We start from the raw sequence: 56902 nt of genomic DNA, 5'->3' as shown, positions 1-56902 counted from the left end.
GTCGCAATCGAGCGGGTCCCAGCCCGGCACCAGTGCTTTGGCCAAAGCTCGCAGCAGGCTGGCATTACCGCCACGGCCGTCGCCACGCTCGACCCGCAACAACGCCAGCAGCGTATCCAGGCGTAGCCGCCCCTCAGGTGACTGACCAAACACGTGCAGGCCATCACGAATTTGCGACTCCTTCAGGTCGCACAGGTAGGTATCCAGGCGCGGCAGCCATAGCGCCGCATCGTCCAGTTGCCCTTCCAGTTGCAATTCACGGTCGATGTGGTTGGCCTTGACCAGCTCGAGGATGTCACGCTGCAACTCGCGGGCACGTCGAGGGTCGAGCAACTGCGCTTCGTAGAACTCGTCGGCCAGTTGTTCCAGGTGGCGCAGCGGGCCATAGGTTTCGGCACGGGTCAGCGGCGGCATCAGGTGGTCAATGATCACCGCCTGGGTGCGGCGCTTGGCCTGGGCACCCTCGCCCGGGTCATTGACGATAAACGGGTAGACGTTCGGCAGCGGACCCAGCAGCGCGTCCGGCCAGCACTGCGCCGACAGCCCGACGCCTTTGCCGGGCAGCCATTCGAGGTTGCCATGCTTGCCGACGTGGATCACCGCATCGGCGGCAAATGCGTGACGCAACCAGAAGTGAAATGCCAGGTAGCCGTGCGGCGGCACCAGGTCAGGGTCGTGATACACCGCGCTGGGGTCCACCTGGTAGCCCCGCGCCGGCTGGATACCGACGAAGGTCAAGCCAAAGCGCAGGCCGGCAACCATCAGCCGGCCGCTGCGGTACATCGGATCCTGTTCGGGCGGCCCCCAGCGTTCCAGCACTGCCTGGCGGTTGGCCTGCGGCAGGCGCTCGAAGGCCACCTGGTAATCGGCTAGGCTCAGGCTCTGGGCACAGGGGCGCTGGTCGAGGTGGTCGAGGTCGTTGGTCACCCCACCGAGCAGCTGGTGGATTAGTTGCGTACCGCTGCCCGGCAACTCGGCCAGCGGATAGCCTTCGGCCTGCAGCGCCTTGAGGATGTTGAGTGCGGCGGCGGGCGTGTCCAGGCCGACGCCATTACCAATGCGGCCATCCCGGGTCGGGTAGTTGGCCAGCACCAATGCCACACGCTTCTGGGCATTGGGCAGGCGGGCCAGCTCGACCCAGCGGCGGGCCAGCTCGGCGACAAAGTCCATGCGCTCGGGGTGGGCGCGGTAGCAGACAACGTCGGACTGGCTGCGCTCGCTGCGCCAGGCCATGTCCTTGAAGCTGACCGGGCGCGTGATGATGCGCCCGTCCAGCTCCGGCAATGCAATGTGCATGGCCAGGTCGCGCGCGCCCAGGCCCTGCTCGCTGGCTTCCCAGCCTGGCTGGTTGTCCTGCGCGCAGATTGCCTGAAGCACCGGGATGTCGCGGCGAAACGGGCGCAGGTTGGGGCGCTCGGGGCTGGACAAGGCGAAACCGGTGGTATTGACCAGCACTTCGGCGCCGACCTCGTCCAGCCAGGCTTCGACCTGTTCCAGGCAGGCGCTTTCCTTGAGGCTGGCCACGGCGATCGGCAACGGGTTCAGGCCGGCAGCCTGCAGGCGCTGGCAGAACACGTCGATGAACGCGGTATTGGCCGCTTGCAGGTGCGAACGGTAGAACAGCAGCGGCGCCACTGGCTGCTCGGGGTGCCAGTGCGGGTACCAGTCCTCGAGTGTCGCGCTGCCCTTGGCGGGGTGATAGACCGCCGTGCGCGGCAAAGGCTGCGGCTCGTCCCAGGCATAGTCGCGGCCCAGCCATTGGCTGGCCAGGCAGTTGAACAGGTTGATGGCGTTGGCCTTGCCGCCCTGGCGCAGGTAATGCCAAAGCCGCTCGGCCTGCTCACCGCGGACGTTGCCCAGGCTGGTCAGCTCCGGGTCCGGGCGGTCATCGCCCGGCACCAGAATCAGCTGGACGCCACGGGCGGCCAGCTCGACCAGTTGTTCGACGCCGTAGCGCCAGTAGCCAACGCCACCGTGCAGCGACACCAGGATGACCTTGGCGTGGCGCAGCACCTGGTCGACATACAGGTCGACCGAGGCATGGTTCTGCACCTGCATCGGGTTGGCCAGGCGCAGGCTGGGAAAGTCTTCGGGCAATTGCTCGGCGGTGTCGGCGAGCAATGCCAGGTGTGAATCGCCGCTGCAGAGAATCACCAGCTCGGCGGGTGTCTGGCCGAGGTCGGCAATGCTGTCATCCGGTACGAAACCACCGGGCTGGGTCCGCAGCAGGTGCATGGGTCAGGCGCCCAGCGCCTGGCGCAGGCGCGCTTCCAGCTGGGCAGCATCGAGGTCCTGGCCGATCAGCACCAGGCGGGTGATGCGCGGCTCGTCGGCGCGCCAGGCGCGGTCGAAGTGCTTGTCGAAACGGGTGCCCACGCCTTGTACCAGCAGGCGCATCGGCTTGCCCGGGATGGCGGCGAAGCCTTTGGCGCGCAGGATACCGAACTCCACCACCAACTGGGTCAATGCATCGAGCAGCAGGCTTTCGTCGGCTTCAGGCAGGTCGATGGAGATGGAGTCGAAGGCGTCGTGGTCATGATCGTCATGATCGTCGCCATCGTGGTGCGAATCGTGGTGGGTTCGGCGGCCATCGATATGCGCCTCGGACTCGGCACCCACGCCCAGCAGCACCTCCAGTGGCAGCTTGCCGCTGCTGGCCTCGATCACTTTCACCGCCGGCGGCAGTTCTTCGGCCACCTCGGCACGCACCTTGGCCAGGCCTTCGGCGTCGATCAGGTCGGCCTTGTTCAACACCACCAGGTCGGCGCTGGCCAGTTGGTCAGCGAACAGCTCGTGCAGGGGCGATTCATGGTCCAGGTTAGGGTCGAGCTTGCGCTGGGCATCGACCTGGTCCGGGTAGGCGGCAAAGGTACCAGCGGCCACGGCCGGGCTGTCGACCACGGTGATGACCGCATCGACGGTGCAGGCGTTGCGGATTTCCGGCCACTGGAACGCTTGTACCAATGGCTTGGGCAGGGCCAGCCCGCTGGTTTCGATGAGGATGTGGTCGAGGTCGCCACGGCGGGCTACCAGCTCGCGCATCACCGGGAAGAATTCTTCCTGCACGGTGCAGCACAGGCAGCCGTTGGCCAGCTCGTAGACGCGGCCGCTGGCTTCTTCCTCGGTGCAACCGATGCTGCACTGCTTGAGGATTTCACCATCGATGCCCAGTTCGCCGAATTCGTTGACGATGACCGCAATGCGGCGCCCCTGGGCGTTGTCGAGCATGTGGCGCAGCAAGGTGGTCTTGCCCGATCCGAGGAAGCCGGTGACGATGGTGACGGGGAGCTTGGCCAGTGTTTTCATGTCGCATTGCCCTTGGCAGTGTGGCGCGGGCATGCAGGACGACAGCCGCAGGCCAGGCCGGCCGGGCTTGTTCGCCACCGGATCACCCCGCCCGGTTGAAAGTCGAAAACGTGACGAGGCAGGTCTCCTGGCTTGCACCGTTCCATGTCCCCGTTCAGTCGAACAGCGGGCTGGCGGGATGACGCCTTCCCGCGCGCTGGCGCAGTGGCTGTGTCGATCCGTTGTCGGTGCTTACAGTTGCGGGGGCAGCCGCGGCTTGTACCGCGTTCCCGTCTTAGCTTCGGCAAGGCCGAAGAACCTCGAAGTGGCAAGGCTACGCAGTGGCTGGCGGGTGGTCAACCATTGCTGCGGGGCCGGTCGACAACGCTGGGCGCAAGTGCGCTACAGTGGCGCCTTATCCACGGTCAAGGACGCACCATGCCCTTCGCCCCCGCCATACCTGTACTGCGCATATTCTCGATCGACAAGGCCAAGGAGTTCTACCTCGATTTCCTGGGTTTCAGCCTGGACTGGGAGCACCGCTTCAGCCCGGACTTGCCGTTGTACATGCAGATCCACCGTGATGGCCTGATCCTGCACCTTTCAGAGCACCATGGCGATGCCTGCCCTGGCTCGACCGTGTTCGCCCGCCTCGACGACCTGCACGCGCTGGAGCGTGAATTGCAGGGTAAACAGTACGGTTTCGCCCGGCCCGAGGCCGAGCGCCTGGATTGGGGCCTGCAGATGCAGGTGTGGGACCCGTTCGGCAACCGCCTGCGCTTTTGCCAGCAGATCGATGACGAGGCCAACCCGTGAAGGCATTGGGCAAACGCGAAATGGGTCGCCTGGAGCGGGAGTTGGTCGCGTGCCTGACCGATGCCTGCGAAACCGCCAAGGCGGAGATTGTCGGCTTCTGTTGGCTAACCCATCGCCTCAACCCGGAGGACTTTCCGAGCAGCCTGCGTATTACCTGGGTATTCGAGCAAGAGGCCGACAAGGCAGCGGCCGTGGTCGGTGATGCGAAGGCGCGCATGCTGGCACTTACCGCTCTGGCGCTGGAGCAAGCCGGCATTCAGCTGGACCATCCGGCCTGGCATGTGCGATTCGACAGTGAAGAAGCCTGCGCGCACGGCCACGGCGCAGACTGGGCCAAGCGCTTGCAGACGCAGCGCTGAGCCCCAACCGGCAGCCGGTGCTTTACCCGGCCCCAGACGGTCCGTTAGGCTACGCATTCTCTAAATGACGAGGTGTTCGTCCAATGCGCCATTGATGCCGCCGTCCTTTCGACGGCCAGTCTTCAGCCTCCGGTTCGTTCCGGAGATGTCGCGGCATTTGTGGAGTTGTGCATGACGAACACGTCGATTCTGACGCTGGACAGCGTCTCCTTGGCCTTGCCTGATGGCAGGCCGCTGTTTAGCAACCTCAACGAAACCTTCGACCAACGCCGCACCGGCCTGGTCGGGCGCAATGGCGTGGGCAAAAGCCTGCTAGGGCAGATTCTTGCCGGCCGGCGTGAACCGAGCAGCGGCCATTGTCGGCGCCTCGGGCCTGTCCATTTGCTGGACCAGCAAGTCATCGAGCGCAGCACCACACTGGCCGACCTGGCCCAAGTGGGGCCGGTGATTGCGGCGCTGGAGCGCATCGAGCAAGGCAGCATCAAGCCCCAGGATTTCGACACCGTTGGCGAGCGCTGGGATATGCGCGAGCAATTGCAGCTACAGCTTCAGGGCAATGGCCTGGGTCAACTCGACTGGCGCCAGCCCGCACGAACCCTGAGCGGTGGCCAAGCCATGCGCGTGGCATTGATTGGCGCGTGGCTCAGCGATGCCGATTACCTGATCCTCGACGAGCCAAGCAATCACCTGGACAGCAACGCCCGAGCCCAGCTGCTGAGCATGATCGAAGCCTGGGACCGTGGCTTGCTGGTGATCAGCCACGACCGCAGCCTACTGGCGCACATGGCACGCATTGTCGAACTATCCAGCCTGGGCTTGCAGGCCTATGGTGGCAACTACAGCCTCTATAGTGCGCAAAAAGCCAACCAGACGGCGCAGGCCCAGCAGCAACTTGCCCGGCTGAAGCAGCAGCAGCAACGCCAGGCCCGTGAACTGCAGCGCCAACGCGAAGACCTGGAGCGCCATCAAGCCCGAGCCGGGCGCCAAGCCAAGCACGCCAACCAGGCCAAGATTCTGGTCGACCGCAAGCAGGAGCGCAGCCAGGCCACTGCTGGCAAGCAGCGCCGCGACCATCGCGAAGCTCGGCAAACGCTAGTGGGCAAAGTACGTGACGCCGCCCGCGAGGTGGAGCAAGACAGCGCTATTACCTTGCAAGCGCCCACACCTCAGCGTCATCCGGGCCGTGAAGTGTTGGCCTTGCAGGCACTTTGCTTGCCGCATGGCACCCGCAAAGCGCTTGACCTGCGCTTGTGCCTGGGCCAACGCGTAGGGCTGATCGGCGCCAATGGCAGTGGCAAGTCCACCCTGCTCAGGCTGCTGAATGGGGAATTGCCGGCATCGCCCGACAATGTGCGCCTCATTGGTGAGACCGCCCTGCTCGACCAGCACTGCAGCACACTGGCAGGCAACCGTAGCGTGCTCGAACACCTACGCCAAGCCAACCCGACGCTGGCCCAGGGGAAATTGCGCAGCCGCCTGGCGCAACTGGGCCTGGATGCGGCCCGTATCGAACTGCCCAGTGGCCTACTTAGCGGCGGCGAGCGTATGAAGGCGGCGCTGGCCGCCGTGCTGTACCGTGAACGGCCGCTCGACCTGTTGCTGCTTGACGAACCCGGCAACCACCTGGACCTGCCATCGCTGACAGCACTGGAACGCATGCTTGGGCAGTTTCGCGGGGCGCTGATAGTGGCGTCCCATGATGTGGTATTGCTGGAAAACCTGGCGCTGGATGAGTACTTGCTGTTGTAGAAACCGAAAAAAAAGCATCGCAGCCTATCAATTCGTGACTGGCCGTTCCCGATCCGCCAAGGATGTATTAAGGTGGCATGGTGCGCATATAACAGCAGCCCGAGCGATCGGGCACTTGCAAGACAATGAGGGTGTCATGAGCAACGAAAGCATTAATTGGGACAAGCTGGGTTTCGACTACATCAAGACCGACAAACGCTACCTGTCCGTATGGCGCAATGGCGAGTGGGACAAGGGCACCCTGACCGAAGACAACGTACTGCACATCAGTGAAGGCTCCACGGCCCTGCACTACGGCCAGCAGTGCTTCGAAGGCCTGAAGGCCTACCGTTGCAAGGACGGCTCGATCAACCTGTTCCGCCCGGACCAGAACGCGGCCCGCATGCAGCGCAGCTGCGCACGCCTGCTGATGCCGCACGTGCCGACCGATGTGTTCATCGAAGCGTGCAAGCAAGTGGTCAAGGCCAACGAAAAGTTCGTGCCACCACACGGCAAAGGCGCCCTGTACCTGCGCCCGTTCGTGATCGGCACCGGCGACAACATTGGCGTGCGCACCGCCCCCGAGTTCATCTTCTCGGTGTTCGCCATCCCGGTTGGTTCGTACTTCAAGGGCGGCATGAAGCCGCACAACTTCCAGATTTCCAGCTTCGACCGTGCTGCCCCACAGGGCACCGGCGCGGCCAAGGTCGGTGGCAACTACGCTGCCAGCCTGCAGCCGGGCGCTGAAGCGAAGAAGGCCAACTTCGCCGACGCCATCTACCTCGACCCGCTGACCCACACCAAGATCGAGGAAGTCGGTTCGGCCAACTTCTTCGGCATCACCGCCAACAACGAGTTCGTCACCCCGAAATCGGCCTCGGTACTGCCAGGCATCACCCGCCTCTCGCTGATGGAACTGGCGCAATCGCGTCTGGGCCTGACCGTGATCGAAGGCGATGTCGAGATCAGCAAGCTGGACCGCTTCGTCGAAGCCGGTGCCTGCGGCACCGCAGCCGTGATCACCCCGATCGGCGGCATCGAGTACAACGGCAAGCTGCACGTGTTCCACGACCTGGAAAAGGTCGGCCCGGTTACCCAGAAGCTCTACAACGAGCTGACCGGTATCCAGAGCGGCGATGTAGAGGCACCGGCAGGCTGGATCGTCAAGGTCGCCTGAGGCGCATCAGCTGTATGAAAACGGGGCATGCCAGCAATGGCATGCCCCGTTTTTCTTGGGTTTTCGCAGCCACCTTGAGGTGCGGGTTTACCCGCGAATACGGTGGCGTCGGCAACGGTGAACGGCGGGTGGAAATTGGCCAGCAGGGCCGGCCCTTTCGCGGGTGAACCCGCTCTTACACGACGGCCTGCGCTCAACCCCTGATGTGTGTCCACCACCGTGGTAGGAGCGGGTTTACCCGCGAATATGGTGGCGGCGGCAACGGTGAACGGCGGGTGGAAATTGGCCAGCAGGGCCGGCCCTTTCGCGGGTGAACCCGCTCCTGCGACGGCCTGTGTCCAACCCACGATGTGTGTCCACCACCGTGGTAGGAGCGGGTTTACCCGCGAATACGGTAGCGGCGGCAACGGTGAACGGCTGGTGAAATTGGCCAGCAGGGCCGGCCCTTTCGCGGGTGAACCCGCTCCTACACGCGGCCTGTGCATAACCCACGATGTGTGTTCACCACCGTGGTAGGAGCGGGTTTACCCGCGAATACGGTAGCGGCGGCAACGGTGAACGGCTGGTGAAATTGGCCAGCAGGGCCGGCCCTTTCGCGGGTGAACCCGCTCCTACACGACGGCCTGCGCCCAATCCCCGACGTGTGACCACCACCGTGGTAGGAGCGGGTTTACCCGCGAATACGGTAGTGGCGGCAACGGTGAACTGCGGGTGGAAATTGGCCAGCAGGGCCGGCCCTTTCGCGGGTGAACCCGCTCCTACACGACGGCCTGTGCTCAACCACCGACCTGTGTCCCCCCTGATCAATGAACCGCGCCGGGTGGCCGAATCATGCCAGGCGCCGCTGCACCAGCAGGTGCCGGGCTTTGTCGAACGCCCAGTTGTACACCACGGTGTAGGGCAGGATGATCACGAAGAAGCCCAGCTCCACCATGAACGCCTGCAGCAGCGAAACCTCCAGCATCCAAGCCGCCACCGGCAGGCACCACACCACCAGACCGGCTTCGAAGCCAAGACCGTGCACGAAACGCGTACTGGCCTTCCAGTTGATGCGTTCGGTTTGCACCCAGCGATCGACCAGTGCGTTGTAGACCATGTTCCACAGCATGGCGATCACCGACAGGGTCACCGCCAGCGCGCCCGCCGTTGCCAACGACTTGCCCATGATCCAGGACAGCAGCGGCGCACACAGCAGTACCGCAAAAACTTCATAGCCAACGGCGTGGACCAGGCGTTCGGTGAAAGACACGTTTTTCATTGCAAATCCCATCCATTGCGTGAGTCGTGCTTCCCATTCTCTTTGATAGAACTGATACTCGCGATATAGCTACCATCGGTTTTATCAATACCATGCGTTACTCTCCCGAAGCTCTGGTCGCCTTTACCGAAGCCGCCTCGCTAGGTTCGTTTTCTGCGGCGGCGCGCAAGCTGCGCAAAAGCCAGTCCACTGTCAGCATCGCCATCGCCAATTTCGAGGCCGATATTGGCTGTCCGCTATTTGACCGCAATGGCCGCCACCCCACGCTCAATGAAGCAGGCAGGCAGGTGCTGAGCCATGTCGAGGCGATTCTCGATGCCAGCGCCCAGCTCGATGCGCTGGCAGTGCGACTGGCGCAAAATGTAGAGGCGCTGGTATCTGTGGTGATGTCGGACAGCTACAGCGTAACGTTCCAAGGGGCGGTGATGACTCGTTTCGCCCAGCACTACCCCCATACCGAGCTACGCTGCGGCCCGGCGGAGGACGCTGATGTGATCGAGATGGTCCAGCAGGGCCTGGCCCATGTCGGCATCCTTGCCACACAGCCCGGCTACCCCGCCGACGTGGCCGTGGCGCGCTTGCCGGAGCAGGCAGAGTTCGGCGTATATGTCGCCAGCGAGCATCCGCTGGCGAGCCTGGCGCAGGTACAGGCGCAGCATCTGGAGAACGCCCGACAGCTGTATATCAAGACCTATGCCCCCAGCCTGCACCATGGCCGTGGCCAAGCGTGGTCGGCACCGGATTACCTGACCCTGCTGGAGTTCGCCGTGCGCGGGTTTGGCTGGGCCGAACTGCCCAGGGCACTGGTTAAACGGTTTGGCAACGAGCTGGTGGAGTTGCAGATAGCGGGTTACCCCCGGCGGGTGGATATGGATGTGGCCTGGTCGAGCCGGCGTGCCTTGGGGCCGGCCGGGCAATGGCTGGTGCGACAGATGTTGGGGCAATAGTTGTGTCGCCTGCCCGAACTTGAAGTGCGCCCAGACACAACAACCGGTACACCCAGCGACAAGCCTTCCCCCCACCCTGCCCCTTAGCCTGTCACCACGCGCCGCCCCGCTGCGGCACGCACCCAAAAAGCACAAGAACAAACGTTGGTGACCTATGCAGACAGTAGATCCGATCACCCTTGCGGTTGTCCGGGGTGCGCTGGAGACAGCGCAACGCGAAATGACCCTGACCCTGGAAAAGACCGGGCGCTCCAGTGTGTTCAACCTGGCACACGACTATTCCAACTCGCTGTTCGACCACTTGCCGGAAATGATCCTGCAGGGCCAGGACATTCCCATCCACCTGGGCTCGCTGATACCGGCCATGAAATGCGTGGCCGAGTTCTTCGGCGACGACATCGCCGAAGGCGACGTGATCTACCACAACGACCCCGCCTACAAGGGCAGCCATATTCTCGACTGCTGCATGTACAAACCGGTGTATTACCAGGGCGAGCTGGTGTTCTGGACCGTCTGCAAGGGCCACCTGACCGACATCGGCGGCCCGGTGCCGGCGGGCTACAACCCCGATGCCAAGGAGATCTATGCCGAAGGCCTGCGCATTCCACCGGTCAAGCTGTGGGAAAAGGGCAAGCGTCGTGAGGACGTGATCAACTTCATGCTCACCAACATGCGCGCCCGCCCCTATCAGGAAGGCGACCTCAATGCCCAGTATGGCGCCTGCAAGGTCGGCGAGCGGCACTTGCTGGAGCTGCTGGACAAATACGGCGTGGCACAGGTGCGTGCCTGCATCGCCGAGCTGAAGAACATGGCCGACCGACACATGCGGGCGCTGTTGCGCGATGTGCCGGATGGTGACTACAGCGGCACCGCCGTGCTCGAAGATGCCGGCCACGGCCTGGGTGAACTGGCCATCACCGCCCATGTGCAGATCCGTGGCGACCAGGCCCATGTGCGCATCGAAAGCCCGCCGCAGGTGCCGTACTTCATCAATTCCTATGAGGGCAACTCGGTATCCGGGGTTTACCTGGGGCTGATGATGTTCGCCCAGGTGGCGCCGCCTTACAACGAAGGCCTGTATCGCTGCGTAACGGTCGATGCCGGCCCCAGGGGTACGCTGTGCAATGCCGAGGAACCCGCGCCCCACGTCAATTGCACCACCACGCCGATGGAAACCCTCGCCGATGCCGTGCGCACTGCGCTGGAACAGGCCTCGCCACAGCGGGTTACGGCCTCCTGGGGGCATACCAGCGGCATCAACATTGCCGGCCGCGACCCGCGCAACGGCAATAGCGAGTACGTGACGATGGTGCTGGCCTCGATCATTTCCGGTGCCGGTGCCAACAAGGTGATGGATGGCTGGCACGCCTGCGGCCCGCTGTGCTGCTTCGGGGCGCTGATGAGCGGTGACATCGAGCTGCTCGAACACGCTTATCCGGTGCTGATCCACCGCTACAGCCTGATGGCCGACAGTGGTGGCGCCGGTGAGTTACGCGGGGGTTCGGGCACCCGCCTGGAGATCGAGCCACTGGACCACGCCATGACCGTGGTCGGCTTCGGCGAGGGCCGCCAGTTGCCCACCGCTGGTGCCGCCGGGGCTCGCAATGCCCTGCTCGAGCCCAAACTGGGCCGGCTGATCCATCGCCATGCCGATGGCCGCGAAGACCACTACACGCAGAACCCCATGCTCACCCTGCAGCCCGGCGAACGCATCATCAACATCAACCCAGGGGGTGGTGGCTACGGCGACCCACTGCGCCGTCGGGTCGCAGCAGTACTGGAGGACGTGCGCAACGGCCTGGTCTCGCCACAAGGCGCAGCCCTGGAATATGGCGTGGTCCTCGATGCCGATGGCCAATTGGACGAAACAGCCACCCACCTTGCCCGCGCCCCGCGCTAACCGGAGAACACGCATGCGTAACCAATATCGCCTGGGCGTAGACGCCGGCGGCACTTTCACCGATTTCATCCTGGCCGATCGCGACGGCGGCGTGCAGCTGTTCAAGGCCCCCTCCACGCCGCAGGACGGCACCTTGGCCATTCGCGCTGGCCTGGCACAGATTGCTGACGCCACCGGGCGCAGCCCGGCCGAACTGATCGCCAACTGTGACCTGTGCATCAACGGCACCACCGTGGCCCTCAACGCGCTGATCGAGCGCACCGGGGTCAAGGTGGGCCTGCTGTGCACCGAGGGGCACGAGGACAGCCTGGAAATCCGCCTGGGCCACAAGGAAGAGGGCCACCGCTACGACGCCCACTACCCGCCGGCACACATGCTTGCCCCACGCCACCTGCGCCGCCCGATCGGTGGCCGAATCCTTGGCGATGGCCGTGAGCACAGCCCGCTGGACGAAGCCGCCATCCATGCCGCCATCGACTACTTCCGTGCCGAAGGCGTGCAGGCCGTGGCCATTTCCTTCCTGTGGTCGGTGCGCAACCCCAGCCACGAACAACGGGCCGCCGAACTGGTACGGGCTGCCCTGCCCGAGGTGTTCGTCTGCACCGGCTGCGAGGTGTTCCCGCAGATTCGCGAATACACCCGCACCTCCACCACCGTGGTCAACGCCTACCTCAGCCCGGTAATGGCACGTTACGTGGCGCGCATCGACAGCCTGTTTCAGGCACTTGGCGCACAGCAGCCAGTACGCTACTTCCAGTCCAACGGCGGGTTGGCGCCCGGGCACCTGATGCGTGAGCGCGCCGTCAACGCGATCAACTCCGGTCCGGCCTCGGCACCACAAGCCGGGTTGGCAGTAGCGAGGCCGTTCGGTATCGACAACGTCATTACCGTGGACATGGGCGGCACCTCGTTCGACATCACCCTGACCAACGCCGGACGCACCAACTTCAGCAAGGACGTGGACTTCCTGCGCCAGCGCATCGGCGTGCCGATGATCCAGGTGGAGACCCTGGGTGCCGGCGGTGGCTCCATCGCCCACCTGGACGAGTTTGGCATGCTCCAGGTCGGACCGCGCAGCGCCGGCGCCATGCCTGGGCCGGTGTGCTACGGCAAGGGTGGCCACGAACCCACGGTCACCGACGCCAACCTGGCACTTGGCTACCTGCCCGACGGCGCACTGCTGGGCGGCAGTATCCGCCTGAACCGCCAGGCCGCGCTGGACGCCATCCGGAGCACGATCGCCGAACCGTTGGGCATCAGTGTGGAACGCGCGGCATTCGGCATCACCACCCTGGTCAACCTGAACATGGTCAACGGCATCCGCCGCGTATCGATCGAGCGCGGTCACGACCCGCGTGACTTCGCCCTGATCGGCGCAGGCGGTGCGGCGGGCATGCACGTGGTGCGCCTGGCCGAAGAAATCGGCATGCACACCGTGCTGATCCCCAAGGTGGCCTCGGGCTTGTGTGCGTTCGGCCAGATCCTGTCCGACGTGCGCTACGACCAGCTCACCAGCCTGTCGATGCGCCTGGACGCCGGGCACGTCGACCTGGCGCAACTCAACCAGACCCTCACCGAACTGCGCCAGCAAGGCCTGGCCAATCTGCGCGAAGACGGTTTTGGCGACCAGGCCAGCAGCTGCCACTACACCCTGGAGATGCGCTACCTGGGGCAAATTCATGAGTGCAGTGTGGACCTGCAGCAGCACAGCCTGGACGAGGCAGGGCTGGCCGCGCTGGTCAGCCGCTTCCACAGCCGCCACCAGACCCTGTACTCGTACAGCGAACCCGACAGCCCGGTGGAGCTGGTGAACCTGGAGTGCTCGGTGATCGGCCACCTGCCACGCCCGCCGCAACCCGAGCTGCAGGGGCCGGCCGAGCCCCCCGCCCCCACCGCGCAATCCGTCCGCCCGATGCTGTTCAGTGCCGACGGTGAATGGCAGCCCACACCGGTGTTCAACGGCAACCACCTGTTGCCAGGGCAGACCGTGCATGGCCCCTGTGTGATCGAGGAAGACACCACCAACATTGTCCTGCCACCCGGCTGGCAGGCGCGCCTGGAGCCTTCGGCCACCTACCGGGTGACACGCGGGGGTTGATCTTGGGGTCGGCGCGCGCCGATCATGGGCCTGACAACCGCCCGGCAGTTTTGCGCTGCCGGGCGGTTCGTACAATAACAAGAGCTGCTTGAGTAGCTTGCCTGCAGTTCCTTTTTTCAATGCTGCCCTCTTTGAAAAAGGACCCACCATGCCCACAGAACTCTCGACCCACGGCTGGCCACAGCCAGAGCGCCAGGTACGCTGGGCCGAAGCCATCAGTGACACCTATTTTCCGCTGAGCCTTGAATTTGCTGCCGGACAGCCGTTCGATGGCCACCTGCAGCGCTGGAGTACGCCGAGCACACCGCTCAGCCTGTCGCGCCTGCGGTCCAGCCAGCTGGGTTACTCGCGCAGCAACGCGCACATCGGCCAGGACCATGAAGCGTTCTACCTGGTGACCGTGCCGCATGGCAGCGAGGTGCACTTTGAACAGGACGGCCACCAGATCAGTTGCAGCCCGGGCGGTTTCATCGTCGAGCGCGGCGATGCACCCTATCGCTTCCACTACGGCACGCAGAACGACTTGTGGGTGCTCAAGCTGCCCGAGCGCGCGCTCAAGGCCAACCTGCTGGGGCACAAGCGCTATACCCGGCATTGCTTCGATGCCCGTCAGGGCCTGGGGCGTATCTTCGTCGAGCAACTCGACCTGTGTGCCCGCCATTTCGACACCAGCCCCCCGGCAGCCCGGCATTTACTGCTGGAACAGGCCTCCGCCACCCTGCTGCTGGCCTTGCAACAGGATGAGCGCGTGCTGGGCAGCGAAGGCAGCAACCTCAGCACCCTGCACCTGACGCGGGTCGAGCAGTACGTGCAGCAAAACCTGGGTGACCCCGAGCTGTCGCCACAAACCATCGCCAGCGCCTGTGGGCTGTCGCTGCGTTATCTGCACAAGCTGTTCGCGATCACGCCCTACACCCTTGGCGAGTGGGTACGCCGTCAACGCCTGGAGGCCGTGCACCGACAACTGCTTGACCCGCATTGCCACCTGGCCATCGGCGAACTGGCATTTCGCTGGGGTTTTGCCGACCAGGCGCAATTCACCCGCGCGTTCCGCCAGCAGTATGGGTGCACGGCGAGCGAGGTGCGGGCTACGCGTACGCACTGATCACAACAACGGAAAATTGCCCGCTTCCACAGGGGCACCGTCGCGTTGGCTTGGCGGGCTCAATCCCCCGCCACCACATCCACCACTTTCCAGCTGTCGTCCGGGTCGAAGCGTTTCATCTCCTTCGCCAGCCTGTCGCCATGCGGCCCGAGGTCTTTCTCGAACACTTGGCCGTCATGGCTGATCATGAAGCTCATCACCCCGGTGTCGTCGTACCTGGCCGGCCAGGCGACCATGGCGAAGCCACGGCTCATCTGGTTGCCGATCAGGTAGCTGTAGGCACCGCCCGGGGCGGATGGGCCCTGTGCGTCCAGGATGCGGAAGTGGTAGCCATACCAGGCGTCACCGACCACATCCTGGCCGAACAGCGGGCCCAACGGGCTGACGTCACCGTCGCCATTGTCATCCCAATACAGCCCGTCATGCTTGCCCGGCTCGCTGAAAATCTTCTGTGCGTACTCCAGCGCACCATCTCCGTTGTGGTCCTGGGTGGCGTAGTCCATTTGCGCATCGTGATAGGCCAGCAGCGACTGCAGAACACCCAGCTCGTTGCGCCCGATGCGACGGGCGCGAATTTCGGCACTGCCCGCCTTGAGGTCGAAGCGCCAGCCCTGGCTGGTTCTGGTCAGCGGTATGGGCAAGGTCCAGTGGCCGGTGCCCACTGCCAGGATGGCCTTGCCCTCGCCTGACATGTCGATGCTGTGCTGTGCGCGATACTGCTCGAGAAAGGTATCCACATCGCTGCGTTGCACACCACCGCGCGGTATGTAGGTGCGCCAGTCATCGCCCAGCAACTGGGCCAGGCGGGCTTCATCAGGTTTTTCCTGGCCCAGCGCCGCGACAAAGGCTTCCACGGCCTTCTCCGGCGTTGGGAAGGCTTGCTGGGCAGCGGCCATGAACGACCAGGCCAGACCTGCCGTCAGCAGCAATGCAGCGAGTGTCGGGCGCTTCATCGACGGCCTCCTGCGCCGCGACGCGCGGGCGCACTGGGCCGGGAGATCGGGTGCCCGGCGGCACGCGACGCACCAGGCCGCTGAGCGAACGACTGGCTGGTACGGCCGCGGTTGGCCTGCGCGCTGGTGCGCGACGGTGAGCGCACGCCGTCGAAAGCATTGTTGCGGGCACGGCCTGCCGTATTGGCAGGACGGCTCTGCGCCAGCGGCCGCGCCTGGCCGTCGCCCTGCCGCCGTTGATTGGCCAGGTTGCCGTTCTGCTGGCGGCCTTGGACGTTGCGGGTTTCCTGCCGACGGTCAGTCGCCCGCGCGCCATCATCACGGGACGGCATGCGGTTGCCGTCAGGATTGCCTGCCTTGGCCTCGCGCATTTGCTCGCGGGCCTGACGGTTACTGGTAGCCGGCCGTTCGATACCTGCGCGGTCCATCGATGCCCTGGCTTTGTCTCGGGCCTGGGCCCGTTGGGCGTCGTCGCCGCGGAACGCGGTGCGCTGAGTGGCACCGTCCAGCTGGCGGCCGTACTGCTGACGGCTGCGAGAATCGCGGTATGGCACCCCGTCGCGGTTGGCGGCATTGTGCTGCCATTTGTTCTGGTTGTTGGTGATGCGGTTGTTGACGTTGAGGTTGTTGTAGCGGTTGACGTCAATGTCGATGTCATTGTTGTCCCAGTCGCAATCGCCCCACAGCGAGGCGACAATTGCCACGCCGGTACCGAAGGCCAGGCCGGCCACCAGCGCGGAACCGGGGTAGTACATGGGCGGCGGCGGGTAATACACCGGGGGCGAGGCAGGGTAGGCCCAGGTGCCATAGGTGGTGGTCGGGTTATAGCTAGGCACATACACCACTTGCGGGTCGGCCGGCTCGATGACGATGGTGGTGGGCGGGCTGCTGGCCGCTGCCCCTTGGGTGCTACTGCCGCTGGCGGCTGGCGCAGGTGCGGTCTGCACGGTTACGTTCTGGTACTGGCTGCTCTGCAGATTGCCGGCAGCCTGCGCCTGGTGGCGCAAACGCTGCACGCTGCCCATGACATCATCGGACTGAGCGAGGAAAGCATCGCCCAGGCGCTGCACCCAGACCGGGTCCTGGCCAAGCGTTGCCAGCACCTGCGGGAAGGCCACCAGTGCCTGTACGCTAGGGTCCCAGGGCTGCTTGGCCACTTGCCTGACTGCATCGTCACCGGTGGCCTTGGGGTTGGCCTTGGACCAGGTCACGGCCTCATTGACCTGCCCCGGGTAGGTTGACGCCATCAGCACCTGAGCCAGCAACTGATCAGGGTACAAGGCAATGGGGGCCAGCATCTGGTCCAGTTGCTCCTGGGAGAACACCGGGTCCTTGGCCACGGGCGTGGCAGCGGATGGCGCCGGATCCGGCGCGGGCACGTCTTCGGCCAGCACCAGGCCCGGGGCAGCGCTCAGGCAAAGCAGTGCCGACAGGACAGCAAACAATGGCATGCGCATCGCTTATCCCCACAAGGTCAGACCGCGTGGGTTAAGGGTAGCAATGGCGGTGCTTTTGACCAGACGAGACGACGCAAACTTTTCGCGCTTCAACGGTGGGATGGTTGATGCGTTCGAGTCTATAGGTGGGCTTCGCCGGAACCGTCGATAGTCACTATCGAGCAGGGCAATTTCTACCGAACACTGTGGCCGCATAACCTAGCGCCATCCCCACGCTGCTTCCTAGACTGCCCTGGAGCTAACCGATGAATACCTTGGCCCGCCAGCTGTCCGCCACCCTTGTCGCTTTTGCCATCGCCGTGATCAGCGGCTGTGCCAGCCACCCTGAACTGCGCCCGTACACCGCCGAGGAAACCCGCCAGTTGCAACTGGAAGCCTTACAGCGCCGCGGCCTGTCGCTGGACAATTACGAGCAGCAACGGCGGGTCATCCTGCGTGCCGGTAACCTGCCTGCCGTGACCGAAGCTGCCGACGCTGAACCTTCAACCAAAGGCTGAACGGGCTAGCCGGCGGTTCCCTCCCTCCACTTGCGCAGGTATCCTCTACCGCTCAACCGCAAGCCTTCCAGGACGGAGACCATGATCAGGCCCCTTCTGTTGCTGAGTGCTGCACTGCTTTTAAGCCCCGCGTCGCAAGCCCAGCAGATGAAACGCCAACTGGGCGATTTCGACTTCACACTCGGCACCACCCCCTCACGCAGCATGGCGCAAGGGCTTATCTCACCCAGTGCCGTTGGCGCATTCCATGGCGGGCTCGACCTCAGCCACCCCAATGGCTGGTACCTGGGCCAGTACGCCCCAAGCATGGGCGTCACCCCCGACTCGACCCTGCGCCTGGACAGCTACCTGGGCTACAAGCACCATTTCGACAGCAGCCTGGGCTATGAGGTAGGGTTGATCCATTACAGTCAGCCCAATATCGCAGGCCCCGACAGCTACGCCCTGTATGGGGGGATTTCGGTGCTGGGCAGCCGCTTCGGCGGGGCGCTGCGCGACAACCCCGACAACCGCACGGGCACGCTATTCGCCGACTTCGGCCATCTGCCGATGTTCGACGTCGACTTCACCGTCAAGCTCGCCCACCACCGCCTGGGCACGCCGTTCACCATTGGCGATGGCAGCCAGGTGAATACCTTTTCCGATTGGTCACTGGAGCTGTCGCGGCCCTGGCTGGGCATCGACCTGAACCTGATCTACAGCAACTCCAGCCTGAGCGGCGCGAGCTGCGATGCCTATTCGGGCATCAATACCTATTGCGACAGCGTGGTCACACTCAAGGCCCAGCGCAGCTTTTTTTAACGGCGCGGCGCCAGCGCCAGGGCAATACCGCCCAACACCACCACACAGGCGATCAACAAGCGCAACGACACCGGTTCGCCAATCAGGGCAACACCGCCCAGGGCGGCAATCACCGGCACACTCAGTTGCAGGGTCGCCGCCTGTTGCGCACTGATCTGCCTGACCACGCCATACCAAACGGCATAGCCTGCGCCAGAAGCCAGCACACCGGAACCCAAGGCATACAACAAGCCAAGTGGCGTGAGGTGCGGGCCGGCACCCAGCAACAGCATCGGTAGCAGCAGCACCAGGCACGGCAAGCTGCGGGCAAAATTGCCGGCAGTGTCGGCCAGCGGCCTGGGCGAGCCTTTGCCCAGTAGCGTATACACCCCCCAGGCCACACCGGACAGGGCCATCAGCAAGGCACTGGCCAACGGCGGCGCGGACACGCCGGGCAACAGCAGCACCAGCAGGCCGGCAAAGGCAATCAGCATGCCCAGCAGCATGCGTACAGTGATCTGTTCGCCCCTGTACCACGCGAAGCCGAACATGGTGATCTGCACGGCACCGAACAGCAACAACGCCCCTGCACCTGCGCCCAGTTGCAGGTACGCCGCAGAAAACAGGAACGCGTACAGGAACAGGGCCAGGCCGCCCCACCAACTGCCACCCATGGCCTGCACCGGCTTGCGCAGGCGAATCAGCAACAGCAGAAACAGCGCGCCACTGGCCAGGCGTACCATGGTGAAGGATACCGGGTCGATGGCCCCGTCTTTCAGCGCCAGCCGGCAGAACACCGAGTTGGCGGCAAACGCCACCAGGCTGAAAAGGGCAGGCCAAAGCCAGGCGCTGGTCTTGCGGTCAGTAAGCGTGGTCGTGCCTGTACTCATGGTGTGGTCACCTCTGAGTGGGATTGTTGTTATAGCGGCATTTAGTCAGGACCGGCACCGATATACAAGGAGGAATCCACCGTGGAGGATGGCACCGGCTACGCCGGTGTTCGCGGGTAAAGCCGGTCCTACGGGCGACCGCGCTGGCTTTTCAGGTTTTGAGCAAGACAGTTGCTTCCACCGGTACAGCGCGTACCTAAAACTTTCGCGATCCTATGCATGGCCCCGCCCACACACCAATTCGCTCTGCGGGCTGTCTGAAACCTGACTAAACGTAGACATACGCCCCCCTACTGCTGCAATAGAGTAATCAGACACGCAGACCACTACGACATTAATCAGAGCGCCAACTGGTAGACTCCCTCTTACTACGAATTCTTTTGAGAGCATGTGAAACAGTATCTGCAACCCTAACAACAGCTGAATGCGTCGGCTGAATTTTACTATCCTTAAGCGCTCTCCGCACATTAATCCCTGCAGCCATAGCATCGATCGTAATGGTTCGCAGCTCACGAGACTTCTCTAGATCCAAACCCAAAAAAACATGCCTACTCTCAGCATTGAAGCTCCTAAGTTCTTCAATATCGGTGTTATCAAGCTTCTGGCGCCTATAGATCCAGGAGTCCGAAGCCACCGTGCCTTTTCCTGCTCTCATACCAGCCATCGAGGATGACTTTACCTGACCAGAGCTTGATGCCTGACCACGCTGCAGGCTGCCTTGTACGGGTGCGCCTGAGGTGTTCCAACCCGGCTGCCCATTCAATATGTCTTGCACTGTTTCATCCATGAGCGATGACGACATGTAATAGCCTTCGCTACTACGTCTTGGCCTTTTTTCAACCCTCCCCGACACAATGCGATTCATCTTCGCCTCTGACTTGAGCCCGGGCAGGCTGTTTGACCTCAATCTTGGTGAATGCCCATCGGGGTCACTGAAGTTGACCGGGTCGTCCATACAGTAGGCATAACAGTTCAATCCACCTGCGCCAAAGGGGCTGAAACTGTCCGGACTGTGAAAACGCATCAAGGCAGGGTTATAGCTGCGATAGCCATTACCGAGTAAATACTGGCTGTTCACCAGCAAGTGACCATTGAATGCTGGCCGGTGCGGAGGAATGTCATGGGGGGTGTGATAGCCATAAGCATTGTAGGCAACCGACTCCCCCTGCGCCTGAGACTTGACCACGACCACGGTCTGCACTCCGTCTGTAGCCAATAACGCCGTGCGTGTAGATTCTTGCTCTAGCCGCGTTTCGGCTACTATCTCTGGTTGCGCTCTAACGCACACCATGGCTGATGTACCCGATAAAGCTGTATGAACTTTACCCTGTTGCAAGAAAAAGTGCGTAGTTTTGTCAGAGTCGACCATCTGTTAGCTCCCGCATGTCGCTCTGAATCTTAGGCGCTGATGGAGATAAAACAACTGGTAAAACTAACAGGGCACTGCCTTATGGCACCGGCTACGCCGGTGTTCGCGGGTAAACCCGCACCTACGGGCTACCGCGCCGGCTTTTCAGGTTTTGAGCAAGACGGCGGCTACTGCTTCGATCTCCACCAGCATGCCGTCCAGCGCCAGTCGGGGCACCGGTATCAGCGTGCAGGTCGGTTTCATGTGCGCCCCCCAGGCCCTGTCGGCCTCGGCCACCCATTGGTGCAGGCGCGCTTCGGAGTGCTCGACAATCAGCAGGGTCAGCTTGAACACCTGGGCCAGGCTGGCACCTTTCGACGCCAGGGCCCGCTCCAGGTTGGCCAGCGCCTGCCGGGCCTGTTCGGCGAACACGGGTGACAACTGGCCCTGGCTATCCTCCCCACCCTGACCGGCGATGAACAGCAGACGGCTGTCAGCGCGCACTTCGGCGACATGGGAGTAGGCGTTGCCACTGGGGTCGTAGAGGCCTTCGGGGTTGCTTAGCTGGAATGCGCTTGATGAGGTCACGACAAGCCCTTGCTCGGTTGGAAGAGCGCCGGAGTATCAGACCTTAAGCTAACTCGAGGTCAAGCACGAAGTAGGGCATTTCGTACAAAACACCGTCATGTCGGAACCACGCGTGTGTTTGCGCAGTGGCTGTCAGGCCGTAGGCTCTGTACGAAAAGTCTTGAGACGCAGGTCAGGCAAGGCGAAAACAGCCGAGGAACGGCCGGGGTCGCGCCCGACTGTACTGGAGTACATGAGCATTCCGAGGCTGTTTTCAACGCAGCATGAACAAGTATCAAGGCTTTTCGTACAGAGCCTAGTGTGGTGTTTTGCAAATACGGCCAATAACTCGCGAGCGATTTTTGCGCTCAGGCAAGGCGTCGCGACGAGTCGTAGCCCAGCTACGGCGAGGAGCGACAACGCCGCATGAGCGCAAAAAGCGCCGCGAGTTATGGTCGTTATTTGTGAAACACCACACTAGATTGCAAAGCCAGGCATGGAGGCCTTTAACCAACAAGGAAAAACCGATGAGCAAATTTGATTTTCAGCTGGCCTATACCATCAAGCCGCACAGCGCTCCACGCGATGAAACCGATGCGGCACAGGCACGTCTGCACCTGCGGGAAAAGCTCGGCCTGGACACCGTCGAGCACATTGAAACCACGCTGCTTGGCATGATCACGCTCAATGGCACCACCCTCGCTGACCGCAAGCGGGAAGCTGAAAAGCTGGTCCGCGATTACATCCATGACGCGCTCAAGGAACTGCGCGTACTGTCCACCGTGAAGTTCTACGGCTGCCTGATGGTGGACGGGCTGGGGCCAGCCATGCGTTTCGACATCCTGCCCAAATGACCCTCGACGGCCTCGGGCGCCCCCGCGCCCGAGGCCGCAAACCGTCATTTTTCCTGCAGCACCGCCCTGCCCTTCACCGCCCGCGGCCCGCGCCAGGCCCAGAACAGCAAACCGGGGAAGGGTGCGTAGACCACGAAGACGATCCACAGCATCTTGCGCTCGGCGCGCCGTTCACTGCCGATGATGTGCCAGATGGCCCAGATCTCCAGCAGAATGACCAAGGCTGCGATGATGATCCAGATCGTACCGATTTCCATGAGCGCTCTCCCAATGGCATGTATTGGATTGGGTTGCTGCAAGCGCTGAGGGTTCAGATTGATTTGACTCACCGCGCCTCTTTGCAGGCGCGGCGAAAAGGCCTTATTGCCGTGGTGCATTCTCCAGCGCAGCCTTCAACGCCGCTGCATCGGTGAACGCCCGCTGGCTGACCAGCACGCCCTGCTGCAGTTGCAACCACTGCACCTGGCCCTCCTGCCCGGGGTAACGGCTGGCCACTCGCCCATCACGGTCGAGCAGCACCCGGTAGCTGTAATCGCGCATGGCCGGGACAGCGAAGAGTTTGCTGATCAGCGCAGGCATGCGCTGAATGTCGGCCACGAATACAGCGGCGCGTGCTTCCAGGTAGCCCTTGGGCTGCTCGGCCAGTGCCGCCTTGACCAGCTTGGCACCGTCCATATCGCGCGCCACCAGCAGTATCTGCGTGTCGGCAGCAAGGCTGTAGGCCTGGTCGTACTGGTCGAGCAGTGTGAACGGGGCAAGCTTGTCGCCCTGCTCCAGGGCGTTGGCCAGCAACGGCAACAGGCTGAGCATCACTACAGCGGCATATCTCATCAGGGGTATCCTCAATGACGGGAGGTCAGCATAGCGGTAAAGCGCCAGGACAGGCAGGTTTGCCTGAACACGACCTGTAATACGACACAGCCACCGGGGAGATTGTCTTTCCTCCGGGCACCGTCCACACTCTGCGGGCCAGCCAGGAAGCGGAGTTCAGAGTGCCCACGCCACGCCAGTTCAGCCAAAAGACCAGCACCAGCAACATGCTACGGCTCAAAACAAGCAGCGCCAATGCCCAGGCGCCCTATCGGGTCGATTTTATCCTGCTCGAACACTTCTCGATGGCCAGTTTCACGGTGGCCATGGACGTACTGGTCACGGCCAACCTGCTACGTGCCGACAGCTTCCGGTTCACCCCGCTGTCGCTGGACGGCGACCGGGTGCTCAGCGACCTGGGGCTGGAACTGGTGGCCACCGAGCTGTCCGCCGCGGCGCTGAAGGAGCTGGACCTGTTGGTGGTCTGTGGCGGCTTGCGCACACCACTCAAGTACCCGGAACTCGATCGCCTGCTGGACGATTGCGCGGCCCACGGCATGGCCTTGGGCGGCTTGTGGAACGGCGCCTGGTTCCTTGGCCGTGCCGGGGTGCTGGACGACTACGGTTGCAGCATCCACCCCGAGCAACGTGCCAGCCTGTCGGAGCGCAGCCCGCAAACCCGCATCACCCCGGCCAGCTTTACCCTCGACCGTGACCGCCTCAGCGCCGCCAGCCCCAATGGCGCCATGGAGCTGATGCTGGGCCTGGTACGCCGGCTGTATGGTGATGGCCTGGCCGAAGGTGTCGAGGAAATCCTGTCATTCTCCGGTGCGCGCTACCGCCAGGTGGGTCCTGGGGCGAAGAAGTCCATGAGCCTGCACCTGCGCACCATTGTCGAGCTGATGGAGAACAACCTGGAGGAAACCCTCAGCCTCGACCAGCTGGCCGCCTACAGCGGGCGCTCGCGGCGGCAGATCGACCGCCTGTTCCAGGCCCAGCTGGGCACGTCGCCCCGGCGCTATTACATGGAGCTGCGCATCACCAAGAGCCGCCGGCTGCTGCAGTATTCCGACCTGTCGGTGATGGAAGTGGCAGTGGCCTGCGGGTTTGTCTCGGTGTCGCACTTCAGCAAGTGCTATGCGGCGTATTTCGGCTACCCGCCGTCGCGCGAGCAACGGCTGGGCGAGTGACCGAGGCCCTTTGAGCCAGCCCAGGCGCTCGAGCAATCTCAGGTACGAGGCTCGAGCTGGATATACCGCAACACCGCATCACAGATCATGGCTTTGTGGCGCAGCTTTATTTGCTCATCAGACAGGTCGATCTGGAAGATCTCGCCAAACGTATGGCGGTTCGACACCCGGTAGAAGCAGAACGAGCTCATCAGCATGTGCAGGTCGATGACCTCGATGCCGGCGCGGAACACGCCTTCCTGAACGCCACGGCGCAGGGTGTTGCCCAGGGCCTCCAGCACCAGGCTGCTCATTTCGCGAATGGCCGGCGACTGCTTGACGTACTCGCCATAGTGGATGTTTTCGGTGCAGATGATGCGCACGAAATCGACGTTGCGGTCATGGTGATCGAAGGTGAACTCCACCAGCCGGCGGATCGCCTGCTCAGCCGGTAACGACTCCAGGTCCAGGCTCTGTTCGGTCTTGCGGATATCCCCGTACAACTTCACCAGGCACTCGCAATACAGCTGCTCCTTGCTGCCGAAGTAGTAGTAGATCATGCGCTTGGAAGTGGCGGTGCGTTCGGCGATGGCGTCGACGCGGGCGCCGGCCAGCCCTTGCTGAACGAACTCGTTGATGGCGGCCTGGAGGATGTCCTCGCGTGTTTTCTCAGGGTTGTTCTTGCGCGTTTTGCGCACCCCTTCGGTTTCAGGCTGGCCGAGGCCGACTACGGAATCACTCATACCCACTCACAGGCTGTTTATTGGAATGCCGGGATTATCCGTTAGCGCGGCCATGCAGGGAAGCACGCTGTTGGTCGGGTAGCCATGATGCCTTGGGCTCGAGCAGCGCGGTCAGCCTGCAGGCACTGATCATCAGCCAGGCGCACAGTCAGTTACGCTGGGCAGTCGCGGGCGCCGGCGCGGGCGTCAGGCGCAGCACGCGGTTACGCCCACCTTCAGCGAGCAGATAACCCCCGATACCATCGGCGATGATCGCCTGCGGAGCCTTGAGGAAAGTCAGCACCGTTTGCTGGCTGCCATCGGCATCGATGCGCAGCAGGCGCGCACGGTGTGTGTTGTCCTCGCTGATCCATAAGCCACGTTGATCACAATACAAGAATGTAGGGTTACGCAGACCGTCGACCACCACCGGGTCGCTGCCATCGTCGGACAGGGAGCGGACCCTGCCATTGGCCTTTTCGGTGTACAGCAGGCGGCCGTCGCTGCAGCGGGTCAGGCCTTCGGTTTCGGTCAGGCCGGACCGCAGTACATCCAGCTGCCCGCTGCTCCAGTCATAGCGCATCAGGCGACCATTGCCCTTGCGGTCTTCGATGGCATAAAGATAGTTGCCTTCGTTCCAGAGGCCTTGCACGCTCTCGCCGTCGAACAGCTGGGTGACCTGGCCATCGCGGGACAGGCTGACAGGTGCCAGGCCACCTTCCTGGCTGAACACCCAGCCGCCCTGCGCCGCGACCATACCGTCGGGCTTGGACAGGTTATCGATCAGCACGACGCGCTCGCCCGTAGCCGTGATCTTGAGGATGCTGCCCCGGCCGTCATCCAGTTCACGGCTGACCAGCAGGCTGCCATCCGTTTGCGGTAACAGCGAGGCGGCTTTGGTTACGTCGCGATGCAACACCTCAACATCCCAGCCGGTAGCGGCCTGAACCGGGTAGAAACTTTGCCACGCGAAGAAGCCCAAGGTGGCCGCGAGCAGGCCGGAGGTGGCAGTCAAGGCGATGCGGGCGCTGCGCTTGCGCAGGATGTGCGGCATGAAGGGGGCTCCTCGGAATCGTTGCGGATCCTAGCAAGCGAATGTGAAAAAAATGTCGAAAGCTGCACAAACGGGTGCTGCAGGACCCGCCGATCTCAGCCCATGGCGCCTCCAACAACGATAGGCACCCCGCTACTAAAAACAAAAGGATATAAAAATAACTAAACAATCTAACAAACTGGAATATATAAATTGAAAGCCAAACGCCACCTCCTTAGTCTGGGCAGATCGCCTCTCACCCGATTCAAGGAGCAATGCCTATGCCCAAACATGCCTTCTCACCATTACGCCGTCTGCTGATCGGCGGTTTACTGGCCAGCGTCGCCAGCGCCCTGCTGCCCTGGTCCGAAGCCATTGCCGACGACGCCAGGACACTGCGCATCGGCTACCAGAAATTCAACAGCATCAACATCCTCAAAGGCAGCGGCGCCCTGGAGAAGGCCCTGGCACCGCAAGGTGTGAAGGTCAGCTGGCATGAGTTCGCCGCAGGCCCCCAGCTACTGGAGGCACTGAGCACCGGCGCCATCGACCTCGGCCACGCAGCCGATGCCCCCTCGGTGTTCGCCCAGGCCGCCGGCAAGCCTGTGGTCTACCTGGCCGCCGAACAACCCTACCCACGCGGCATTGGCCTGGTCGTGCGCGAGCAGGACCACCTGGCCAGTGTGCAGGACCTGAAAGGCAAGCGCGTGGCCACCGGCCGCGGCTGGAATGCCCAATACCTGCTGGCCGTAGCCCTGCAGCAGGCTGGCCTCAGTTACAAGGACATTACCCCCGCCTACGTCAACAATGCCGCCGATGCCGTGGCCGCCCTGCAATCGGGCAGTGTGCAGGCCGTAACCCTTTGGGACCCGTTCCTCGCCGCCGCAGAAAGCCAGCCAGGGTTGAAAAACCTGCGCGACGGCAGCGGCCTGTCCAACAACCGCACCTTCTACCTGTCCACAGCCCGCTATGCCGACGAGCACCGTGCACTGCTGAAAACCTTCTTTGCCGAGCTGAGCAAGGTCAGCCAGTGGGCCAACGCCAAGCCCGCCGAAGTGGCCGCGCTGCTGGCACCGCAGCTGGGGATCAGCACCCAGGTGCTGGAAGTGGCCAGCGAACGGCGCAACTACAACGCCGTCGCTATCACCCCGCAGATCGTTGCCGAACAACAGAAGCTGGCGGACACCTTCCAGGGCCTGGGCCTGATTCCACGCAAGCTACAGGTGGCCGAAGCGGTCTACCCGGCTTCCGTGTTGCCTTGAACGGAGCGCGCTGACCATGCCTCGCCCGATCCGCTTCAACGCCTTCAGCATGAACGCTGCCAGCCACCAGTCCCCTGGGCTGTGGCGCCATCCGCGCAACACCAGTGTGGCGTTCAACCGCCTGAGTTACTGGACCGACCTGGCCCGCCTGCTCGAGCGCGGCCTGTTCGACGCCCTGTTCATCGCCGATGTGCTGGGTATCTACGACGTCTATCAAGGCAGCCCGCAAGCCGCCCTGCGCGGTGGCGTGCAGGTGCCGGTCAATGATCCGCTGCTGCTGGTGCCGGCAATGGCCGGGGTGACCGAGCACCTGGGTTTCGGTGTCACCTTTTCGCTGACCTACGAACACCCCTACCCCTTCGCCCGGCGCATGTCCACGCTCGACCACCTGAGCAATGGCCGGGTCGGCTGGAACATCGTCACCGGGTATCTGGACAGCGCTGCGCGCAACCTCGGCCTGGCGCATCAACTGGGCCACGACCAACGCTATGACCTGGCCGAGGAATACCTGCAGGTGCTGTACAAGCTGTGGGAGAAAAGCTGGGACGACGACGCTGTGCTGCTGGAGCGTGAAAGCGGGCGCTATATCGAACCCTCGCGGGTACACCCGATCAACCATGTGGGCGAGCACTTCCAGGTGCCCGGCATGCACCTTTGCCAGCCGTCGCCGCAACGCACCCCGGTGTTGTTCCAGGCCGGTGCGTCGGCACGCGGCCAGCAGTTTGCCGCACGGCATGCCGAATGCGTGTTTATCAGCGGGCCGACGCCGACGGTGCTGCGCCGCTACGCCGACGGCATCCGCCAGGCCTGCGAAGCGGCCGGGCGTGGCCGTGACGAAGTGCTGATCTACGCCCAGGCGCTGTTGATTGTCGCCCCCACGCGGGAAGAAGCCGAGGCCCGCTTTAACGACTATCGCCGCTATGTCGACCTGGACGCTGCCCTGGCGCTGCTGTCAGGCTGGACCGGTATCGACTTCGCCGGCCTCGACCCCGATGCACCGATCGAGTACGTCGAGAACGATGCTGGCCGTGCTGCCCTGGCAGCCTTTACCGCCGCCGACCCCACTCGCCGCTGGACCGTACGCGAAGCCGCCGAGTTCGTTGGCCTCGGCGGTCGCGGCCCCGTGCTGATCGGCGCTGCCAGCGAGGTGGCCGACCAGCTGGAAACCTGGCTGGACCATACCGGAATCGACGGTTTCAACCTGACCTACGCCGTGCAACCGGACGACCTGGCCAATGTAGTCGACCTGCTGGTGCCCGAGCTGCAACGGCGCGGCCGCTACCCGCTGAGCTACACCGAGGGCCCCCTGCGCCACAAGCTGTTCGGCCGCGGCGGCCAGCTGCCCGAACGGCACGTTGGGCGCCAGGTCAGCATTCAGCGATCAAATACCGGGTATTCCAACATTTAATTTGTGGATGCCACGCACTCGACCCTATTCTGTGGCCACATCCCCTGCGCCGCACCGGCCGGTGCGGTTCAAGGCATGGGGAGAGAACAACAAGTCGAGATCGTCCATGTCGAACCATTCGTACTTCGCCCCCCACGGTGGGCACCCGGCTCAAACCGAGCTGCTGACTGACCGTGCCATGTTCACCGAAGCCTATGCCGTCATCCCTAAAGGCGTGATGCGTGACATCGTCACCAGCCACCTGCCCTTTTGGGACAAGATGCGCATGTGGGTCATCGCCCGCCCGCTGACCGGTTTTGCCGAAACGTTCTCCCAGTACATCGTCGAACTGGCCCCGGAAGGCGGCAGCGAGCGCCCTGAGCTGGACGCCGATGCGGAAGCCGTGGTGTTCATCGTCGAAGGCGAACTGGACATCACCGTCGAAGGCAAACACCACACCCTGGTACCTGGCGGCTACGCCTTCCTGGCCCCGGGCGCCGAGTGGAGCCTGCGTAACAACAGCAAGTCCAACGTCACCTTCCACTGGCTGCGCAAGCACTACCAGAAGGTTGAAGGCCTGGACGTGCCGGAATCCTTCGTCACCCACCGCGACAACGCCACCGTCATCGAGATGCCGGGCACCGAAGGCCGCTGGAAAACCACCCGCTTTGTCGACATGGCCGACATGCGCCACGACATGCACGTGAACATCGTCACCTTCCAGCCCGGCGGTGTGATTCCGTTCGCAGAAACCCACGTGATGGAACACGGCCTGTACGTGCTGGAAGGCAAGGCAGTGTACCGTCTGAACCAGGACTGGGTCGAAGTGGAAGCCGGCGACTTCATGTGGCTGCGCGCCTTCTGCCCGCAAGCCTGCTACGCCGGCGGCCCAGGCAACTTCAGCTACCTGCTGTACAAGGACGTGAACCGTCACGTACACCTGACACTGAACCCTAAGCGCTAAGCCCAGGCTGATGCCCGCAAGCCCGCCAACCTGGCGGGCTTTCTGTTTGCCGCGCATACTGAAATACCCACCCCTGCAGGGTACCGGCCATGAACCGCTGCCTGCTGCTCGCGGCCTTGCTGCTGTGCGCCTCTGCCCTGGCCACCGATGACTGGCACCTGGCCTACGACCGCGAAGGCATTCGCGTGTACCTGAAAGATGCAGGCGACTCGCCCTACCAGCAATTTCGTGGTGTCAGCACCATGAAAGCCAGCCTGCGCACGCTCACTGACCTGCTGGATAACCTGCGGGTGGCCTGCAAGTGGCTGTACGCCTGTGACCAGATGCGGCTGCTGGATGTGGAGGGTGACAACACCTGGGTGTACCTGACCACCCAGCTGCCTTGGCCGGCGAGGCCGCGGGACATCGTGCTGAAAGTGACCAGCGAACGCCTGGTCGACGGTACCCTGGTGCGCCACCTGAGCGCCGATCCCGACAGGATCCCCAAGGTTGACGGCCTGATCCGGGTAGAGCACCTGAGTGGTGTGTGGCAGATGAAACCGCTGGGTGACCGGGTGACCGAGGTGACCTACCAGTTGCAGGCCGCCCCTGCCGGAGATGTGCCGGGGTGGCTGGCCAACCGGTTTGTGGTGGATACGCCGGTGGTGACGTTGCGTACGTTGCGAGCGGTGGCTGAGCGCCAACCTTGAAGTGCCGGCAGGCCGCAGACCGACTGCAGCAGGGTCAGCAGCTTTTTATGCAATACCCCTCTCTGGCTCAGCGGTCACATCTTATAGGTCGAAAGCAGGATGCTGGTCTCGGTGTTCTCGATATGCGGGATCGAGCGGATGGCGTTCAGCGCCAGGTCGAACGCTTCGAGGGTGTCGGCGCGCAACTCTGCCATCAGGTCCCAGCGGCCATTGGTGGTGTGGATGGCCACCACATTGGGATGCCCGCGCAACGCGTGCTTGACCTCTGCGGCATGGTGGCCGCTGATGCCGATGCTGGTGATTGCCCGCACCCCCTGATCCAGCGCATCGGAGCGCAGACGTACCGTATAACCGATGATCACACCCTGCTCTTCAAGCCGGGTGATGCGGTTATGCACCGTTGCCCTGGCCACCTTCAGCTTTTTTGCCAGGGTCAGCACCGGGGTACGTGCGTTGTCCCGCAACAGTGCAATCAGTTCCCGATCGATCGTGTCCATAAGCCTGCCAAATAATCAGATTGCTACGTTGGGTTGGCAGATTGTCCAGAAGCCTGATGAAACTGACAACCTGTATGCTTCCGATTGGCGCAACCTGTCATCAAAATATTCATGCGGCTTCACTTCGATAATCTCAAGCGCTTACCCCGCACTGCTGGGCAAGCGCACAATAACAAGGTGCAAGAGCATGACGTATTTCATTGATGTTCCAACCATGTCGGACTTGGTGCATGACATTGGCGTAGCGCCGTTTATTGGCGAGCTTGCCGCTGCCCTGCGGGACGATTTCAAACGCTGGCAGGCGTTTGACAAGTCCGCGCGCGTTGCCAGCCACTCGGAAGTGGGCGTGATCGAACTGATGCCGGTCGCCGACAAAAGCCGCTATGCCTTCAAATACGTCAACGGCCACCCGGCCAATACTGCACGCAACCTGCATACGGTGATGGCCTTCGGTGTACTGGCCGATGTCGACTCCGGTTACCCGGTGCTGCTGTCCGAACTGACCATCGCCACCGCCCTGCGCACCGCAGCGACTTCGCTGATGGCAGCCCAGGCACTGGCCCGCCCGAACGCGCGCAAGATGGCGCTGATCGGCAACGGCGCGCAAAGCGAATTCCAGGCCCTGGCCTTCCACAAGCACCTGGGCATCGAAGAAATCGTCGCCTACGACACCGACCCGCTGGCCACCGCCAAGCTTATCGCCAACCTCAAGGAATACAGCGGCTTGACCATCCGCCGAGCCAGTTCGGTTGCCGAGGCGGTGAAAGGCGTGGACATCATCACCACGGTGACGGCCGACAAGGCCTACGCCACCATCATTACCCCCGACATGCTGGAGCCCGGTATGCACCTGAACGCCGTGGGTGGTGACTGCCCTGGCAAAACCGAGCTGCACGCCGATGTGCTGCGCAACGCGCGGGTGTTCGTCGAGTACGAGCCACAAACCCGTATCGAAGGTGAGATCCAGCAGCTGCCGGCGGACTTTCCGGTGGTCGACCTGTGGCGCGTGCTGCGCGGAGAAACCGAGGGCCGCCAAAGCGACAGCCAGGTCACTGTATTCGATTCGGTGGGCTTCGCCCTCGAAGACTACACCGTACTACGGTACGTACTACAGCAAGCCGAAAAGCGCGGGATGGGCACCAAGATCGACCTGGTGCCGTGGGTGGAGGACGACCCGAAAGACCTGTTCAGCCACACCCGAGGCCGCGCTGGCAAAAGGCGCATCCGACGGGTTGCCTGACATTGAATCGGTTTAGTCGAACGTGTGGGAGCAGGCATGCCCGCTAAGCAGGCTGCACGGTGCATGGCACGGGCTTAGCCCGTGCTCGCCGGAAAAGCCCACAGTGATCGCACTGGCGTTGGGTCGTGTGCAAGCGCATTTCCCACTGACCGTCAGATCCCACCGCCCGCCAGCAACTGCGTCATCACCTCAGCCAACGCCTTGACCATCACATCCGCCGTCGGCCGGTGCACGATGACGATCTCATAGCTGTCGACCTCCGGCAGCCCTTGCCCGGCCCCCAGCACCCTGTGCTCGCCGGTGGCCGCCCTGGGTGGCAGCAGGCTGATACCCATGCCATCGGCGACCGCAGCCTGGATGCCACTGAGGCTGGAACTGGTAAAGCTGATGCGCCAGCGCCGCCCCATGCCTTCGATGGCGTTGATCATGTCCTCGCGGTACAGGCCGCGTGGCGGAAAGGTGACCAACGGGATCGGGTCCAGCTCGAAGGCAGGCGTGTGTGCGCTGTCGATCCACTGCAGACGCTCTGGCCAACAGGCCACACCCTCACGGCTGTTGCGCCGCTGCTTGAGCAGCACCAGGTCAAGTTCGCCATTGTCATAGGCCTGGCTCAGGTCACGGCACAAGCCGCTGGTCACTTCGAGCTTCACCTGTGGGTGCAGCCGGCTGAATGCCGACAGCGCATTGGTGGTACGCCCGCCCACGAAGTCCTCGGGCACACCAAGCCGTACCGTGGTGCCCACCATCGCCCCGGCCAGGGCTTCAAGCATCTGATCGTTCAGGGCCAGCATGTGCCGGGCATAGCCGAGCAAGGTCTGCCCGGCGTCGGTCGGCAGCACATCACGGTTGCCTCGCACCAGCAGGCGGTGGCCGACCATGTCTTCCAGGCGGCGTACTTTCTGGCTGATCGTCGACTGGGTCGAATGCAGCCGCGCGGCAGCGGTGGTGAAGCTGCCGCAGTCGGCCACCACGACAATGGCGCGCAGCAGGTCGAGGTCGAACAGAGCTCTATTCGATTTCACGCTGATAGACATCTAGATATTCAACGACTGAATGGCAAGTCTGCGTTCTATCACGGCTAGTCACCGAGGGCCACTCCTTCCCGCCGAGGATCGGCACCGCCTGACCAACCCTCGCCGCTGCGCTGGATGATCTGCATGCCGCTGGTCATGGTCATCGGTGTCACCTCATGGCCCCAGGCTGCCAACTGGCGGATCAGCGCCGGGCTGCTCAGCCCTGCTTCCACTTCGGTGCCGGCATTGCGGCTGCCGAAGTTGGGCAGGCCCGCGGCCTGTTGCGGGTCGAGCTGCCAATCCAGCAGGCCGACCAGCGCCTTGTTCACGTAACCGATGATCTGCGAACCACCCGGCGAACCGAGGCTCGCGACAAACTCGCCCGTGGCACGCGAGAACACCAACGTCGGCGCCATGGCCGACAGCGGCCGTTTGCCCGGCTGCACCCGATTGGCCACAGGCTTGCCGTGCTCGTGGGGGATGAACGAGAAGTCGGTCAGCTGATTGTTGAGCAGGAAGCCCTTGACCATCAGGTGCGAGCCAAATGCGGCCTCCACCGAGGTGGTCATGGCCAGGGCCTGGCCGCTGTCATCCACCGCACTGAGGTGAGAGGTGGAGATGCGCAGTGGCGAGCGGTCGGGCGCAAGCGTCAGGTCCGCCCCTTGCGGCTGGCCCGGGCGGGCGCGCTTCATGCTGTGCTCGCCGATCAGCGCCGCGCGGCTGGCCAGATAAGCAGAATCGGTCAGGGCCTTGACCGGGACGGGCACGTAGTCGCTGTCGGCCAGGTACTGAGCGCGGTCGGCGTAGGCCAGGCGCTCGGCCTCGGCGATCAGGTGCACGGCCATGGGCGGGGCTTCCAGGCGGGCCGGGGACGAGGTGGCCAGCGGTCGCAGCGCTGCCAGGTCGCGTTGCGGCGCGGTGCGCTGCACGGCTTCGAGCAGGCCCAAGGTTTGCAGGACGGTCACCCCACCCGATGAGGGCGGCGGCATGCCGCAGATCTGCCAGGCCTTGTAGGGACCGCACAACGGCTCGCGCTCCTTGGCCTGGTACCGCTGCAAGTCCTGCAACGACAGATACCCGGCATTGGCATGGCCACGCACCTTGGCGACGATGGCTTCGGCAATTTCACCGCTGTAGAACACCTCGGGCCCCTGTGCGGCGATCTGCTCGAAGGTCTGTGCCAACTCAGGGTTGCGCAGAATTGTACCCACGGCCAGCGGCCTGCCCTGTTCATCCAGGAAGTAACGAGCCATTGCGGGTGAGCGGGCAATGTAGGGGTCCCCGGCCAGTAGCGTGTGCAGGCGCTCGGAAACCGCGAAGCCGTTGCGTGCCAAGGCGATGGCCGGGGCGAACAGGTCGTGCCAGGGCAACTTGCCGTGCTGCTCGTGGGCCAGTTTCAGGGCACGCAGCACCCCGGGCACGCCCACCGAACGCCCACCGATCTGCGCCACCCGGAACGGCATGGGTGTGCCATCGGCTTGCAGGAACAGTTTTTCCGTCACCGCCGCAGGTGCTGCCTCACGCCCGTCGAATGCCTGCACGCGCTTGCCATCCCAGTACAGGATGAACGCCCCGCCACCGATCCCACTGGACTGCGGCTCGACCAGTGTCAGCACCATTTGCATGGCGATGGCGGCGTCAATCGCACTGCCGCCGGCACGCAACATCGCCCGCCCCGCTTCACTGGCCAGCGGGTTGGCTGCGGCAACCATGTGCCGGCTGGCGTGCACCGGCTGCAAACCGCTGCGGTAGCCGGAGGCCAGTTCCGGTGGCGTGGGCAATACCTGGTCGGCGCCGGCCCAGTTACTGGCAACCAGCAGGCACAGAGCGCCGATCAGCGGGGTGGGATATTTCATCGTCATGCATCCTGCCATCACCTATTCAGCGAAGCACTGTCGGTCATACGCAGTCTCGACTTCAAGCCTTGGTGTAATTACCGGCAAGCCATTCGCTGACCAATGCAGCCCTTGCTCCCTGCATGAGTGCCAGGTTTGCGCAATGACGGATCAGGTCACTTCTTCGAACGGCAGCCCCACATAGTTCTCGGCAATGTTCACCAGCCCCGCCGGCGAGGTCAGGAAGTACTCGCGGTCAGCTTCCTGCATCTTCTGGTCCCAAGCGTCCTTGTGGCTACCGAAGTCATGCAGCAGTTGGGTCATGAACCAGCTGAAGCGCTCGCCCTTCCACACGCGGCGCAGTGCCAGCGGCGAGTATTGAGCAAGCAGGTCGACGCGCCCTTCGTGGTACACCTTGACCAGAATGCGGTACAGGTAGTTGACGTCCGAGGCCGCCAGGTTAAGGCCTTTGGCACCGGTAGGGGGGACGATGTGCGCAGCGTCACCCACCAGGAACAGGTGACCATACTGCATGGGTTCGACCACCAGGCTACGCAGCGGCGCAATGCTTTTTTCCAACGCAGGGCCTGTGACCAGGTCCGCCGCCACCTCGGCGGGCAAACGGGCTTTCAGTTCGTCCCAGAAACGCTCGTCAGACCACTCCTCGACCCGATCCTGCAAAGGTACCTGCAGGTAGTAGCGGCTGCGTGTTTGCGAGCGTTGGCTACACAACGCGAAACCGCGCTCATGGTGGGCGTAGATCAGCTCGTGATTGACCGGCGGTGTGTCCGACAGCAGGCCCAGCCAGCCAAACGGGTAAACCCGCTCATACTGTTTCAGCACGCCCTCCGGGATGCTCTGCCGCGAGATGCCGTGAAAGCCGTCGCAGCCGGCGATATAGTCGCAGTCAATCCGCTGCACCCGGCCATCCTTTTCGAACGTCAGGTAGGGCTTTTCGCCTTTCAATTCATGCGGCTGAACGTTGGCGGCTGAATAAATGATCGGCGCACCACTGGCTTCGCGGGCCTGCATCAGGTCACGGGTGACTTCGGTCTGGCCGTAGACCATCACCGTCTTGCCGCCGGTCAGGGCTTTGAGATCCAGACGCTGGCGGCGCCCGCCAACCAGCAGTTCGACCCCCTCGTGCACCAGGCCTTCACGGTCCATGCGCTCGGCCACGCCGGCCTCGCGCAGCAGGTCGACCGTGCCTTGCTCCAGCACCCCGGCGCGGATGCGGCCTAGTACGTACTCGGCGGTCTGGCGTTCGACGATGATGTTATCGATACCGGCCTTGTGCAGCAGCTGGCCCAGCAGCAGGCCAGACGGACCTGCACCAATAATTGCAACCTGAGTTTTCATTGTTGTTGTCTCTGTTCGGACGATACCGGCCCGGGACTGGCAGCGGGGCGGCATCTGCTGTTAGGGTTTGCCATTGCATTTTTACTGGCAGAAAACGCCGTTTAAGTGTGCTATTCCATAAAAAACCTGCACTTTTACGAAAAGCGTTCGATTAACGGACAGGCCAACCCAGATGAAATCCACCCTCCCCGGCGTCCCGTTGTTCAAGCTGTATGGCGAAAATCAGGCCTGGCCCGGCACCGACCTGCTGCACTGCGAGTCGATCCCGGCACGCAGCCGCCTGCATCACTGGGAGATCAAGCCGCACCAGCATGCCGAGCTGTTCCAGCTGCTGTATGTACAGCGTGGCCAGGCCCAGGTGGAGATCGAGGGGGTGCGCAGTGCCATCGGCGAAGCGGCGATCCAGGTCGTGCCACCGATGACCGTGCATGGCTTTCGCTTCAGCGCCGATATCCAGGGCTATGTCCTGACCTTTGGTACTGCCCTTGTAGCGAACCTGGAACAGCGCCTGGGCGCGCCACTGACGGTGCTGGCACAGCCTGCGTGTTATCCGTTGGGCCATGACCGCGTGCACCTGCGCAGCCTGGTCGACACCTTGCAGCGGGAGTACCAAGGCAATGCCCCGGCACGCGCCGCGATGTTGGAAGCGTTGGTGACCGCGCTGATGGTGTGGATCAGCCGCCGTCAGCAGCAAGGGCAGGCACCGCGTAACCGTGATGAACGTGACCGCCTGTTGCTGGGGCAATACTTGCGCCTGGTCGAAGCGCATTACCGCGAGCATCTGTCGGTTGAAGACTTTGCCGCGCGGCTGAATATTCCGAGTTTGCAACTGAACCAGCTGTGCCGGGCACTGAGCGGTCAGACTGCATTGCAGGTGGTGCACCAGCGGTTGTTGCTGGAGGCGCGACGCAACCTTATTTACACGCGGATGAGCATCGGGCAGTTGTCGGATAGCCTGGGGTTTACCGACCCGACCTACTTCGCCCGGTGGTTCAAGCGCTTGAGTGGGCAAACGCCCAATGCGTATCGCAGATCAGGGTTGTCGGAATAATCCTTGGCGGCCTCTTCTTGACGTATACGTCAACCTGCCCTCAGGATATCCGCATACCCCACGCCGAGCCCGAGCATGAGCACTCAGACCTACAGCATCTCCGACCTGTCCCGCGAACTGGACATCACCACCCGCGCTATCCGCTTCTACGAAGAACAGGGCCTGCTCAGCCCTGAGCGTCGCGGGCTGGAACGTATCTACTCACCGCGCGACAAGGTCAGCCTGAAGCTCATCCTGCGCGGCAAGCGCATCGGCTTTTCCCTGGCCGAGTGCCGCGAGCTGATCGAACTGTACGACCCCACCAGCGGCAACCTCAAACAGCTCAACAGCATGCTGGCGAAGATCGCCGAGCGCCGCGCGCAACTGGAGCAGCAGATGCTGGACATTCACCAGATGCAACTGGAACTGGACACCGCCCAGGAACGCTGCGAACAAGCCCTGGCCGCCACCCTGAACAACAAAGACAACCGCTGAACGCCACAGGAAACCCGCCATGTCCTTGCCCAAACACGTCCGCCTGGTCGAAGTCGGCCCCCGCGACGGCCTGCAGAACGAAGCCCAGCCCATCAGCGTCGCCGACAAGGTACGCCTGGTCAACGACCTTACCGAAGCGGGCCTGGCCTATATAGAAGTGGGCAGTTTCGTGTCCCCCAAGTGGGTGCCACAGATGGCCGGCTCTGCCGAGGTATTCGCCGGCATCCAGCAGCGCCCCGGTGTGACGTATGCCGCGCTGGCGCCGAACCTGCGCGGTTTCGAGGACGCCCTGGCTGCCGGGGTCAAGGAAGTAGCGGTGTTCGCTGCCGCCTCCGAAGCGTTCTCGCAGCGCAACATCAATTGCTCGATCAGCGAAAGCCTCAAGCGCTTCGAACCCATCATGGACGCTGCGCGCAGCCACGGCGTGCGCGTGCGCGGGTATGTGTCGTGTGTGCTTGGCTGCCCTTACGAGGGCAAGGTCAGCGCCGAGCAGGTGGCCCCGGTAGCCCGCGCCCTGCACGACATGGGCTGCTACGAGGTCTCGCTGGGTGACACCATCGGCACCGGCACCGCAGGCGACACCCGACGCCTGTTCGAGGTGGTGTCGGCCCAGGTACCGCGCGAGCAGTTGGCCGGACACTTCCATGACACTTACGGCCAGGCCTTGGCCAACGTCTATGCCAGCCTGCTCGAAGGCATCAGCGTATTCGACAGCTCGGTAGCCGGGCTGGGCGGCTGCCCTTACGCCAAGGGTGCTACCGGCAATATCGCCAGCGAAGACGTTGTGTACCTGCTGCAGGGGCTTGGCATTGAAACCGGCATCGACCTGGGCCGGCTGATAGCCGCCGGCCAGCGCATCAGCGACGTGCTGGGCCGCGACAACGGGTCGCGGGTAGCACGGGCGTGCAGCGCACGATAGGTCACACGGGTGTCACATTGGTGTGGGTGAAGTGTTACCTCCCGCACATTTCACAGCAAAAAATCGGGTAACAGGGAAACAAATCGGCAGAATTTCAGGCTGGGTGGTGTCGACCAAAATTCTTAACTCATTGATTTTAAAGGGTTTTCAAAAGTTGGCACGCACCCTGCTATATCTCTGGTACAACAACAAAAAAAACGCGATACCCAATAAAAACAACAGGTAACGGCTCTGACATAACAAGAACAACACGGCAGAGGCGTAGCAAGCAGATTTTTTTGGAGTCGACACGCTTTTCAGGGGTTCGCCCCGCGGTCTGGCACAGAACAATAAAAACTACCTCAAGGTAGGGGCAGCCAGGTTCGGATCAGCAATGATGAAAGCAGGTCAGCGCTCAAAAAAATACGTTTGCTCTTGACCCCGCATGGGGGTCGCCCGCAACACCAGGACAAGCCGACAAAAACAACAATAGGCCGGTCCCAATAATAAAAAAAGAGCAGGCAACAACGCTTTGAGGGGAGCTTCGGCTCCCCTCAGTGCTTCCTGCCCTCTTCCTCCTTCTGCTTCTCCTCATCCTGCCCTTCGACCTTCTCCACCAGCAACGGCATCGTGCCCAGTACCAGCAGGGCCAGTACCGTGCTGATCAGCGCCGTGGCTTCGCGTCCCATGCCAGCCGCCGTACCGATGGCAGCGGTCATCCATAGCCCGGCAGCGGTCGTCAGGCCCTTCACATGGCTGGTGTCCTGGCCGTTACCCTTCAGAATGGTACCCGCACCGAGAAAACCGATACCGGCAACGATGCCCTGGATCACCCGACTGAGTGCCTGTTCGTCGGACCCCGCCATACTGGGCGACAGAACGAACAGGGCGGCCCCCAGCGACACCAGCATATGGGTACGCACCCCGGCAGACTTGCCCTTGTGTTCGCGCTCGAAGCCCAGTACTGCGCCAAGCACAGCAGCCATCAGCAAGCGCACAAGGATTTGCGTCACCTCGCGCTCATCGGTGACATCGGCGAATTCCGCCTGGATTGCTTGCCAGATGACGTCCATCGCAGTTGTTTCCCCTGCTTGAGCTTTATGAATCCGCCTGCCACGTCAGCAGGCCTGCCCTATGCAAGGTTGACCGTCACACGTACTGCAAAGTGCCGCTCAGCTTGCTGATGCAGCAACTGGCCCCTGACCGTGGTCCACCCTGTAATCACCCCGGGAGGACCCCACCATGCCCATTGAAATCGACGAAACCACCCGCCGCTGCACGCTGATCGGCGAAGGCCTGCGCATCGAGGGCGAAGGCCCGGATATCGAGATCATCACCGACGAACAGTTGCGTATGTCGGTGGCCATACTGGCCGGCCAACGCGTGCCCATTACCGAAACCGAGGCCGATGCACTGACCGTGGCGGGTGCGGTGGATAGCCGCAGGCATCTGAAGGCCAGCGCGCCAGGCTCGGTGATATGAGGCCTGGCGGGGCCATGCGGCAAATCTGATATGGTTTTTATCGTAAAATCTGAACCTGTGCTGATAACAGCTTCAGCGCCATAGTGCTCATGCCTGATCGAGGCCTGATGAGCACCGAACCATGAACGATAGAATCCCTTTTACAGAGATCGCCACCGCCCCAGCCAGCATCCAAGCGCGACGCACCGACAGCGGCATCCAGACCCGCAGCTTTACCGGGCTTTACCGTAACCTGCGCATCGGCTTTGCCGGCGCCCTGTTCGTGCTGTTCTTCGGCACGGCCTGGCTGAACTGGAACGGCCGCCAGGCCGTACTGTGGGACCTGGGAAACAGCAAGTTCCACATCTTCGGCGCCACCTTCTGGCCCCAGGACTTCATCCTGCTGTCGGCGCTGCTGATCATCTGTGCCTTTGGCCTGTTCGCCATCACCGTCTACGCCGGGCGCGTCTGGTGCGGTTACAGTTGCCCGCAAAGCACCTGGACCTGGCTATTCATGTGGTGCGAAAAGGTTACCGAGGGGGACCGCAACCAGCGCATCAAGCTGGCCGCGGCGCCCTGGAGCCTAAACAAACTGGCCCGTCGCACGCTCAAGCACAGCCTGTGGTTGGCCATTGGCGTGCTCACGGGGCTGACCTTCGTCGGCTACTTCACCCCGATCCGGCCACTGGCCGCAGAATTGCTCACCTTGCAACTGGGCGGTGTGGCACTGTTCTGGGTGCTGTTCTTCACGGCCGCTACCTACATCAATGCCGGCCTGCTGCGTGAAGCGGTGTGCCTGCACATGTGCCCGTATGCGCGCTTCCAGAGCGTGATGTTCGACAAGGACACCCTGGCGGTCGCTTACGACCCGCGTCGTGGCGAAGCCCGTGGTCCGCGCAAGAAAGGCAGTGACGTCGGTGCCCAGGGACTGGGCGACTGCATCGATTGCACCCTATGCGTGCAGGTGTGCCCCACCGGCATCGACATCCGTGATGGCTTGCAGATGGCTTGCATCGGCTGTGCCGCGTGCATCGACGCCTGTGACGGAGTAATGGACAAGATGGGTTACGCCCGCGGCCTGATTGGCTACAAGTCCGAGCACAGCCTGCAAGGCGGTACCACGCACTGGCTGCGCCCGCGCCTGTTGGGCTACGCTGCCGCACTGCTGGTCATGATCGGGGCACTGGTGGTGGCCCTGCAGATGCGCCCGATGGTATCGCTGGATGTGATCAAGGACCGCGGCCTGTTCCGCGAAAACGCCCAAGGCCAGATCGAGAACATTTACCTGCTCAAAGTCATCAACAAGACCGAACGTACCCAGCACTATCAATTGCGCCTGCTGGACGCTGACGGTTTCACCCTGCAGGGCAATAGCGCACTGGTCATCCCTGCTGGCGAAATGAGCGAACTGCCGGTGTCGGTGGCGATGCTCGCCGAGCGCCCGAGCAGCAGCTCGCAGACGCTGAGCTTTGAAATCAGCGAGCGAGACGACCCCACTATTCGCAGCGTGGCGCACAGTCGCTTCGTCGCCCCCATGAACCGCTGATCCTTTACACTCACGCCACCTTGCCTGCCAGGCTTGGACAGAAGGCCAGAATGAAACGCTACGAACGCTTCGCCGATGACATTGCCGAACTGATCCGCTCCGGGGTGCTGGGCCCCGGCCAGCGCGTGCCGTCCGTGCGCTACGCCAGCCAGACCCACGGGGTCAGCCCGTCTACCGTGTTCCAGGCCTATTACCTGCTGGAACGGCGCGGGCTGATCCGCGCCCGGCCGCGCTCCGGGTATTTCGTCAACGCCCACGTTCCGCGTCAGTTCAGCGAGCCGCAGGCGCTGCAACCGGTGAGCGAGTCTACCGATGTCGACGTCAGCGCCTTGGTATTTTCGATCCTCGACTCGATCAAGGACCCCAACACCATTGCCTTCGGCTCAGCCTTTCCCAGCCCTGAACTGTTCCCGCTGCAACGCCTGTCCCGCTCACTGGCCAGTGCCAGCCGCAGCATGGACCCGCGCATGGTGGTGACCGATCTGTCCCCTGGCAACCCGCAGCTGCGCCGGCAGATCGCCCTGCGTTACATGGTCGGTGGGCTGATGCTGCCGATGGAAGAGCTGCTGATCACCAACGGCGCACTGGAGGCCCTGAACCTGTGCCTGCAGGCCGTGACCCAGCCGGGCGACCTGGTCGCCATCGAGGCCCCGGCCTTCTATGCCTGCCTGCAGGTGCTGGAGCGGCTCAAGCTCAAGGCCGTGGAAATCCCCGTGCACCCGCGCGAGGGCATGGACCTGGGGGTGCTGGCGCAGACCCTGGAAAAGCACCCGGTTAAGGCCGTGTGGTGCATGACCAATTTCCAGAACCCGGTAGGTGCAAGCATGCCGGAGGCCAAGAAACAGGCCCTGGTGGAGTTGCTGGCGCGCCATCAGGTGCCGTTGATCGAAGACGACGTGTACGCCGAGCTGTACTACTCGCAACAGGCGCCCAAACCCGCCAAGGCCTTCGACACTCAGGGCCTGGTCATGCACTGCGGCTCGTTCGCCAAAAGCCTGGCACCGGGCTATCGCATTGGCTGGGTGGCCGCCGGGCGCTTTGCGCAGAAGATCGAGCGGTTGAAACTGATGACCTCCCTGTGTGCCTCCATGCCGGCTCAGGCGGCCATCGCCGACTACCTGCAACACGGCGGCTACGACCGCCACCTGCGCAAGCTGCGCTACGCGCTGGAGGGCCAGCAGGCCAACATGCTGGCAGCCATCGCCCGCCACTTCCCGGCGCAGACACGGGTCAGCCAGCCCTCCGGCGGCTACTTCCTGTGGCTGGAACTGCCCGAGCAGATGGACGCCCTCAAGCTGTTCCACATGGCCCTGGCCCAAGGCATCAGCATCGCCCCTGGGCCGATCTTTTCGCCCACCCGACGCTTTGGCAATTGCATCCGCCTGAACTACGGCAGCCCCTGGCATGACGGCGCCGAACAGGCCATGGAAACCCTCGGGCGGATCATTCGCTCGTTCTGATAGCGAGGGGCCCGAGGGGCAACTATAGTTGCTCGATCCGATCATCAGGCCTTCGTCATGCAGCCAGATACGCTTGCGTCCTTTGCACAATTGCAAGCGCGTGTCGCAGAACTGGAAGCACGCCTGGCAGAGCGCGAAGACAGCGTCCAGGCGCATGACAGGCTGCTTGGAGAACTGCTCGACAACAGCCCGGCCAACGTGTTTGCTGCCGACCGCAGGATGCGCCTGTTGGCCATCAACCGCACGGCGCGCGAAACCTTCGAGCGTTACCGAGGCTTCGTGCCGCAGATTGGCGACTACGTACCCCAGTTCCTGACCGGTCAACCCGACATCATGGGCCGCCTGGCCCCGATATGGCCGCGCATACTGGCGGGGGAAGCGTTCATCGACACCGTCACCTTCGGGCTGGACGACGCACCACGCCACTACGAAATTCGCTACCACCCGTGGCTCGATGCTCAGCAGCGAATTCAGGGCGGCTACCTGTTCGCCTATGACATCACGCAGCGCGTGACCGAACAGGAACGCCTGCAGCAGGCCGAAGAAGCACTGCGCCAGGCGCAGAAAATGGAGGCGGTCGGCCAGTTGACCGGCGGGATTGCCCATGATTTCAACAACCTGCTGGCCAGCATCCTTGGCGCCCTGGAACTGGCCGGGCAACGTCTGGTGCAGCAACGCCTGGCGGACACTGCGCAGCTGCTTGAACTCAGCCGGCACAACGCCCAACGCGCCGCAGCCTTGGTGCAGCGCTTGCTGGCATTCTCACGGCAGCAGACGCTGGTCCCGCAACGGGTCGATGTGCAGCAACTGGTGGCCGGTATGCACGACCTGATCAGCAGCTCCACCGGCCCCTATGTCGACTATCACGACCAGACGCATGCCGGACAATGGCCCATCCGAATTGACGCACAGCAACTGGAAAATGCGCTGCTCAACCTGTGCATCAACGCCCGAGACGCCATGCCGCTTGGCGGCACCTTGAGCATTGGTTGCGCCAATGTCGAAGTGCAAGGCGCCGAAGCCAGGCAACTGCGCCTGGCCGCTGGCCGGTTTCTGCGTATCCGCGTTGAAGACACCGGCATGGGTATGTCCAAAGCAGTGATGCAGCGCGCCCTTGAGCCCTTCTTCACCACCAAGCCGCTCGGCCAGGGCACTGGCCTTGGGTTGTCCATGGTCTACGGCTTTGTGCGGCAATCCGGTGGCCAGTTGGTCATCGACAGCACGCCTGGCCAGGGTACCGCCATCAACCTGTATCTCCCCTGCGATGAAAGCGTCGCCGCCGCTTCACCCTGCCCCCACGTCGAGGGGACTGCACCTGCGGTCTCACTTCAGCAGCGCGTGTGCAAGGTGATGCTGGTGGAAGACGAGCCGGCCCTGCGCCTGGTCATGCTGGAGGTATTGCTGGACCAGGGCCATGAAGTTCAAGCATTCGAAGATGGCCGCCAGGCATACAAGGCCTTGCAGGAAGCCCCTGCGCCAGACTTGCTGATCACCGATGTCGGCCTGCCCGGGGGTATCGATGGCTACCAACTCGCGGACGCCTGTCGAGATATTGCACCGCATGCCGCGGTGCTGCTGATCACAGGCTATGACCTTGCGCACAGTACGGCAAATGCGCGGCCCCACCGGCGCACCGAACTGCTGGCCAAGCCCTTCGATCTGCAAGCACTTGCCCAGGCGCTTGAACGGCTGCTGGGGAGCACCGCCCAGTCACCCTGAGTGGCTATTCGCCTGCAGGTGAACACGTTAAAGTCAGGACTTTTCATTGGCCGGACGCAGGCATGCCTTCTCGTGATCTGAACTCACTGCGCCAACAAGTCGAAGACCTCCAGCGACAGAACACACTGCTGGAGCAACGGCTTGCAAGCCACCAGGCGCACGATCAGGACTTCTATCGCTCACTGTTCGACACCATGGACGAAGGCTTCTGCATCATCGAGTTCTTCGATGGCCCCCATGGCCCCCTGAGTGACTACGTGCACGTGCTGGCCAACGCAGCCTATGCCAAACACGCCGGCATCCCCAACGTGGTCGGGCAAAAACTGCGCGAGATGGTGCCCGATGAGGCGGATGACTGGGTGGCCCGCTATGGCTCGGTGCTTCGCACCGGCGAACCGCTGCACTTCGAGCAGGAACTGATTGCCACGGGCCACGTGCTGTCGGTGACCACTTTTCGCATAGAACCTGCCGAGAAACGCCAGGTAGCGGTATTGTTCAAGGATGTCACCGAGCGCCGGCGTGCAGAGCAGGCCCTGCAGCGCCTGAACGAAGAGCTCGAACAACGGGTGAATGCCGCACTGGCGGAGCGACGCTTGTTTGCCGAGCTGGTCGATCACAGTGTGGTCAATGTGCATGTGGTCGACAAGGACCTGCGCTGGCTCGCTGTCAATCGCCAAGCCAGGCATGACTTCCACCTGCTGTACGGGAGGACACCCGAAATCGGCGACTACCTGCCCGGGTTGTTCGAGGATGGCACCGCCGGCCAGACGCCTATTCTGCCGATGTGGCAGCGCGCCCTGGCAGGCGAGCAGTTCATCGAGATCGGCACCTTCGGCAAGCCCCCCGCGGTGCGTCATTATGAGTTGCGCTTCAACGCCTTGCGCGACCCCATAGGCGAGGTACAGGGCGCGTTTCTGTTCGCCTATGACATCAGTGAGCGAGTGCAGGAGCAGGAACGCTTGGCCAAGGCCGAAGCGGCGCTGCGCCAGGCACAGAAGATGGAGGCCGTAGGCCAGCTCAGTGGCGGCATTGCCCACGACTTCAACAATTTGCTGGGCGGCATCCTGGGCGCCCAGGAGTTGATGCGTCAACGCCTGGACCAGTCACGCTTCGACGCCCTGGCGCCCTTGCTGGAGCTGTCCAGCAGCGCGGCGCAGCGGGCCTCTTCGCTGGTGCACCGGCTGCTGGCATTCTCCCGCCAGCAGACCCTGCAACCCTGCTCCACGCAAGTGGCCACCTTGGTGGCCGGCATGGAAGACCTGCTGCGCCGCACCATCGGCCCGGCGATTACCCTGAGCAGCCGCTTCGCCAGCCAGCTGTGGCCGACCTTCATCGACCCTCCCCAACTGGAAAGCGCCTTGCTCAACTTATGCATCAACGCGCGCGATGCCATGCCTGCCGGGGGTGTGATCGAGATCATCGGCGACAACCTGCTGCTTGACGACGAGCAGGCCGTGGCAATGGAACTGCCGGCCAGCGAGTTCGTGCGGCTGAGCATCGTCGACAACGGTAGCGGCATGTCGGCTGAAGTTGTCGAGCGCGCAGTCGAGCCGTTCTTCACCACCAAGCCGATGGGCCAGGGCACCGGCCTGGGTCTGTCCATGACCTATGGCTTCGTGCGCCAGTCGGGTGGGCAATTACGGGTGCTGTCGGCGCCTGGCGAGGGTACCCGCATCGAGCTGCTGTTACCCCGCCACCACGAGCAAGCCCAGGCGCCAGTCAGTAAACCTCCGCGCGCGCCCTTGCAAAGAAGCAGCGAGGCTGCCAAACGCATTCTGTTGGTTGAAGACCAGACTGCCTTGCGCCTGGTGATCGGCGAAGTGTTGGAAGAGCTGGGCTATCGGGTGGACGCCTTCGAGAACGGTCCGTCTGCCCTCACCCACCTGCAAAGCGGCGAACGGCCAGACTTGCTGCTGAGCGATGTCGGCCTGCCTGGCGGCCTGAATGGCCGCCAGGTAGCCGAACGCTGCCGTGAGCGCTACCCGGACCTCAAGGTGCTGTTGATCACCGGCTACGATGAGAGCGCGGCGCTCAGCGACGGCCAACCGCTGCAAGGTACGTTGGTGTTGACCAAGCCGTTCGAACTGGAAGCACTGGCAGAGCGGGTTCGCGAGCTGCTGGAACCTTGACGGGCGCTCAGCGCCCGCCGCCCAGGTCGATGAAGCTGCCGGTGGCATAGGAGGCTTTGTCCGAAAGCAACCAGAGGATGGCCTCGGCCACTTCCTCGGGATGCCCTCCTCGGCCCATGGGCAAGCCAGGTTCAAGCTTGCTGACGCGATCCGGGTCACCCGAAAGCGCATGGAAACCGGTATGGATATAGCCTGGTCGTACGCCATTGACGCGCACGCCCTCGCCTGCCACTTCTTTGGCCAGGCCGATGGTGAAGGTGTCAAGCGCGCCCTTGGAGGCGGCATAGTCGACATACTCGTTGGGCGAACCCAGGCGTGCGGCGACCGATGATACGTTGACGATGGCCCCGCCTTGCCCGCCATGCCGGCGCGCCATGCGCAGCAGGGCGTGCTTGGCGCAGAGCATGGGGCCGACGACGTTGGTCTTCATGACGTTCAGCAGCCGGAACTCGGACATGTCCTCGACCCTGCTCTGCTGGCCGATGGTGCCGGCGTTGTTGACCAGTGCGGTGACCGGGCCGAGCTCATCGTCGACGCGCAGGAACAGCTGGATGATTTCATCTTCGACGCTGACGTCGGCGCGCACCGCGATGGCCTCGGCGCCCAGGGCGCGGACCTGGCTGAGGATGGCTTCGGCGGCCTGGTCATCGGCGTGATAATTGATGCAGATGCGGTAGCCCTGGCGGGCGGCCAGCAGCGCAGTGGCAGCGCCGATACCGCGGCTGCCGCCGGTGATGACAATGACGTTCTCCATGGGTTTGCCAATGGTTTGGGGATGGGAGCATCGACAATAGGCGAAATGGCGCTGCGTTGGAATGACGAAGATCAGCACAGCCACCCCTCTGCTGTTGATGTGGCTGTTGATCTGGCTGTTGATCTGGCTGTTGATCTGGCTTTTGATCTTGATCTTGATCTTCGCGACTTCAGGAGGCCGAACGCAGGCCTTGCGGAGGCAGGTGACGGGCATGGATGCCCGTCAAGCGCTGAGGCCCCAGGATGGGGCCTTCGGCGCGGTCCTGCCGGGAGCAAGGCCGGAGTGAGGGAACCCCGGAGCGCAGCGCAGGGGCCGGATGATGGGAGCGCAGCGTTTTTTGGTTACTTTTTGTCGCGTTTGACAAAAAGTGACTCGCCGTAAGGGCGAAAAGGTGAGTCAGTGTCGCCATCGCAAATGGACTGTTCGCTGAGCCAAAACAGACGAGTTCGCTTCTTGCTTCTTGCTTCTTGGATGTGGGCATTCACATCGAGTAGGTATTCATTCACGCAGGTGGCGCATAGTCACCTTTCCGCCCTTACGGCGGGTCACTTTTTGTCAAACGCGACAAAAAGTAACCAAAAAACGCTGGCTCCTATCATCCGGCCCCTGCGCTACGCTCCGGGGTTCCCTCGCTCCGGGCTTGCTCCCGGGAGTACGCGCTGCAGGCCCCATCCATGGGGCCTCAGCGCTTGACGGGCATCCATGCCCGTCACCTCCCTTCGCAAGCCCTACGCTCGGCCTCCTGAAGTCGCAATCCGCGGCGCCTGGGCTATCGCGCGCTTAGAAGCAAAATCAAAAGCCGAAGCGAGAGCGAGAGCGAGTGCGAGTGCACTCAATGCCCCGCCGATGCCGGGCCCGCCTTGGCGGTAAAGGGCGGCTTGGCGAACCACACCAGCAGAATCAACCCGGCAAACACCCAGCTCATCAAGGTGAAGTAATCCACCGTCGACATCATGTAAGCCTGCCCATTGAGTATCTGCTCCAACTGCGCATAACTCTGCGGGCTGGCCCCGCCCAACTGCTCAAGGGTATGCCGCGTCGTCGGGTCGAACTGACTGATGTGCTCACTCAGGTAGGCATGGTGCTGGTCCGCCCGACGGATCCAGATCCAGGTGGTCAACGAAGCCGCAAAACTCCCGCCCAAGGTTCGCAGGAATGTTGCCAGCCCCGAACCGTCGGCAATCTGGTGCGGCGGCAGGTCAGACAGCAGAATGCTCAAGGTCGGCATGAAGAACAACGCCACGCCAATCCCCATGAACAACTGCACCAAGGCCACGTGCTGGAAGTCCACCTCGCTGGTGAAACCGGCACGCATGTAGCAACTGGTGCCAATCGCCAGGAACGCCAACCCAGCCAGCACCCGCAAGTCGAACCGGTGCGCATATTTGCCCACGAACGGCGACATGATCACCGGCAGCAAACCGATCGGCGCCACCGCCAGGCCTGCCCAGGTCGCGGTATAGCCCATCTGCGTCTGCAACCACTGCGGCAGGATCAGGTTGATACCGAAGAACCCGGCATACCCCCCGACCAGCACAATGGTGCCAATGCGGAAGTTGCGGTGCACAAACAGGCGCAAGTTGACCACCGGGTGCCGGTCGGTCAGCTCCCAGATCACGAACACCGCCAGGAACACCACCGAAATCAGGCTGCCGACAATGATGAACGACGATTCGAACCAGTCCAGATCGTTGCCCTTGTCCAGCACTACCTGCAAGGCACCGACGCCGATAATCAGGGTCAGCAGGCCAATGTAATCCATCGGCTGGCGGCTGGTGACCACCGGGCGCGTGCGCATCTGCTGGCGCACCACGGCAGCAGCGAACAGGCCGATGGGCACATTGATGAAGAAGATCCATGGCCAGCTGTAGCTATCGGTAATCCAGCCGCCAAGAATCGGCCCGGCAATCGGCGCCACCACCGTGACCATCGCCAGCAGCGCCAGTGCCATCCCCCGTTTTGCCGGGGGGTAGACAGCAATCAGCAGAGTCTGGGTCATCGGATAAAGCGGCCCGGCGACCACACCCTGCAAGACACGAAAGCCGACCAGCTCGGGCATCGACTGGGCGATACCGCACAGGAACGAAGCCAGCACGAACAGCAGCGTGGCCCAGATGAACAGTTTCACTTCACCAAAGCGCCGGCTCAGCCAGCCGGTCAGCGGCAAGGCAATAGCGTTGCTCACCGCGAACGAGGTGATGACCCAGGTGCCTTGCTCGTAGCTCACCCCCAGGTTGCCGGAAATGGTCGGCAGGGCCACGTTGGCGATGGTGGTGTCCAGCACCTGCATGAACGTCGCGAGCGACAGGCCGATGGTGGTCAGCAGCAGACTCGGCGGCGTGAACTGGGCAGCGGCGTTGTTGCTCATCGTTGCGCCGTCTTGCCGGTTGCGCTGTTCTCGTGAATCAGCCGGGCGATCAGGTTGTCGGCTTCGATCAGCTGGTGGTCATACACCTGGGTGGTGTAGCTGGCCTTCTGCGGTGGCTGCTGGGCCAGGGTCGGGCCGCTCTGGTCATGCAGGTCGACTTCAACCACGGTGGACAGGCCGATACGTAGCGGGTGGTCCTTGAGCTGGTCGGGGCTGAGGTGGATGCGCACGGGTACTCGCTGGACAATCTTGATCCAGTTGCCGGTGGCGTTCTGCGCCGGCAGCAAGGCAAAGGCGCTGCCGGTGCCCGCGCCAAGGCTGTCGACCGTGCCGCTGTACTTGACCTCACTGCCGTACACATCAGCGGTGATTTCCACCGGCTGGCCGATGCGCATCTCTCGCAGCTGGGTTTCCTTGAAGTTGGCATCGATCCACACCTGATCCAGCGGGATGACCGCCATGGTCGCGGTGCCCGGCTGCAGGCGCTGGCCCAACTGGACGGTACGCTTGGCGACGTAGCCGGTGACCGGCGCGACCAGCGTGGTGCGGGCGTGGTCGAGGTAGGCCTGACGCAGGTCGGCAGCAGCAGCCATGACATCGGGGTGCGACGACACTACGGTGTCGTCGACCAGCGCGCTGCTGGTGCTGAGCTGTTGCCGCGCGCTGTTGACGGCGGCCTGGGCAACGCTCAGGTCGTCGCGGGCATGGGACAGTTCTTCGGCGGCAATCGCACCGCTGTCAGCCAGCACCTTGCGCCGGTTGAAGTCCTGCTGCGCCTTGCGCAGTTCGGCTTGGCGCGTTTCCAGTTGAGCCTTCAGCGAGTCGACGTTGCTGTACAGCCCACGGACCTGCCGCACGCTGCGTGCCAGCTTGGCTTCGGCGGACTGCAAGGCCACTTCGCTGTCGGCCGGGTCGAATTGCAGCAACACCTGGCCGGCGTGGACCAGGTCGCCGTCATCGGCCCCGATGCTGGTAACGGTGCCAGCGACCAGCGGGGTGATCTCCACCACGTTGCCGTTGACGTAGGCATCGTCGGTGCTTTCGTGCCAACGCCCGACAATGCTGTACCAGGCCCATGTGCCGACCCCGGCAAGGATCAGCAGCAACAGCAGGCCAAGCAGCCAAGCCTTGCGCTTGCGCGACGGCTCAGGCGCGACGGAGGGAGTCGGGGTGTCTGTGGGAGTGGCCATGACAATACCTTGGATAATTCGTTACAGGGTTCAACGGTCGCCGAAGCGGCGGATCGTCAACGGGTCGCCAGCACTGAGCAGCACCTTGGCCAGCAGGCCTTCCAGGGTCTTGAGCTCTTCAGGTGCCAGCACGCCGCACAACTCGTTCATGGCGGCGGCGCCGATTTCCGGCAGGCGGTTGGCCAGGCGCTGGCCGTCGGCGGTGAGTGCCAGGCGCACCTGGCGACGGTCGTCGGCGCAGCGGTTGCGCACGATCAGCTCCTTCTGCTCGAGGCGGTCGAGCATGCGGGTCATCGAACCGCTGTCCAGGCCCAGGTAACGGCACAGTTCGGCCGGGGTATCCACCTGGTACTGGGTGACGATGATCAGCACTTTGAACTGCGCGGCGGTGACGCCCTCTGACTCCAGGTGCCAGTCAAGAATGCGGTCTTTGAGGATCGCTGCGCGGCCCAGCAACATGCCGATGGCGCAGGTCTGAAAGTTTTCGGGGGAGAAATGGGCCATCGTTGACTGCTCAGTTAAGTGTGTAGAAATATTACTGCTTAGGCAGTTAATGTCAAAGCCTTCATTAGGCAGCTATTAAATATTCGTGTTTTCTGCCGGTCACACCGCCCCCGCAGGCGCGCCCTGCGGCCCATCGCGACACACAAGGCCGCCCCTGCCAGGGCCTGCGTAAGGGCGGTTAACGTGCTCGCAGGCCCAGCGCCTCCACCGCCCCGCAAGCAATCGCCATTCCCACCAGCTCTGCCAGGCTGCCCGCCTGCAACCGCTTCATCACCCGGCCTCGGTACAGGTCCACGGTCTTGACGCTGATGCCCAACTGCTCGGCAATCTCGCGGTTGTTCAACCCTTGGGCCAACGGTACGAAGACGTCTCGCTCACGCGGCGTCAGGCCGTCGATGCGCGCCTGCACCAACGCCACCGCCTGATCGCCCTGTCGCGCCAGCCCGGCGTGCTCCAGCGCAGCCTGAACGCTGTCGAGCAGCAGCTGATCGTTGTAGGGTTTTTCGATGAAGTCGCAGGCGCCGGCCTTGAACGCCCGCACCACGATCGGCACATCGGCATGACCGCTGACGAAGATCACCGGCACCATCAGGCCACGCTCGCGCATCGCCTGCTGCACAGCCAGCCCGCCCAGCCCCGGCATGCGCACATCCAACAGCACACACGCGGGCCCATCATCGACGCAGGCGTCGAGAAACGCCTGCCCGCTGGCAAACGGCAAGGCTTGCAGGCCCACCGACTGCAGCAGCCAGACCGTAGAGTCGCGCATACCCTGGTCGTCATCGACCACATACACTTTTGCTTGCAACACTGCCTCCCCTTATTCCCTGCTGACCGCCAGCCGGCAGCACAGTACCAGACCGCCGTTGTCACCCGCCCGCGCCCACAGGCTGCCACCGAAGCCTTCGATCAGGCTGCGGCTCATGCTCAAGCCCAAGCCCAGGCCGTCGGCCTTGCTGGTGGTAAAGGGCGTGAAGATTTCATCCAGCCGCTCGGGTGCCACGCCCGGGCCCTGGTCAGCTACCTCGACCAGCACCCCATCGCCATCGCGCGCCGCGCAGAGCAGGATACGTGACGGCCGCTCCCCCTGCTGCTCGCGATTGGCATCGATGGCATTGCGCAGCAGGTTGAGCAGCACCTGCTCCAGCAGCACCCGGTCGGCATACACCAAGGGCAGCTGAGCGCTCATGCGAAGCTCCACCTGCACCTGGTCCCGCGCGGCTTCCCAGGCGCACAGGCGCATGGCTTCGCCGGCCAGCTCGGCCACGTCCAGTGCCTGCAGGCGGCGCGGCCCCTTGCGCAGAAAGGCACGCAGACGGCGGATCACTTCGGCGGCATGGGTGGCCTGCTCGCTGATACGCTGCAGGCCCTGGCCTACCCGCTCGCGAGCCTGGGGATCACGTTCCAGGCCCTGCAGGTAACGCTGACTGGCGTTGGCATAGTTGACCACGGCGGCCAGTGGCTGATTGATCTCATGGGCGATGCCCGAGGCCAGCTCGCCCAGGGTAGCGAGGCGGGCACTGTGCGCCAGGCTTTCCTGCGCTTCGATGCGCAAGGTGATGTCGCGGGACACGCTGACCACCTCCACCACCGCGCCGGTATAGGTCTCGCGGATCGCCCGGCTGGCGATTTCGAACCAACGGTAGTCACCTGCCGCCTGGCGTACCCGGCAAGTCATCGTGTGGTAGCCGTCCTGGTCCAGTGCGGCTGAGGCCTGACGCAGTACCTGACGCCGCTCGCGCGGATGCAGCAGGGTATGTACAGGCATGCCACGCAGCTGCTCGGGCCACAGGCCGAGCAGGCGGTAGGCTGCCGGTGAGGCATCGAGAAAGCGGCCATCGGGGCTGTGCCGGGAAATCAGGTCGGTGGTGTTTTCGATGATCAGCCGATACAGGCGTCGGGCGCGGTTGGCTTCGCGTGCGCCATGGCGCTCTTCACTGGCATCGCGGCAGCGCCCCAGCACCTGCTGGCCCTGGTTGTCCGGCATGAACGTCCACAACACGATGCGTTCGCCGACCTGCACTTCGACATCGCTGATCGCCCGATGCTGACGCAGACAGGCACGCACCAGGGCGGCGCAATTGGCCGGCAGCCAGCGAGCCAGCTCGGGCCCTTCGGCGACCCAGGCCTGCAATGCCGGGTTGAGTGCCAGCGGGCTTGCATCACTGGCCAGCAACAGACTGGGTTGCGGGTCTTTGCCAAGCAAGGGGTAAGCAGTGTCATCCACGGTAGGCGGCCTGTTTTTATAGTAGTTTTACTATATTGCTATAGTCGATATTCCTAATACCATAGCGACTCGCGTAAAACTGCGACAGAGGGGGCGGCCCACCGTCCGCCCCCTGCACCCTGAACAGAGCTAACAATCAGCCATCGGGGGCCAGGTGCACAGGCTGCGTCTGCCTCCCTTACAGGATTACCGCATGTCGATCTATGCCCAGGGCCTGATGCCCGCTGCCGTCAACCATGTCGCCCTCACCCCGCTGAGCTTCATTGAACGCACCGCCGCCGTGTACGGCAACTACCCCGCCGTCATCCACGGCGCCATCCGCCGCAACTGGCAAGAAACCTACCAACGCTGTCGGCGCCTGGCCAGCGCCCTGGCCGGTCGTGGCATTGGCCGTGGCGACACCGTGGCAGTGATGCTGCCCAACACCCCGACCATGCTCGAGGCGCACTTCGGCGTACCCATGACCGGTGCCGTGCTCAATACCCTGAACGTGCGCCTGGATGCCGAGGCCATCGCCTTCATGCTGCAGCATGGCGAGGCCAAGGTACTGATCACCGACCGCGAGTTCCATGCGGTCATCGAAGGCGCTCTGGCACTGCTTGAACACCCGCCGCTGGTGGTTGATGTGGATGACCCGGAGTACGGCGAGGGCCGCGCGGTCAGCGAGCTGGACTATGAGGCCCTGCTCAACGAAGGCGACCCGGAATTTGCCTGGGAATGGCCCGATGACGAGTGGCAGGCCATTTCGCTGAACTACACCTCCGGCACCACCGGCAACCCCAAGGGCGTTGTCTACCACCACCGCGGCGCCTACCTGAACGCACTGGGCAACCAGATGACCTGGGCCATGGGCCACCGCCCGGTGTACCTGTGGACGTTGCCGATGTTCCACTGCAACGGCTGGTGCTACCCCTGGACCATCACCGCCCTGGCCGGCACCCATGTGTTCCTGCGCCGGGTCGACCCGCAGAAGATCCTGACCCTGATCCGCGAGCACAAAGTCAGCCACCTGTGCGGTGCGCCGATCGTGCTCAACGCACTGGTCAACATGCCCGAGGCGGCCAAGGCAGCCATCGAGCACCCGGTGCAGGCCATGGTCGCCGGCGCCGCACCACCGGCCAAGGTCATCGGCGCCGTGGAGCAAATGGGCATCAAGGTCACCCACACCTATGGCCTGACCGAGGTCTACGGCCCGGTGACCGTGTGTGCCTGGCATGACGAATGGGATGCGCTTTCGCTGGAAGAGCGTGCACGGATCAAATCTCGCCAAGGCGTGCGCTACCCGACCCTCGACGGCCTGATGGTCGCCGACCCGCAAACCCTTCAGCCAGTACCCCGCGACGGCGATACCCTGGGCGAAATCTTCATGCGCGGCAACACGGTGATGAAGGGCTACCTGAAGAACCCTGAAGCCACCGCCGAAGCCTTCCGTGGCGGCTGGTTCCACACCGGCGACCTGGCCGTGTGGCATGCCGACGGCTATATCGAGATCAAGGACCGGCTCAAGGACATCATCATTTCCGGTGGCGAGAACATCTCCACCATCGAGGTCGAAGACGCCCTGTACAAGCACCCGGCAGTGCTGGAAGCCGCCGTGGTGGCACGCCCGGATGAAAAATGGGGCGAGACCCCGTGCGCCTTCGTTGCCTTAAAGCCAGGCCGGGAGGACACCCGTGAAGCCGACATCACCAGTTGGTGCCGCGAGCACCTGGCCGGGTTCAAGGTGCCGAAGACCGTAGTGTTCGGCGAGCTGCCCAAGACCTCGACCGGCAAGATCCAGAAGTACGTGCTGCGCGACCGGGCCAAGGCCCTCTGATGCCGTAGCCACTCCCCTTCAGGCGCAGCACACGGCTGCGCCTGAAGGTTCAGCGCACGCCCAACCCTCCCCCACTATTGCTAGAGCTGCCGATGACCACTTATTCCGCCCCCCTGCGCGACATGCGCTTCGTCCTGCATGACGTGTTCAACGCTTCGGGCCTGTGGGCCCGACTGCCCGCCCTGGCCGAACGCATCGATGCCGACACTGCCGACGCCATTCTCGAGGAAGCATCCAAAGTCACCGGCCAGCTGATCGCCCCGCTCAGCCGCAACGGTGACGAGCAAGGTGTGTGCTTCGACGCAGGCCAAGTCACCACCCCCGAGGGCTTTCGCGAGGCCTGGAACACCTACCGCGAAGGCGGCTGGGTCGGCTTGGGCGGCAACCCGGAATACGGCGGCATGGGCATGCCAAAGATGCTCGGCGTGCTGTTCGAAGAGATGCTCTACGCGGCTGACTGCAGCTTCAGCCTGTATTCGGCATTGAGCGCAGGCAGCTGCCTGGCGATCGATGCCCACGCCAACGAAGCGCTCAAGGCCACTTACCTGCCACCGCTGTACGAAGGCCGCTGGGCCGGCACCATGTGCCTGACCGAACCCCATGCCGGCACTGACCTGGGGCTGATCCGCACCCGCGCCGAGCCTCAGGCCGATGGCAGCGTGCGCATCAGTGGCAGCAAGATCTTCATTACCGGCGGCGAGCAGGACCTGACCGAGAACATCGTCCACCTGGTGCTGGCCAAAATGCCGGATGCGCCCGCCGGTGCCAAAGGCATATCGCTGTTCCTGGTGCCCAAATTCCTGGTCGAGGCCGATGGCCGCCTGGGCGCGCGCAATGCTGTGCATTGTGGTTCGATCGAGCACAAGATGGGCATCAAGGCCTCGGCGACCTGCGTCATGAACTTTGACGGTGCCATCGGTTACCTGGTGGGCGAGCCGAACAAGGGCCTGGCAGCGATGTTCACCATGATGAACTACGAGCGCCTGTCCATCGGCATACAGGGCATCGGATGTGCCGAAGCCTCCTACCAGAGCGCCGCCCGCTATGCCAACCAGCGCCTGCAGAGCCGCGCAGCGACTGGCCCGCAGGCACTCGACAAGGCGGCCGACCCGATCATCCACCATGGTGATGTCCGGCGCATGCTGCTGACCATGCGCACCCTCACCGAAGCAGGTCGGGCGTTCGCCGTCTACGTTGGCCAGCAACTGGACGTGGCACGCTATGCCGAAGACGCTGGCGAGCGCGAGCATGCCCAGCGCCTGGTGGCACTGCTGACACCGGTGGCCAAGGCATTCTTCACTGATAA

50 protein-coding genes and 1 riboswitch (2 of these 51 cut by a window edge) are annotated in these 56902 nt (G+C 63.2%); of the genes, 27 read left to right on the top strand and 23 right to left on the bottom strand.

Annotated elements, in window-relative coordinates; all coding sequences use genetic code 11:
• Together cobN and cobW are read right to left on the bottom strand one after the other, a co-directional pair.
• A protein-coding gene (cobN, locus tag AC3RCM_RS11880) for a cobaltochelatase subunit CobN (RefSeq protein ID WP_492629626.1) crosses the window boundary here: on the bottom strand, nt 1-2235 show its 5' portion. It extends 1527 nt beyond the left edge of the window; only the first 2235 of its 3762 coding nucleotides appear in the window; the start codon lies at nt 2233-2235; the stop codon falls past the left edge of the window.
• A gap of 3 nt (nt 2236-2238) precedes the next feature.
• Nucleotides 2239-3306, bottom strand: coding sequence for a cobalamin biosynthesis protein CobW (gene cobW, locus AC3RCM_RS11875; protein WP_003247913.1), 1068 nt, complete (start codon nt 3304-3306; stop codon nt 2239-2241).
• A gap of 100 nt (nt 3307-3406) precedes the next feature.
• Nucleotides 3407-3623: riboswitch (cobalamin riboswitch) on the bottom strand.
• Between the two features lie 100 nt (nt 3624-3723).
• Between cobW and AC3RCM_RS11870 the strand changes: the two genes are divergently transcribed.
• The 4 genes from AC3RCM_RS11870 to AC3RCM_RS11855 all read left to right on the top strand — a co-directional run bounded on the left by AC3RCM_RS11870 (nt 3724) and on the right by AC3RCM_RS11855 (nt 7365).
• Nucleotides 3724-4101 (top strand): glyoxalase superfamily protein, encoded by a 378-nt coding sequence (locus AC3RCM_RS11870; RefSeq protein ID WP_492629625.1) that lies wholly within the window; start codon nt 3724-3726, stop codon nt 4099-4101.
• A complete protein-coding gene (locus tag AC3RCM_RS11865; protein WP_492629624.1) occupies nt 4098-4460 on the top strand; it encodes a hypothetical protein in 363 nt (120 codons plus the stop codon). Before AC3RCM_RS11870 ends, AC3RCM_RS11865 begins: the two co-directional genes overlap by 4 nt.
• Before the next feature lie 171 nt (nt 4461-4631).
• Nucleotides 4632-6209, top strand: coding sequence for an ATP-binding cassette domain-containing protein (locus tag AC3RCM_RS11860; RefSeq protein ID WP_457251018.1), 1578 nt, complete (start codon nt 4632-4634; stop codon nt 6207-6209).
• Nucleotides 6210-6345: 136 nt separating this feature from the next.
• On the top strand, nt 6346-7365 hold the full coding sequence (locus tag AC3RCM_RS11855) for a branched-chain amino acid aminotransferase (RefSeq protein WP_003247906.1): 1020 nt from the start codon (nt 6346-6348) through the stop codon (nt 7363-7365).
• An 829-nt stretch (nt 7366-8194) separates the two neighbouring features.
• Here AC3RCM_RS11855 and AC3RCM_RS11850 read toward each other — a convergent pair.
• Nucleotides 8195-8623 (bottom strand): multidrug/biocide efflux PACE transporter, encoded by a 429-nt coding sequence (locus AC3RCM_RS11850; RefSeq protein ID WP_064493384.1) that lies wholly within the window; start codon nt 8621-8623, stop codon nt 8195-8197.
• Between the two features lie 92 nt (nt 8624-8715).
• On the opposite strand from AC3RCM_RS11850, the gene AC3RCM_RS11845 reads away from it, so the two are divergent.
• The 4 genes from AC3RCM_RS11845 to AC3RCM_RS11830 all read left to right on the top strand — a co-directional run bounded on the left by AC3RCM_RS11845 (nt 8716) and on the right by AC3RCM_RS11830 (nt 14673).
• On the top strand, nt 8716-9570 hold the full coding sequence (locus AC3RCM_RS11845) for a LysR family transcriptional regulator (RefSeq protein ID WP_104887739.1): 855 nt from the start codon (nt 8716-8718) through the stop codon (nt 9568-9570).
• 220 nt (nt 9571-9790) lie between these two features.
• Nucleotides 9791-11470 carry a caprolactamase subunit beta gene (gene capB, locus AC3RCM_RS11840; protein WP_492629687.1) on the top strand — a complete coding sequence of 560 codons (1680 nt, stop codon included), beginning with the start codon at nt 9791-9793 and terminating at the stop codon, nt 11468-11470.
• Between the two features lie 13 nt (nt 11471-11483).
• A complete protein-coding gene (gene capA / locus AC3RCM_RS11835; RefSeq protein ID WP_457251022.1) occupies nt 11484-13568 on the top strand; it encodes a caprolactamase subunit alpha in 2085 nt (694 codons plus the stop codon).
• A 148-nt stretch (nt 13569-13716) separates the two neighbouring features.
• Nucleotides 13717-14673: an AraC-like ligand-binding domain-containing protein gene (locus tag AC3RCM_RS11830; protein ID WP_492629623.1), complete on the top strand. Its 957-nt coding sequence runs from the start codon at nt 13717-13719 to the stop codon at nt 14671-14673.
• A 59-nt stretch (nt 14674-14732) separates the two neighbouring features.
• Here the strand turns inward: AC3RCM_RS11830 and AC3RCM_RS11825 are convergent, their stop codons facing one another.
• Nucleotides 14733-15626, bottom strand: a complete 894-nt coding sequence (locus tag AC3RCM_RS11825; protein WP_492629622.1) for a DUF2950 domain-containing protein — start codon at nt 15624-15626, stop codon at nt 14733-14735.
• Complete coding sequence (locus tag AC3RCM_RS11820) at nt 15623-17083, bottom strand: DUF3300 domain-containing protein (RefSeq protein WP_104887742.1); 1461 nt, start codon at nt 17081-17083, stop codon at nt 15623-15625. The genes AC3RCM_RS11825 and AC3RCM_RS11820 overlap by 4 nt, the downstream gene beginning before the upstream one ends.
• Nucleotides 17084-17328: 245 nt before the next feature.
• Here AC3RCM_RS11820 and AC3RCM_RS11815 point away from each other — a divergent pair, with 245 nt between their 5' ends.
• Together AC3RCM_RS11815 and AC3RCM_RS11810 are read left to right on the top strand one after the other, a co-directional pair.
• Entirely contained in the window at nt 17329-17580 is a 252-nt protein-coding gene (locus AC3RCM_RS11815; RefSeq protein WP_104887743.1) for a hypothetical protein, read from the top strand.
• An 81-nt stretch (nt 17581-17661) separates the two neighbouring features.
• Nucleotides 17662-18381, top strand: a complete 720-nt coding sequence (locus AC3RCM_RS11810; protein ID WP_003247889.1) for a TorF family putative porin — start codon at nt 17662-17664, stop codon at nt 18379-18381.
• On the opposite strand, the gene AC3RCM_RS11805 is transcribed toward AC3RCM_RS11810, so the two are convergent.
• The 3 genes from AC3RCM_RS11805 to AC3RCM_RS11795 form a co-directional block, all read right to left on the bottom strand.
• Nucleotides 18378-19250 carry a DMT family transporter gene (locus AC3RCM_RS11805; RefSeq protein ID WP_064493376.1) on the bottom strand — a complete coding sequence of 291 codons (873 nt, stop codon included), beginning with the start codon at nt 19248-19250 and terminating at the stop codon, nt 18378-18380. The genes AC3RCM_RS11810 and AC3RCM_RS11805 overlap by 4 nt on opposite strands.
• 334 nt (nt 19251-19584) lie before the next feature.
• Complete coding sequence (locus AC3RCM_RS11800) at nt 19585-20619, bottom strand: RHS repeat-associated core domain-containing protein (RefSeq protein ID WP_104887744.1); 1035 nt, start codon at nt 20617-20619, stop codon at nt 19585-19587.
• 144 nt (nt 20620-20763) lie between these two features.
• On the bottom strand, nt 20764-21186 hold the full coding sequence (locus AC3RCM_RS11795) for a RidA family protein (RefSeq protein WP_064493375.1): 423 nt from the start codon (nt 21184-21186) through the stop codon (nt 20764-20766).
• A 506-nt stretch (nt 21187-21692) separates the two neighbouring features.
• Here AC3RCM_RS11795 and AC3RCM_RS11790 point away from each other — a divergent pair.
• Complete coding sequence (locus tag AC3RCM_RS11790) at nt 21693-22019, top strand: hypothetical protein (RefSeq protein ID WP_003247879.1); 327 nt, start codon at nt 21693-21695, stop codon at nt 22017-22019.
• A 44-nt stretch (nt 22020-22063) separates the two neighbouring features.
• Here the strand turns inward: AC3RCM_RS11790 and AC3RCM_RS11785 are convergent, their stop codons facing one another.
• On the bottom strand, nt 22064-22276 hold the full coding sequence (locus AC3RCM_RS11785; RefSeq protein WP_003247877.1) for a PLDc N-terminal domain-containing protein: 213 nt from the start codon (nt 22274-22276) through the stop codon (nt 22064-22066).
• Between the two features lie 103 nt (nt 22277-22379).
• The gene (locus AC3RCM_RS11780) at nt 22380-22850 is read right to left on the bottom strand and encodes a hypothetical protein (protein WP_004577024.1); all 471 of its coding nucleotides are present in this window, start codon (nt 22848-22850) and stop codon (nt 22380-22382) included.
• A gap of 161 nt (nt 22851-23011) precedes the next feature.
• On the opposite strand from AC3RCM_RS11780, the gene AC3RCM_RS11775 reads away from it, so the two are divergent.
• Nucleotides 23012-24019: a GlxA family transcriptional regulator gene (locus tag AC3RCM_RS11775; RefSeq protein WP_004577025.1), complete on the top strand. Its 1008-nt coding sequence runs from the start codon at nt 23012-23014 to the stop codon at nt 24017-24019.
• A 38-nt stretch (nt 24020-24057) separates the two neighbouring features.
• On the opposite strand, the gene AC3RCM_RS11770 is transcribed toward AC3RCM_RS11775, so the two are convergent.
• Nucleotides 24058-24741: a TetR/AcrR family transcriptional regulator gene (locus AC3RCM_RS11770; protein WP_004577026.1), complete on the bottom strand. Its 684-nt coding sequence runs from the start codon at nt 24739-24741 to the stop codon at nt 24058-24060.
• A 148-nt stretch (nt 24742-24889) separates the two neighbouring features.
• Nucleotides 24890-25774, bottom strand: a complete 885-nt coding sequence (locus tag AC3RCM_RS11765) for an NHL repeat-containing protein (RefSeq protein ID WP_064493374.1) — start codon at nt 25772-25774, stop codon at nt 24890-24892.
• A 260-nt stretch (nt 25775-26034) separates the two neighbouring features.
• On the opposite strand from AC3RCM_RS11765, the gene AC3RCM_RS11760 reads away from it, so the two are divergent.
• The 4 genes from AC3RCM_RS11760 to AC3RCM_RS11745 all read left to right on the top strand — a co-directional run bounded on the left by AC3RCM_RS11760 (nt 26035) and on the right by AC3RCM_RS11745 (nt 30055).
• Entirely contained in the window at nt 26035-27015 is a 981-nt protein-coding gene (locus AC3RCM_RS11760) for an aliphatic sulfonate ABC transporter substrate-binding protein (protein ID WP_003247868.1), read from the top strand.
• Nucleotides 27016-27031: 16 nt separating this feature from the next.
• A complete protein-coding gene (locus AC3RCM_RS11755; protein ID WP_060545452.1) occupies nt 27032-28423 on the top strand; it encodes an LLM class flavin-dependent oxidoreductase in 1392 nt (463 codons plus the stop codon).
• Between the two features lie 106 nt (nt 28424-28529).
• Complete coding sequence (locus tag AC3RCM_RS11750) at nt 28530-29366, top strand: bifunctional allantoicase/(S)-ureidoglycine aminohydrolase (protein ID WP_003247865.1); 837 nt, start codon at nt 28530-28532, stop codon at nt 29364-29366.
• A gap of 89 nt (nt 29367-29455) precedes the next feature.
• Nucleotides 29456-30055 (top strand): START domain-containing protein, encoded by a 600-nt coding sequence (locus AC3RCM_RS11745; RefSeq protein WP_492629621.1) that lies wholly within the window; start codon nt 29456-29458, stop codon nt 30053-30055.
• A 74-nt stretch (nt 30056-30129) separates the two neighbouring features.
• Here the strand turns inward: AC3RCM_RS11745 and AC3RCM_RS11740 are convergent, their stop codons facing one another.
• Nucleotides 30130-30552 (bottom strand): Lrp/AsnC family transcriptional regulator, encoded by a 423-nt coding sequence (locus AC3RCM_RS11740; RefSeq protein ID WP_198748098.1) that lies wholly within the window; start codon nt 30550-30552, stop codon nt 30130-30132.
• Nucleotides 30553-30739: 187 nt separating this feature from the next.
• Between AC3RCM_RS11740 and ocd the strand changes: the two genes are divergently transcribed.
• A complete protein-coding gene (gene ocd, locus AC3RCM_RS11735; protein WP_010954390.1) occupies nt 30740-31792 on the top strand; it encodes an ornithine cyclodeaminase in 1053 nt (350 codons plus the stop codon).
• Nucleotides 31793-31944: 152 nt separating this feature from the next.
• On the opposite strand, the gene AC3RCM_RS11730 is transcribed toward ocd, so the two are convergent.
• The 3 genes from AC3RCM_RS11730 to pobA all read right to left on the bottom strand — a co-directional run bounded on the left by AC3RCM_RS11730 (nt 31945) and on the right by pobA (nt 35999).
• Nucleotides 31945-32826, bottom strand: coding sequence for a LysR substrate-binding domain-containing protein (locus AC3RCM_RS11730; RefSeq protein ID WP_003247855.1), 882 nt, complete (start codon nt 32824-32826; stop codon nt 31945-31947).
• A 44-nt stretch (nt 32827-32870) separates the two neighbouring features.
• On the bottom strand, nt 32871-34661 hold the full coding sequence (gene ggt / locus AC3RCM_RS11725) for a gamma-glutamyltransferase (protein WP_492629620.1): 1791 nt from the start codon (nt 34659-34661) through the stop codon (nt 32871-32873).
• Nucleotides 34662-34811: 150 nt separating this feature from the next.
• Complete coding sequence (pobA, locus tag AC3RCM_RS11720; protein WP_064493370.1) at nt 34812-35999, bottom strand: 4-hydroxybenzoate 3-monooxygenase; 1188 nt, start codon at nt 35997-35999, stop codon at nt 34812-34814.
• Between the two features lie 172 nt (nt 36000-36171).
• Here pobA and AC3RCM_RS11715 point away from each other — a divergent pair, with 172 nt between their 5' ends.
• The 3 genes from AC3RCM_RS11715 to AC3RCM_RS11705 all read left to right on the top strand — a co-directional run bounded on the left by AC3RCM_RS11715 (nt 36172) and on the right by AC3RCM_RS11705 (nt 38443).
• Complete coding sequence (locus tag AC3RCM_RS11715) at nt 36172-37050, top strand: helix-turn-helix domain-containing protein (protein ID WP_003247849.1); 879 nt, start codon at nt 36172-36174, stop codon at nt 37048-37050.
• Between the two features lie 75 nt (nt 37051-37125).
• On the top strand, nt 37126-37524 hold the full coding sequence (locus AC3RCM_RS11710) for a MerR family transcriptional regulator (RefSeq protein WP_003247847.1): 399 nt from the start codon (nt 37126-37128) through the stop codon (nt 37522-37524).
• A gap of 19 nt (nt 37525-37543) precedes the next feature.
• Nucleotides 37544-38443, top strand: coding sequence for a hydroxymethylglutaryl-CoA lyase (locus AC3RCM_RS11705; RefSeq protein WP_020191380.1), 900 nt, complete (start codon nt 37544-37546; stop codon nt 38441-38443).
• Nucleotides 38444-38976: 533 nt separating this feature from the next.
• Here AC3RCM_RS11705 and AC3RCM_RS11700 read toward each other — a convergent pair.
• Nucleotides 38977-39495, bottom strand: a complete 519-nt coding sequence (locus AC3RCM_RS11700; protein ID WP_014590733.1) for an MgtC/SapB family protein — start codon at nt 39493-39495, stop codon at nt 38977-38979.
• A 169-nt stretch (nt 39496-39664) separates the two neighbouring features.
• On the opposite strand from AC3RCM_RS11700, the gene AC3RCM_RS11695 reads away from it, so the two are divergent.
• The 5 genes from AC3RCM_RS11695 (at nt 39665) to AC3RCM_RS11675 (ending at nt 46737) form a co-directional block, all read left to right on the top strand.
• A complete protein-coding gene (locus tag AC3RCM_RS11695; RefSeq protein WP_003247835.1) occupies nt 39665-39904 on the top strand; it encodes a DUF3203 family protein in 240 nt (79 codons plus the stop codon).
• A 121-nt stretch (nt 39905-40025) separates the two neighbouring features.
• Complete coding sequence (gene ccoG, locus AC3RCM_RS11690; protein ID WP_104887749.1) at nt 40026-41429, top strand: cytochrome c oxidase accessory protein CcoG; 1404 nt, start codon at nt 40026-40028, stop codon at nt 41427-41429.
• A 50-nt stretch (nt 41430-41479) separates the two neighbouring features.
• Nucleotides 41480-42889, top strand: a complete 1410-nt coding sequence (gene mapR / locus AC3RCM_RS11685) for a GntR family transcriptional regulator MpaR (RefSeq protein ID WP_003247831.1) — start codon at nt 41480-41482, stop codon at nt 42887-42889.
• Nucleotides 42890-42946: 57 nt separating this feature from the next.
• Nucleotides 42947-44608 (top strand): PAS domain-containing sensor histidine kinase, encoded by a 1662-nt coding sequence (locus AC3RCM_RS11680; protein ID WP_198748101.1) that lies wholly within the window; start codon nt 42947-42949, stop codon nt 44606-44608.
• A 62-nt stretch (nt 44609-44670) separates the two neighbouring features.
• Entirely contained in the window at nt 44671-46737 is a 2067-nt protein-coding gene (locus AC3RCM_RS11675; RefSeq protein ID WP_409320378.1) for a PAS domain-containing protein, read from the top strand.
• Nucleotides 46738-46744: 7 nt separating this feature from the next.
• Here AC3RCM_RS11675 and AC3RCM_RS11670 read toward each other — a convergent pair whose 3' ends face one another.
• From AC3RCM_RS11670 to AC3RCM_RS11645, 6 genes are all read right to left on the bottom strand, one after another.
• Nucleotides 46745-47491, bottom strand: a complete 747-nt coding sequence (locus AC3RCM_RS11670) for an SDR family oxidoreductase (protein WP_088512710.1) — start codon at nt 47489-47491, stop codon at nt 46745-46747.
• An 832-nt stretch (nt 47492-48323) separates the two neighbouring features.
• Nucleotides 48324-49859 (bottom strand): DHA2 family efflux MFS transporter permease subunit, encoded by a 1536-nt coding sequence (locus AC3RCM_RS11665; protein ID WP_004575310.1) that lies wholly within the window; start codon nt 49857-49859, stop codon nt 48324-48326.
• The gene (locus tag AC3RCM_RS11660) at nt 49856-51049 is read right to left on the bottom strand and encodes an HlyD family secretion protein (protein ID WP_104887753.1); all 1194 of its coding nucleotides are present in this window, start codon (nt 51047-51049) and stop codon (nt 49856-49858) included. Before AC3RCM_RS11660 ends, AC3RCM_RS11665 begins: the two co-directional genes overlap by 4 nt.
• A 30-nt stretch (nt 51050-51079) precedes the next feature.
• A complete protein-coding gene (locus AC3RCM_RS11655; RefSeq protein ID WP_010954405.1) occupies nt 51080-51553 on the bottom strand; it encodes a MarR family winged helix-turn-helix transcriptional regulator in 474 nt (157 codons plus the stop codon).
• A 178-nt stretch (nt 51554-51731) separates the two neighbouring features.
• On the bottom strand, nt 51732-52364 hold the full coding sequence (locus tag AC3RCM_RS11650) for a response regulator transcription factor (RefSeq protein ID WP_492629619.1): 633 nt from the start codon (nt 52362-52364) through the stop codon (nt 51732-51734).
• Between the two features lie 9 nt (nt 52365-52373).
• Nucleotides 52374-53780, bottom strand: coding sequence for a sensor histidine kinase (locus AC3RCM_RS11645; protein ID WP_492629618.1), 1407 nt, complete (start codon nt 53778-53780; stop codon nt 52374-52376).
• A gap of 193 nt (nt 53781-53973) precedes the next feature.
• Here AC3RCM_RS11645 and AC3RCM_RS11640 point away from each other — a divergent pair, with 193 nt between their 5' ends.
• A complete protein-coding gene (locus AC3RCM_RS11640; RefSeq protein ID WP_019437073.1) occupies nt 53974-55596 on the top strand; it encodes an acyl-CoA synthetase in 1623 nt (540 codons plus the stop codon).
• Between the two features lie 92 nt (nt 55597-55688).
• Nucleotides 55689-56902: the 5' portion of an acyl-CoA dehydrogenase C-terminal domain-containing protein gene (locus AC3RCM_RS11635; RefSeq protein WP_492629617.1), read on the top strand. It continues 556 nt past the right edge of the window; the window shows 1214 of its 1770 coding nt (coding positions 1-1214); it begins with the start codon at nt 55689-55691; the stop codon falls past the right edge of the window.

This window comes from Pseudomonas sp. GW823-FHT05G12, assembly GCF_058795575.1.
The sequence above is the reverse complement of the archived record's forward strand: the minus strand, read 5'-3'. Positions and strand labels throughout refer to the sequence as shown.

Excerpts from the sequence above, each read along its gene's own strand:
- cobW (WP_003247913.1), bottom strand. The coding sequence starts at position 3,306 with ATGAAAACACTGGCCAAGCTCCCCGTCACCATCGTCACCGGCTTCCTC.
- AC3RCM_RS11870 (WP_492629625.1), top strand. The coding sequence starts at position 3,724 with ATGCCCTTCGCCCCCGCCATACCTGTACTGCGCATATTCTCGATCGAC.
- AC3RCM_RS11860 (WP_457251018.1), top strand. The coding sequence starts at position 4,632 with ATGACGAACACGTCGATTCTGACGCTGGACAGCGTCTCCTTGGCCTTG.
- AC3RCM_RS11855 (WP_003247906.1), top strand. The coding sequence starts at position 6,346 with ATGAGCAACGAAAGCATTAATTGGGACAAGCTGGGTTTCGACTACATC.
- AC3RCM_RS11850 (WP_064493384.1), bottom strand. The coding sequence starts at position 8,623 with ATGAAAAACGTGTCTTTCACCGAACGCCTGGTCCACGCCGTTGGCTAT.
- AC3RCM_RS11845 (WP_104887739.1), top strand. The coding sequence starts at position 8,716 with ATGCGTTACTCTCCCGAAGCTCTGGTCGCCTTTACCGAAGCCGCCTCG.
- capB (WP_492629687.1), top strand. The coding sequence starts at position 9,791 with ATGACCCTGACCCTGGAAAAGACCGGGCGCTCCAGTGTGTTCAACCTG.
- capA (WP_457251022.1), top strand. The coding sequence starts at position 11,484 with ATGCGTAACCAATATCGCCTGGGCGTAGACGCCGGCGGCACTTTCACC.
- AC3RCM_RS11830 (WP_492629623.1), top strand. The coding sequence starts at position 13,717 with ATGCCCACAGAACTCTCGACCCACGGCTGGCCACAGCCAGAGCGCCAG.
- AC3RCM_RS11825 (WP_492629622.1), bottom strand. The coding sequence starts at position 15,626 with ATGAAGCGCCCGACACTCGCTGCATTGCTGCTGACGGCAGGTCTGGCC.
- AC3RCM_RS11820 (WP_104887742.1), bottom strand. The coding sequence starts at position 17,083 with ATGCGCATGCCATTGTTTGCTGTCCTGTCGGCACTGCTTTGCCTGAGC.
- AC3RCM_RS11815 (WP_104887743.1), top strand. The coding sequence starts at position 17,329 with ATGAATACCTTGGCCCGCCAGCTGTCCGCCACCCTTGTCGCTTTTGCC.
- AC3RCM_RS11810 (WP_003247889.1), top strand. The coding sequence starts at position 17,662 with ATGATCAGGCCCCTTCTGTTGCTGAGTGCTGCACTGCTTTTAAGCCCC.
- AC3RCM_RS11805 (WP_064493376.1), bottom strand. The coding sequence starts at position 19,250 with ATGAGTACAGGCACGACCACGCTTACTGACCGCAAGACCAGCGCCTGG.
- AC3RCM_RS11800 (WP_104887744.1), bottom strand. The coding sequence starts at position 20,619 with ATGGTCGACTCTGACAAAACTACGCACTTTTTCTTGCAACAGGGTAAA.
- AC3RCM_RS11790 (WP_003247879.1), top strand. The coding sequence starts at position 21,693 with ATGAGCAAATTTGATTTTCAGCTGGCCTATACCATCAAGCCGCACAGC.
- AC3RCM_RS11785 (WP_003247877.1), bottom strand. The coding sequence starts at position 22,276 with ATGGAAATCGGTACGATCTGGATCATCATCGCAGCCTTGGTCATTCTG.
- AC3RCM_RS11780 (WP_004577024.1), bottom strand. The coding sequence starts at position 22,850 with ATGAGATATGCCGCTGTAGTGATGCTCAGCCTGTTGCCGTTGCTGGCC.
- AC3RCM_RS11770 (WP_004577026.1), bottom strand. The coding sequence starts at position 24,741 with ATGAGTGATTCCGTAGTCGGCCTCGGCCAGCCTGAAACCGAAGGGGTG.
- AC3RCM_RS11765 (WP_064493374.1), bottom strand. The coding sequence starts at position 25,774 with ATGCCGCACATCCTGCGCAAGCGCAGCGCCCGCATCGCCTTGACTGCC.
- AC3RCM_RS11760 (WP_003247868.1), top strand. The coding sequence starts at position 26,035 with ATGCCCAAACATGCCTTCTCACCATTACGCCGTCTGCTGATCGGCGGT.
- AC3RCM_RS11755 (WP_060545452.1), top strand. The coding sequence starts at position 27,032 with ATGCCTCGCCCGATCCGCTTCAACGCCTTCAGCATGAACGCTGCCAGC.
- AC3RCM_RS11750 (WP_003247865.1), top strand. The coding sequence starts at position 28,530 with ATGTCGAACCATTCGTACTTCGCCCCCCACGGTGGGCACCCGGCTCAA.
- AC3RCM_RS11745 (WP_492629621.1), top strand. The coding sequence starts at position 29,456 with ATGAACCGCTGCCTGCTGCTCGCGGCCTTGCTGCTGTGCGCCTCTGCC.
- AC3RCM_RS11740 (WP_198748098.1), bottom strand. The coding sequence starts at position 30,552 with ATGGACACGATCGATCGGGAACTGATTGCACTGTTGCGGGACAACGCA.
- ocd (WP_010954390.1), top strand. The coding sequence starts at position 30,740 with ATGACGTATTTCATTGATGTTCCAACCATGTCGGACTTGGTGCATGAC.
- AC3RCM_RS11730 (WP_003247855.1), bottom strand. The coding sequence starts at position 32,826 with ATGTCTATCAGCGTGAAATCGAATAGAGCTCTGTTCGACCTCGACCTG.
- ggt (WP_492629620.1), bottom strand. The coding sequence starts at position 34,661 with ATGAAATATCCCACCCCGCTGATCGGCGCTCTGTGCCTGCTGGTTGCC.
- pobA (WP_064493370.1), bottom strand. The coding sequence starts at position 35,999 with ATGAAAACTCAGGTTGCAATTATTGGTGCAGGTCCGTCTGGCCTGCTG.
- AC3RCM_RS11715 (WP_003247849.1), top strand. The coding sequence starts at position 36,172 with ATGAAATCCACCCTCCCCGGCGTCCCGTTGTTCAAGCTGTATGGCGAA.
- AC3RCM_RS11710 (WP_003247847.1), top strand. The coding sequence starts at position 37,126 with ATGAGCACTCAGACCTACAGCATCTCCGACCTGTCCCGCGAACTGGAC.
- AC3RCM_RS11705 (WP_020191380.1), top strand. The coding sequence starts at position 37,544 with ATGTCCTTGCCCAAACACGTCCGCCTGGTCGAAGTCGGCCCCCGCGAC.
- AC3RCM_RS11700 (WP_014590733.1), bottom strand. The coding sequence starts at position 39,495 with ATGGACGTCATCTGGCAAGCAATCCAGGCGGAATTCGCCGATGTCACC.
- AC3RCM_RS11695 (WP_003247835.1), top strand. The coding sequence starts at position 39,665 with ATGCCCATTGAAATCGACGAAACCACCCGCCGCTGCACGCTGATCGGC.
- ccoG (WP_104887749.1), top strand. The coding sequence starts at position 40,026 with ATGAACGATAGAATCCCTTTTACAGAGATCGCCACCGCCCCAGCCAGC.
- mapR (WP_003247831.1), top strand. The coding sequence starts at position 41,480 with ATGAAACGCTACGAACGCTTCGCCGATGACATTGCCGAACTGATCCGC.
- AC3RCM_RS11680 (WP_198748101.1), top strand. The coding sequence starts at position 42,947 with ATGCAGCCAGATACGCTTGCGTCCTTTGCACAATTGCAAGCGCGTGTC.
- AC3RCM_RS11675 (WP_409320378.1), top strand. The coding sequence starts at position 44,671 with ATGCCTTCTCGTGATCTGAACTCACTGCGCCAACAAGTCGAAGACCTC.
- AC3RCM_RS11670 (WP_088512710.1), bottom strand. The coding sequence starts at position 47,491 with ATGGAGAACGTCATTGTCATCACCGGCGGCAGCCGCGGTATCGGCGCT.
- AC3RCM_RS11665 (WP_004575310.1), bottom strand. The coding sequence starts at position 49,859 with ATGAGCAACAACGCCGCTGCCCAGTTCACGCCGCCGAGTCTGCTGCTG.
- AC3RCM_RS11660 (WP_104887753.1), bottom strand. The coding sequence starts at position 51,049 with ATGGCCACTCCCACAGACACCCCGACTCCCTCCGTCGCGCCTGAGCCG.
- AC3RCM_RS11655 (WP_010954405.1), bottom strand. The coding sequence starts at position 51,553 with ATGGCCCATTTCTCCCCCGAAAACTTTCAGACCTGCGCCATCGGCATG.
- AC3RCM_RS11640 (WP_019437073.1), top strand. The coding sequence starts at position 53,974 with ATGTCGATCTATGCCCAGGGCCTGATGCCCGCTGCCGTCAACCATGTC.